Annotated in this window: 47 protein-coding genes and 2 pseudogenes (1 of these 49 running past the window's edge); 22 read left to right on the forward strand and 27 right to left on the reverse strand. The window is 71.4% G+C overall.

From position 1 onward, the window contains the following. Positions 1-606: 606 nt before the first annotated feature. A complete protein-coding gene (gene trpS / locus ACF088_RS26785) occupies positions 607-1,635 on the forward strand; it encodes a tryptophan--tRNA ligase (RefSeq protein WP_392378375.1) in 1,029 nt (342 codons plus the stop codon). A gap of 104 nt (positions 1,636-1,739) precedes the next feature. Here the strand turns inward: trpS and proC are convergent, their stop codons facing one another. The 3 genes from proC to ACF088_RS26800 form a co-directional block, all read right to left on the reverse strand. Further along, entirely contained in the window at positions 1,740-2,549 is an 810-nt protein-coding gene (proC, locus tag ACF088_RS26790; RefSeq protein WP_392378377.1) for a pyrroline-5-carboxylate reductase, read from the reverse strand. 101 nt (positions 2,550-2,650) lie between these two features. Continuing rightward, positions 2,651-3,511: an ABC transporter permease gene (locus tag ACF088_RS26795; protein WP_392378378.1), complete on the reverse strand. Its 861-nt coding sequence runs from the start codon at positions 3,509-3,511 to the stop codon at positions 2,651-2,653. Continuing rightward, positions 3,508-4,356 carry an ABC transporter ATP-binding protein gene (locus ACF088_RS26800; protein WP_392378379.1) on the reverse strand — a complete coding sequence of 283 codons (849 nt, stop codon included), beginning with the start codon at positions 4,354-4,356 and terminating at the stop codon, positions 3,508-3,510. Before ACF088_RS26800 ends, ACF088_RS26795 begins: the two co-directional genes overlap by 4 nt. A 321-nt stretch (positions 4,357-4,677) precedes the next feature. On the opposite strand from ACF088_RS26800, the gene ACF088_RS26805 reads away from it, so the two are divergent. From ACF088_RS26805 to ACF088_RS26820, 4 genes are all read left to right on the forward strand, one after another. Continuing rightward, positions 4,678-5,091, forward strand: coding sequence for a hypothetical protein (locus ACF088_RS26805; protein WP_392378380.1), 414 nt, complete (start codon positions 4,678-4,680; stop codon positions 5,089-5,091). 333 nt (positions 5,092-5,424) lie between these two features. After that, a complete protein-coding gene (locus ACF088_RS26810; protein ID WP_392378381.1) occupies positions 5,425-7,152 on the forward strand; it encodes a SulP family inorganic anion transporter in 1,728 nt (575 codons plus the stop codon). A gap of 84 nt (positions 7,153-7,236) precedes the next feature. Continuing rightward, a complete protein-coding gene (locus tag ACF088_RS26815; protein WP_392378382.1) occupies positions 7,237-8,673 on the forward strand; it encodes a M1 family metallopeptidase in 1,437 nt (478 codons plus the stop codon). A gap of 710 nt (positions 8,674-9,383) precedes the next feature. Next, positions 9,384-10,325, forward strand: a complete 942-nt coding sequence (locus ACF088_RS26820; RefSeq protein ID WP_392378383.1) for a hypothetical protein — start codon at positions 9,384-9,386, stop codon at positions 10,323-10,325. 71 nt (positions 10,326-10,396) lie between these two features. Here ACF088_RS26820 and ACF088_RS26825 read toward each other — a convergent pair whose 3' ends face one another. Both ACF088_RS26825 and ACF088_RS26830 read right to left on the reverse strand, forming a co-directional pair. Next, a complete protein-coding gene (locus ACF088_RS26825) occupies positions 10,397-10,951 on the reverse strand; it encodes a hypothetical protein (protein ID WP_392378384.1) in 555 nt (184 codons plus the stop codon). Between the two features lie 197 nt (positions 10,952-11,148). After that, positions 11,149-11,469 (reverse strand): peptidase, encoded by a 321-nt coding sequence (locus ACF088_RS26830; RefSeq protein WP_392378385.1) that lies wholly within the window; start codon positions 11,467-11,469, stop codon positions 11,149-11,151. A gap of 181 nt (positions 11,470-11,650) precedes the next feature. Here ACF088_RS26830 and ACF088_RS26835 point away from each other — a divergent pair, with 181 nt between their 5' ends. The 5 genes from ACF088_RS26835 (at position 11,651) to ACF088_RS26855 (ending at position 17,177) form a co-directional block, all read left to right on the forward strand. Then, positions 11,651-14,281 carry a PQQ-binding-like beta-propeller repeat protein gene (locus tag ACF088_RS26835; RefSeq protein WP_392378564.1) on the forward strand — a complete coding sequence of 877 codons (2,631 nt, stop codon included), beginning with the start codon at positions 11,651-11,653 and terminating at the stop codon, positions 14,279-14,281. A 543-nt stretch (positions 14,282-14,824) separates the two neighbouring features. Then, the gene (locus tag ACF088_RS26840) at positions 14,825-15,667 is read left to right on the forward strand and encodes a helix-turn-helix transcriptional regulator (protein WP_392378386.1); all 843 of its coding nucleotides are present in this window, start codon (positions 14,825-14,827) and stop codon (positions 15,665-15,667) included. Continuing rightward, a complete protein-coding gene (locus ACF088_RS26845; RefSeq protein WP_392378387.1) occupies positions 15,649-15,861 on the forward strand; it encodes a DUF397 domain-containing protein in 213 nt (70 codons plus the stop codon). The genes ACF088_RS26840 and ACF088_RS26845 overlap by 19 nt, the downstream gene beginning before the upstream one ends. Positions 15,862-16,086: 225 nt before the next feature. Then, positions 16,087-16,377 (forward strand): DUF397 domain-containing protein, encoded by a 291-nt coding sequence (locus ACF088_RS26850; RefSeq protein ID WP_392378388.1) that lies wholly within the window; start codon positions 16,087-16,089, stop codon positions 16,375-16,377. Positions 16,378-16,595: 218 nt separating this feature from the next. Beyond that, positions 16,596-17,177 (forward strand): DJ-1/PfpI family protein, encoded by a 582-nt coding sequence (locus ACF088_RS26855; RefSeq protein ID WP_392378389.1) that lies wholly within the window; start codon positions 16,596-16,598, stop codon positions 17,175-17,177. A 113-nt stretch (positions 17,178-17,290) separates the two neighbouring features. Here ACF088_RS26855 and ilvD read toward each other — a convergent pair whose 3' ends face one another. The 4 genes from ilvD to ACF088_RS26875 all read right to left on the reverse strand — a co-directional run bounded on the left by ilvD (position 17,291) and on the right by ACF088_RS26875 (position 22,265). Then, positions 17,291-19,141, reverse strand: coding sequence for a dihydroxy-acid dehydratase (gene ilvD, locus ACF088_RS26860; protein WP_392378391.1), 1,851 nt, complete (start codon positions 19,139-19,141; stop codon positions 17,291-17,293). Positions 19,142-19,450: 309 nt separating this feature from the next. Beyond that, positions 19,451-20,218: a TetR family transcriptional regulator gene (locus ACF088_RS26865; protein WP_392378393.1), complete on the reverse strand. Its 768-nt coding sequence runs from the start codon at positions 20,216-20,218 to the stop codon at positions 19,451-19,453. Beyond that, complete coding sequence (locus tag ACF088_RS26870; RefSeq protein ID WP_392378394.1) at positions 20,215-21,039, reverse strand: sugar phosphate isomerase/epimerase family protein; 825 nt, start codon at positions 21,037-21,039, stop codon at positions 20,215-20,217. The genes ACF088_RS26865 and ACF088_RS26870 overlap by 4 nt, the downstream gene beginning before the upstream one ends. Before the next feature lie 299 nt (positions 21,040-21,338). Continuing rightward, complete coding sequence (locus tag ACF088_RS26875) at positions 21,339-22,265, reverse strand: Ppx/GppA family phosphatase (RefSeq protein ID WP_392378395.1); 927 nt, start codon at positions 22,263-22,265, stop codon at positions 21,339-21,341. A gap of 75 nt (positions 22,266-22,340) precedes the next feature. On the opposite strand from ACF088_RS26875, the gene ACF088_RS26880 reads away from it, so the two are divergent. Next, positions 22,341-23,258, forward strand: coding sequence for a hypothetical protein (locus tag ACF088_RS26880; protein WP_392378396.1), 918 nt, complete (start codon positions 22,341-22,343; stop codon positions 23,256-23,258). A 42-nt stretch (positions 23,259-23,300) separates the two neighbouring features. On the opposite strand, the gene ACF088_RS26885 is transcribed toward ACF088_RS26880, so the two are convergent. Then, positions 23,301-25,136, reverse strand: a complete 1,836-nt coding sequence (locus tag ACF088_RS26885) for a sigma-70 family RNA polymerase sigma factor (RefSeq protein WP_392378397.1) — start codon at positions 25,134-25,136, stop codon at positions 23,301-23,303. 384 nt (positions 25,137-25,520) lie between these two features. Here ACF088_RS26885 and radA point away from each other — a divergent pair, with 384 nt between their 5' ends. Both radA and disA read left to right on the forward strand, forming a co-directional pair. Next, on the forward strand, positions 25,521-26,933 hold the full coding sequence (gene radA, locus ACF088_RS26890) for a DNA repair protein RadA (protein ID WP_392378399.1): 1,413 nt from the start codon (positions 25,521-25,523) through the stop codon (positions 26,931-26,933). 124 nt (positions 26,934-27,057) lie between these two features. Further along, positions 27,058-28,182, forward strand: a complete 1,125-nt coding sequence (disA, locus tag ACF088_RS26895) for a DNA integrity scanning diadenylate cyclase DisA (protein WP_392378401.1) — start codon at positions 27,058-27,060, stop codon at positions 28,180-28,182. A gap of 46 nt (positions 28,183-28,228) precedes the next feature. On the opposite strand, the gene ACF088_RS26900 is transcribed toward disA, so the two are convergent. The 3 genes from ACF088_RS26900 to ACF088_RS26910 form a co-directional block, all read right to left on the reverse strand. Continuing rightward, positions 28,229-29,221 carry an NAD-dependent epimerase/dehydratase family protein gene (locus tag ACF088_RS26900; protein WP_392378403.1) on the reverse strand — a complete coding sequence of 331 codons (993 nt, stop codon included), beginning with the start codon at positions 29,219-29,221 and terminating at the stop codon, positions 28,229-28,231. Positions 29,222-29,455: 234 nt separating this feature from the next. Beyond that, positions 29,456-30,283, reverse strand: a complete 828-nt coding sequence (locus ACF088_RS26905; RefSeq protein ID WP_392378405.1) for a hypothetical protein — start codon at positions 30,281-30,283, stop codon at positions 29,456-29,458. A gap of 358 nt (positions 30,284-30,641) precedes the next feature. After that, positions 30,642-31,160 carry a pyridoxamine 5'-phosphate oxidase gene (locus tag ACF088_RS26910; RefSeq protein WP_392378406.1) on the reverse strand — a complete coding sequence of 173 codons (519 nt, stop codon included), beginning with the start codon at positions 31,158-31,160 and terminating at the stop codon, positions 30,642-30,644. 190 nt (positions 31,161-31,350) lie between these two features. Here ACF088_RS26910 and ACF088_RS26915 point away from each other — a divergent pair, with 190 nt between their 5' ends. The 5 genes from ACF088_RS26915 (at position 31,351) to cseC (ending at position 36,190) form a co-directional block, all read left to right on the forward strand. Then, on the forward strand, positions 31,351-32,310 hold the full coding sequence (locus ACF088_RS26915; protein ID WP_392378407.1) for an A/G-specific adenine glycosylase: 960 nt from the start codon (positions 31,351-31,353) through the stop codon (positions 32,308-32,310). Between the two features lie 371 nt (positions 32,311-32,681). Beyond that, positions 32,682-33,287, forward strand: a complete 606-nt coding sequence (locus tag ACF088_RS26920; protein ID WP_392378565.1) for a SigE family RNA polymerase sigma factor — start codon at positions 32,682-32,684, stop codon at positions 33,285-33,287. A 228-nt stretch (positions 33,288-33,515) separates the two neighbouring features. Continuing rightward, the gene (locus ACF088_RS26925) at positions 33,516-34,157 is read left to right on the forward strand and encodes a hypothetical protein (RefSeq protein ID WP_392378408.1); all 642 of its coding nucleotides are present in this window, start codon (positions 33,516-33,518) and stop codon (positions 34,155-34,157) included. A 9-nt stretch (positions 34,158-34,166) separates the two neighbouring features. Continuing rightward, the gene (cseB, locus tag ACF088_RS26930) at positions 34,167-34,877 is read left to right on the forward strand and encodes a two-component system response regulator CseB (RefSeq protein WP_392378409.1); all 711 of its coding nucleotides are present in this window, start codon (positions 34,167-34,169) and stop codon (positions 34,875-34,877) included. Between the two features lie 8 nt (positions 34,878-34,885). Next, positions 34,886-36,190, forward strand: a complete 1,305-nt coding sequence (gene cseC / locus ACF088_RS26935; protein WP_392378410.1) for a two-component system sensor histidine kinase CseC — start codon at positions 34,886-34,888, stop codon at positions 36,188-36,190. 271 nt (positions 36,191-36,461) lie between these two features. Here the strand turns inward: cseC and ACF088_RS26940 are convergent, their stop codons facing one another. Next, on the reverse strand, positions 36,462-37,127 hold the full coding sequence (locus tag ACF088_RS26940; RefSeq protein WP_392378411.1) for a hypothetical protein: 666 nt from the start codon (positions 37,125-37,127) through the stop codon (positions 36,462-36,464). A gap of 403 nt (positions 37,128-37,530) precedes the next feature. Continuing rightward, positions 37,531-39,165, reverse strand: coding sequence for an MDR family MFS transporter (locus tag ACF088_RS26945; protein ID WP_392378412.1), 1,635 nt, complete (start codon positions 39,163-39,165; stop codon positions 37,531-37,533). 141 nt (positions 39,166-39,306) lie between these two features. On the opposite strand from ACF088_RS26945, the gene ACF088_RS26950 reads away from it, so the two are divergent. After that, positions 39,307-39,918, forward strand: a complete 612-nt coding sequence (locus ACF088_RS26950) for a TetR/AcrR family transcriptional regulator (protein ID WP_392378413.1) — start codon at positions 39,307-39,309, stop codon at positions 39,916-39,918. Here ACF088_RS26950 and ACF088_RS26955 read toward each other — a convergent pair. Beyond that, positions 39,900-40,571 (reverse strand): M23 family metallopeptidase, encoded by a 672-nt coding sequence (locus ACF088_RS26955; RefSeq protein ID WP_392378414.1) that lies wholly within the window; start codon positions 40,569-40,571, stop codon positions 39,900-39,902. The two genes, ACF088_RS26950 and ACF088_RS26955, sit on opposite strands and share 19 nt — an antisense overlap. A gap of 717 nt (positions 40,572-41,288) precedes the next feature. On the opposite strand from ACF088_RS26955, the pseudogene ACF088_RS26960 reads away from it, so the two are divergent. Next, positions 41,289-41,513: pseudogene (locus ACF088_RS26960) on the forward strand (ATP-binding protein); the annotation flags it as partial. 770 nt (positions 41,514-42,283) lie between these two features. Beyond that, entirely contained in the window at positions 42,284-45,007 is a 2,724-nt protein-coding gene (locus ACF088_RS26965; protein ID WP_392378415.1) for an NACHT domain-containing protein, read from the forward strand. A gap of 148 nt (positions 45,008-45,155) precedes the next feature. Here the strand turns inward: ACF088_RS26965 and ACF088_RS26970 are convergent, their stop codons facing one another. Further along, a complete protein-coding gene (locus tag ACF088_RS26970; protein ID WP_362610560.1) occupies positions 45,156-47,681 on the reverse strand; it encodes an ATP-dependent Clp protease ATP-binding subunit in 2,526 nt (841 codons plus the stop codon). Positions 47,682-48,180: 499 nt separating this feature from the next. Between ACF088_RS26970 and ACF088_RS26975 the strand changes: the two genes are divergently transcribed. Next, the gene (locus ACF088_RS26975) at positions 48,181-48,870 is read left to right on the forward strand and encodes an SCO3374 family protein (protein ID WP_392378417.1); all 690 of its coding nucleotides are present in this window, start codon (positions 48,181-48,183) and stop codon (positions 48,868-48,870) included. Here the strand turns inward: ACF088_RS26975 and ACF088_RS26980 are convergent. From ACF088_RS26980 to ACF088_RS27025, 10 genes and pseudogenes are all read right to left on the reverse strand, one after another. Then, complete coding sequence (locus tag ACF088_RS26980; RefSeq protein WP_392378566.1) at positions 48,801-49,139, reverse strand: Lsr2 family protein; 339 nt, start codon at positions 49,137-49,139, stop codon at positions 48,801-48,803. The genes ACF088_RS26975 and ACF088_RS26980 overlap by 70 nt on opposite strands. A gap of 156 nt (positions 49,140-49,295) precedes the next feature. Next, positions 49,296-49,814, reverse strand: coding sequence for an amino-acid N-acetyltransferase (locus ACF088_RS26985; RefSeq protein WP_392378418.1), 519 nt, complete (start codon positions 49,812-49,814; stop codon positions 49,296-49,298). 9 nt (positions 49,815-49,823) lie between these two features. Beyond that, positions 49,824-50,300, reverse strand: a complete 477-nt coding sequence (locus ACF088_RS26990; RefSeq protein WP_392378567.1) for a BlaI/MecI/CopY family transcriptional regulator — start codon at positions 50,298-50,300, stop codon at positions 49,824-49,826. Between the two features lie 171 nt (positions 50,301-50,471). Then, positions 50,472-50,651, reverse strand: a complete 180-nt coding sequence (locus ACF088_RS26995) for a hypothetical protein (RefSeq protein ID WP_392378420.1) — start codon at positions 50,649-50,651, stop codon at positions 50,472-50,474. Positions 50,652-50,696: 45 nt separating this feature from the next. Then, positions 50,697-51,308 (reverse strand): hypothetical protein, encoded by a 612-nt coding sequence (locus tag ACF088_RS27000; protein WP_392378568.1) that lies wholly within the window; start codon positions 51,306-51,308, stop codon positions 50,697-50,699. A gap of 228 nt (positions 51,309-51,536) precedes the next feature. Beyond that, positions 51,537-52,334: a type III pantothenate kinase gene (locus tag ACF088_RS27005; RefSeq protein WP_030081646.1), complete on the reverse strand. Its 798-nt coding sequence runs from the start codon at positions 52,332-52,334 to the stop codon at positions 51,537-51,539. A gap of 112 nt (positions 52,335-52,446) precedes the next feature. Further along, positions 52,447-53,541: a carboxylating nicotinate-nucleotide diphosphorylase gene (nadC, locus tag ACF088_RS27010; RefSeq protein WP_392378421.1), complete on the reverse strand. Its 1,095-nt coding sequence runs from the start codon at positions 53,539-53,541 to the stop codon at positions 52,447-52,449. 84 nt (positions 53,542-53,625) lie between these two features. Continuing rightward, positions 53,626-55,482 (reverse strand): L-aspartate oxidase, encoded by a 1,857-nt coding sequence (locus ACF088_RS27015; protein ID WP_392378422.1) that lies wholly within the window; start codon positions 55,480-55,482, stop codon positions 53,626-53,628. Positions 55,483-55,730: 248 nt separating this feature from the next. Further along, a pseudogene (panC, locus tag ACF088_RS27020) lies at positions 55,731-56,819 on the reverse strand (pantoate--beta-alanine ligase); the annotation flags it as partial. 35 nt (positions 56,820-56,854) lie between these two features. Then, positions 56,855-57,671 carry the 3' portion of a Rossmann-like and DUF2520 domain-containing protein gene (locus ACF088_RS27025; protein ID WP_392378423.1) on the reverse strand. The gene runs 266 nt beyond the window's last position, so the window shows 817 of its 1,083 coding nt (coding positions 267-1,083); the start codon falls outside the window, past its right edge; it ends in the stop codon at positions 56,855-56,857.

The raw sequence follows: 57,671 nt of genomic DNA on the forward strand, positions 1-57,671 counted from the left end.
TTCCAACCTTACCAGATCCGTTTCCGTCTCTGGCCCCCTGTTGGAGCGGGTCGGCCGTTCGGCTTTCGCTTTCCGGCCTTTCCGACTCTAGCAGACCCGATTTCGTTCCGTTGCCGGTCCGAATTCGTTTCCGATTACCCGTCGGAGGGGGTTCGCTTGGGGTGCGGCTTCTTTGCGTTGCCGCGCCTTTCGGCGTGATCACTACTTTAGCGGAATTCCTCGTTGACGCATAATCACGTCACGGTCGAATTTCGGCATGCCGAAATTGGTCCCGGTGAGGGGCCGTGCAGTAGTGGTGTGCCGCGAAGCGGCGGGATGGCTGCCGTGGGGCCTGTCGGCTCCGTGGCAACTCGGAGGACACTACACGAGGGGTTGGGGTTGTTCAAACCCGTGCCAGGGAAGGGTTTGCCGGGTACTTTGGGCCCATGACTACGCATGCGCTCGTACAGCTGTGGTGGCTCGCCTGACGGCGGCCGACCAGCAGCGCATGCATGACCACGGCCGCCGCTTCGGCGGCCGTTTGCGTATCTCCCTCCCGTAGCCGGCCGGCGAGGTCGGCGGTCTCGACACGCACTCGGCGTGAGTGCAGGAGTTCGGGAGAGACGGATGAACGAGATGGCGATGGCGGCCGGTGCGCGTAGGCGGATCTTCAGTGGGGTGAAGCCGACGGGGCATCTGACGCTGGGGAACTACCTCGGGGCAATGCGGCGGTGGGCCGAGGAGGACCAGCATCGTGCGGATGCACTGTTCTGCGTGGTGGATCTGCATGCGCTGACCGTGGAGCACGATCCGGCGCGGGTGCGGCGGCTCAGTCGGCAGGCCGCGACGTTGCTGTTGGCCGCGGGGCTGGATCCGGAGCTCTGCACGGTGTTTGTGCAGAGCCAGGTCGATGAGCATCTGCGGCTGTCGTATCTGATGGAGTGCACGGCCTCCGACGGTGAGATGCGGCGCATGATCCAGTACAAGGAGAAGGCCGCGCGCGAGCAGGCACGGGGCGGGAGCGTGCGGCTGTCGCTGCTGACGTATCCGGCGCTGATGGCGGCGGACATCCTGGCGTACGGGACGCATGAGGTGCCGGTGGGGGACGACCAGACACAGCATGTGGAGCTGACGCGGGATCTGGCGGTGCGGTTCAACCAGCGGTACGGAGCGACGTTCGTGGTGCCGAAGGCCACGCAGCCGGCGGTGGCGGCTCGGGTGATGGATCTGCAGGAGCCGACGTCGAAGATGGGGAAGTCGCACGCCCGGACCGCGGGGATCGTCTACGTACTGGATGAGCCCGAGGTGGTGCGGAAGAAGGTGATGCGGGCGGTGACGGATTCGGGGCGGGATGTCACGTATGAGCCGGAGCAGCGGCCCGGGGTGGCGAATGTGCTGGAGGTGCTGGCCGCGTGTGCGGGCGGTGATCCGCGGCGGCTGGCCGAGGAGTACGACTCGTGCGGCGCGTTGAAGAAGGACGTGGCGGAGGCCGTGGTGGAGCTGCTCCGGCCGGTGCAGGCGCGCCATGCGGAGCTGGCGGCGGACCCCGGGTATGTCGATGCCGTCCTGAGGGCCGGGGCCGAGCGGGCCCGGGGGCTGGCCAAGCCGCGGGTGGATGCGGCGTTCGAGGCGGTGGGGCTGCGGCCCATGGGGTGAGGGCCCGGGCTCAGGTGTCGTGGGGGTGGGCGGCCCGTCGGGGCGGCCCACTCCCCCGGGCTCCTGAGGGGTGGCGGCCCGGGTCGGCGGCCCGGGCGGCGGGGTCAGCCGTTGCCGGAGGCGAGTTCGCGGCTGCGGTCGCGGGCGGCCTCCAGGGCGGCGATCAGGGCGGCGCGTACGCCGTGGTTTTCGAGTTCGCGGATGGCATTGATGGTGGTGCCGGCCGGGGACGTGACGTTCTCACGGAGCTTGACGGGGTGTTCGCCGCTGTCGCGGAGCATCACCGCGGCGCCGATGGCGGCCTGGACGATGAGGTCGTGGGCCTTGTCGCGGGGCAGGCCGAGGAGGATGCCGGCGTCGGTCATGGCCTCGACGAGGAAGAAGAAGTACGCCGGGCCCGAGCCGGAGAGCGCGGTGCAGGCGTCCTGCTGGGACTCCGGGACGCGGAGGGTCTTGCCGACGCCGGAGAAGATCTCCTCGGCGCGGGTGAGGTGGGCGCCGGTGGCGTGGGTGCCGGCGGAGATGACGGACATCGCCTCGTCGACGAGGGCGGGGGTGTTCGTCATGACCCGTACGACCGGGGTGCCGGCGGCCAGGCGCTCCTCGAAGTAGGAGGTGGGGATGCCGGCGGCGCCGCTGATGACCAGGCGGTCGGCGGGGACGTGCGGGGCCAGCTCCGCCAGGAGGGTGCCCATGTCCTGGGGCTTGACGGTGAGGATGAGGGTGTCGGCGGACTTGGCGGCCTCGGCGTTGCTGACCGCTTCGACGCCGTACCGCTCATGGAGCTGTGCGGCGCGTTCCGGGCGGCGGGCGGTGACCAGGAGGTCGGAGGGTGCCCAGCCGCCTCGGATCATTCCGCCGAGCAGGGCTTCGCCGATTTTTCCGGTGCCGAGTACGGCGACCTTCTGGGTCATGCTGCGGTTCACCTCGCCGTGGTGCGTGCCTGATCGTTGCTCCGGTCATCCTCGCACCTGGGGGCATGCGGTGCCCGGCCGTATCGAGGGCCGGGACGGTGTCACCTCGTCCGGCGGCGGAGGGTGGCGGCGCCGAGGGCGAGGACGAGGAGGGCGCAGCCGCTGACGATGATCGCGTCGCGGACGAAGCCGCCGGTGATGTCGGGGTGGGTGAGGACCTCGTTCATGCCGTCGACGGCGTAGGACATCGGGAGGACGTCGGAGAGCGTCTCCAGGGCCGGCTGCATGGTGTCGCGCGGGGTGAACAGGCCGCAGAGCAGCAGCTGCGGCATCAGGACGGCGGGCATGAACTGGACGGCCTGGAATTCGGAGGCGGCGAAAGCCGAGACGAAGAGGCCGAGGGCGGTGCCGAGGAGGGCGTCCAGGACGGCGACGAGCAGGAGCAGCCAGGCGGAGCCGGTGATGTCGAGGCCGAGGACCCGGACGGACAGGGCCGTGGCGAGGGCCGACTGGACGATCGCCAGCAGGCCGAAGGCCAGGGCGTAACCGCTGATCAGGTCGGCCTTGCTGAGGGGCAGGGCGAGCAGGCGTTCCAGGGTTCCCGAGGTGCGTTCGCGGAGGGTGGCGATGGAGGTCACCAGGAACATCGTGATCATCGGGAAGATGCCGAGGAGCGAGGCGCCGATGCTGTTGAACGTCTCGGGGCGGGCGTCGAAGACGTAGCGGAGCAGGGCGATCATCACGCACGGGACGACGAGCATCAGCGCGATGGTGCGTGGGTCGTGGCGGAGCTGGCGCAGGACCCGGGCGGCGGTGGCCAGGGTGCGGGACGGGGAGAAGGGCGCGGTGGCGGAGTGCGGCGCGCGGGCGGAGTGCGGCGCGCCCGCGGGGAGGGATGCGGCGTCGGGAAGCGGTTCGGGGAGCCGTTCGGGAAGCGGTTCGGGGAGCGGTTCGGTGGTCATCGTGCTGATTCCTTGGGGGTGGCGGTGCCCGGCGCCGTCGAGCGGCCCGCGGCCCTGGCCTCGTCGACCAGATGGAGGAAGGCGGCCTCGACGGTCGGGGAGGCGGTGCGGTCACGGAGCGCGTCGGGTGCACCGTCGGCGAGGATGCGGCCCTCGCGCATCAGGAGCAGCCGGTGGCAACGCTCGGCCTCGTCCATGACGTGCGAGGAGACGAGGAGGGTGGCGCCGCGGTCGGTGGCGAGGGTGTGGAAGAGGTGCCACAGGTCGCGGCGGAGGACGGGGTCCAGGCCGACGGTGGGTTCGTCGAGGACGAGGAGTTCCGGGGCGCCGAGCAGGGCCACCGCGAGGGAGACCCGGCTGCGCTGACCGCCGGAGAGGTTGCCGGCGAGGGCGTCGGCTCGGGGGGCGAGGTCGACGTCGTCGATGACGCGGGCGACCGTCTCACGGCGCCGGGCGCGGGCGGCCCGACCGGGGTGCAGGACGGCGGCGAAGTAGTCGAGGTTCTGGCGGACGGTGAGGTCGTCGTAGATGGACGGGTCCTGGGTGACATAGCCGATGCGGGGGCGCAGCCGGGGGTCGCCGGCGGGGTGACCGAGGACGTCGAGGGTGCCGGTGACTTTGGCCTGGGTGCCGACGATGGCGCGCAGCAGGGTGGATTTGCCGCATCCGGAGGGGCCCAGGAGGCCGGTGATCCGACCGTGGGGCACGTCGAAGGTGAGGGCGTCGAGGACGGTGCGGCCGCCTCGGGCGACGGTGAGGTCGTGGGCGTGGACGGCGGGGATGACATGGACGGCGGTGCCGTGGGGGGCGTCGGGGGCGTCGGGGCCACGGCCATAATTCATCATGCGGTGAATAATGCGACCGGCCGAGTGGGGCGTCAAGGGCTCGGACGGGGCGGGTGGTCGGGTAGGGCGGGGCGAGGGGCGCGCTCAGGAGGGAGGGCGAGGGGCGGCTGAGGCATGGGGGTGGTGATGCGGGCGGGTGTGGTGCAGGGGCGGCGCATGGCGGTGCACCGTGCGCACCGGCGGACGCCGTAGTGAAGAGAACTGGCCGTTCGTGGTCGATAACTCCGCGTTTACAGGGTGGTTACAAACCGACTTGCGATCCTGCATGTTGGCTTGGACACAATGGGGGTGACCTGTCCAGCCGCGCCGGAAGGGGCGACGATGGCGAAGATCCGGGTCCGCGGCCTCGGCCGGCTCCTGTTGATCGTCGTGACCGTCGTGCTGGCCCTGTCCCTCGGCGCGGACGCCGTGTACGGAGAACACGCAGCGGCGGCACCGGTCACGAGCGGCGCCGGACGTACCGCGCCCTCGGGCACCGACCCCCGGGCGTCCGACACCTCGGAGAATCCGGAATCCGGCAGTGACCGCTGCCCGCCGCGCCGCGACGGGCGTTCCACGGCCTCGGTGTCCGCGCCGATGCCACCGGTCACCACCGTCTCGACCGCCGGACGGGGACGGGGACGGGGACGGACCGAGGGCGGGCTGAGCCTGACCGCTCCGCTGACCGGGCGGCAGGCCGTACCCCTGACGAGATCCGGCGAACTGCCGCTCCAACACGCCGTCTTCCGCTGCTGAGAGCCTGAGAGCTACCCCCAAGGGCCTCCCCCGGCCCGCGCATCCGAAGGGCCTCCTCGGCCCGCGTATCCGACGGATCCAGCCGTCACCTTCCCTCATGGCGCGCGCACCGCGCGGCAGTGCCCGGCAGCAGTCGTATCGCGGGCAACAGCCCGTCGAGCGTCGGCCGTTGGGCGCATCGCCCCGCGTCCGCTCGTGCGCATCCGTGCGCATCCGTGCGCATCCGTGCACGTTCGTCGGCGTCCGTTCGCGTTCGTCGGCGTCCGTTCGCGTCCCTGCGTATCCGTGTGTATCCGTGCGCCACCGCATCTCGCACTCGTTGGAGGCATCCCCATGCGTAGGTTCCGTGTTGCCCGTCAACGCCCGTTCCGGCCGTCCATACCGTCACGGCAGGCGCTGTCGGTCTGGCGCGCCGATGTCACCGCCTCGCTCGTCGTCTTTCTCGTCGCCGTCCCGTTGTGTGTCGGGGTGGCCGTCGCATCCGGAGTGCCGGCCGAACTGGGGCTGGTCACCGGGATCGTCGGCGGACTGCTCACCGGGTTACTGCCCGGCAGCAGTCTGCAGGTCAGCGGCCCGGCCGCGGGGCTGACCGTGCTGGTCTACGAGGCCGTGCAGGAGTACGGGCTCGGCACCCTGGGTGCGCTGGTGCTGATCGCCGGGGTGCTGCAGCTGGCCATGGGGGCACTGCGGCTCGGGCGCTGGTTCCGGGCCATCTCGGTGGCGGTCGTCCAGGGGATGCTCGCGGGCATCGGGCTGGTGCTGATCGCCGGGCAGCTGTACGCCCTGGTGGACGCCAAGGCGCCGGGCGGCGGGCCGGCGAATCTGAGCGGGCTGCCGAAACTGGCGGCGGACACCGCCGGGTCCGGCGCCTCGCTCGCGGCACTGGCGGTGGGCGCGGGGACCATTGTGCTGCTGGTGCTGTGGCCCAAGTGGCGGCGCGCGGCGCGGGTGGTGCCGGCGCCGCTGGTGGCCGTGGCGCTGGCGACGGTCGTGGTGTGGGTGCTGGAGCTGCCGGTGGCCCGGGTCGAGGTGGCGGGCCTGCTGGAAGTCGTCCAGCCGCCGGGCGGCGCGGACTTCCTGCGGCTGACGGAGGCGGGGGCGGTGGCCGGTGCGCTGGGCACCGTGCTGGCGTTCACCCTGATCGCATCGGCGGAGTCGCTGTTCTCCGCGGCCGCGGTGGACCGGCTGCACGACGGGCCGCGGACCGATTACGACAAGGAGCTGATGGCCCAGGGCGCGGGCAACACGGTGTGCGGCCTGCTGGGGGCGCTGCCGATGACCGCGGTGATCGTCCGCAGCGCCGCGAATGTGCACGCCGGGGCCCGGACAAAGGCCTCGCGGGTGCTGCACGGGGCGTGGCTGCTGCTCTTCGCGGTGGCCATCCCGGCGGCGCTGGGCGTGGTTCCGCTCGCGGCGCTGGCCGGCGTACTGGTGCATGCGGGCGGCAAGTTGCTGCCGGTGAAGCAGTGGCGTCCGCTGTGGCGCGAGCACCGGGGTGAGGCCGTGGTGCTCGCCTCGACGGCGGTGGCGATCGTGGCCACCAACATGTTCGAGGGGGTGCTGCTGGGGCTGCTGATGGCGGTGGCCAAGTCGGCGTGGGAGACCTCGCACGTCCACCTGGAGATCGTGGGGCTGGACGAGCCGGAGTCCCCGGACTCCGGGGACTCCGTGGCCGGCGGCGCCACGGCCGACCGCGGGACGGGCGGACGCACCACCGACGGACACGGGGTGGACGGAGGCAGGCCGGACGGACCCGGGACACGGGCGACCGGCGGAGACGGAACCCGCGGGACGGGTGGAGATGGAACCCGCGGGACGGGTGGCTCGGGCCCCCGGCGCCCCCTTCTCGTACGGGCCCTGGGCCATGCCACCTTCCTGCGGCTGCCGAAGCTGCTCGACCAGTTGGAGGCGCTGCCCAAGGACCGGGAGATCCAGCTCGATCTGTCCGGGCTGCGGCATCTCGACCATGCGTGTGCGGCGGCGCTCGGCAGCTGGGAGGAGCAGCAGCGGCGCGGACCGGACGGGCCCACCCGGCAGAAAACACCGTCCATCGCCCCGTAAGGCACCCCCGGGGGAAAGGACCGGCGTTGCGGCGGAAATGACCGTAGGGTCGGCATGCTCGTGACCGCCGACCCTTGGAGCGCTGTGAATCGCCGGCCTTTCCGCTGCTGCGGTGCGACCGCCGCCCTGTCCGTCGCCCTGCTGCTCTCCTCGTGCACACACGGCGCCGTGGGCGTCCGGGGGGCGGCGGGCAGCGGCGGGGTGGGCGATCCGCTCTTCCCGGCGCTCGGCAACGGCGGCTATCAGGTGCGCCATTACGGGCTCGATCTCGACTACGACGTGAAGAAGAAACGGCTGGACGCGACCGCCGAGATCACCTCCGAGGCCACCGAGGACCTGCGGTCCTTCCAGCTCGATCTGCAGGGACTGCGGGTGTCGGACGTACGGGTCGACGGCAAGGACGCCGCGTTCTCCCGTAAGGGGCACAAGCTGATCGTCCGGCCGGCCGAGAGCCTCAGGAAAGGCGCACAGTTCCGTACGACCGTCGACTACTCCGGCACACCGCAGGAGTTGAAGGATCCGGACGGCACGACGGAGGGCTGGGTCAAGACCGCCGACGGGGCGTTCGTCTCGGGCGAGCCCGCCGGGTCCATGACCTGGTTCCCCGGCAACAACCACCCCGAGGACAAGGCGGCCTACGACTTCACGATCACCGTCCCGAAGGGCTATACCGCCGTCGCCAACGGGGATCTGCGGTCGGAGAAAACGGCCGGGGGCCGGACCACTTTCCGGTGGCACAACGGGCAGCCCATGGCCAGTTACCTCGCCACCGCCACCATCGGCCGATTCGATGTCCACCGGTCCCGTACGCCCGACGGGCTGCCGCTGTACGTCGCGGTGGACCCGGCGGAGGCCAAGGCGAGCAAGGGGCCGCTGGAGCAGTTGCCGGAGATCCTGAAGTGGGAGAGCGGGCTGTTCGGCCGCTATCCCTTCTCCTCCGCGGGCGCGATCGTCGATCACACCCCGGCCCGGATCACGTGGATGGCGCTGGAGTCCCAGACCAAGCCGGTCTACGCCGGGGCGCCGGACACCGTGACCGTGGTGCACGAGATGGCCCACCAGTGGTTCGGCGACTCGGTGACCCCTAAGACCTGGAAGGACACCTGGCTCAACGAGGCCTTTGCGACCTACGCCGAATGGCTGTGGGAGGAGCACAAGGGCGGCAAGACCCCGCAGCAGCAGTTCGATGCGCTCTACAAGGACAAGACGGACCCGCAGCGCTGGGCCTTCCCGCCCGGCAATCCGGGCAAGGCGAAGAATGTGACCGGGGTTCCCGTCTACGAGCGGGGCGCGATGCTGCTCCAGGAACTGCGGAACGCGGTCGGCGACAAGACTTTCTTCCAGATCCTGAAGGAGTGGCCCGCCAAGTACCGCTACTCCACCGCCGACTCGAAGGAATTCATCGCCTTCTGCCAGGAACGCACGGACGTGGATCTGACCGGGCTGTTCGACAAATGGCTGTACGGCAAGGGGAAGCCGGAACGGGAGCGGGAGCGGGAGCGGGAACGGGCACGGGAGTAGCGGCCGGGGCGGGAAGGCGAGCGGGCCGGGTGCGCCACCGGCCGGCTTCACCCCCTGCCGATAACCGGTCGAGGCCGCGGTGGAGGGGGATGTCGAGGGGGATGTCGAGGGGGATGTCGAGGTGGCCGAGCTTGTCGGGGCTGATGACGGCGTCCACCTCCGTGATTCGCCCGGCGTGGACGATGAAGGCGAACACCCCGGACTGCGTGCCCGCCGGGTCGACGAAGACCAGCCCGGTGGCCCCGTTGACCTCCGCCAACGCGGCCCGCATCCCGGCCCGTTGGATGCCACGGGTGACCAGGCCCCGCATATAGCGGGCGACCTTCTCGCGACCCAGCACCGGCCGGCGGGCGGCACGCACCTTGCCGCCGCCGTCCGAACGCCAGACGACCTCCGGGGTACGGCCGACCGCGGAGCCGGCACCTCCTGAACGGAGCCGCACGCATGGCACATTGGGTGAACCGGAGCCGGGGGTGCTTTTACCGGACCGCACACACAGGTTCCCGCGGGTTCGAGGAGCAGAATCCAGAAACCTGCGCGTTTTCGCCCTCGACCTGCCGGCCCACAGACCTGACCATCTTCTGAGGCCGGGCCACCGCCCGGCGGCCCGGCCGGGCGAAAGACCGCAGGGACCGCACGGACCGCACGGACCACACAGACCGCACGGACCACACAGACCGCACGGACCAGAGAGGGCAGTGAGAGGCGATATGCGCGCACGGGGCATCAACTACGACACCGGCTTCCTCCCCGGCGAGGAGCTCTCCCGCAAGACCTTCACCGTCGAGGCGGTGCGCCAGGACCTCGCCGTGATCGCCGGTGAGCTGCACTGCGACGCGGTGCGGATATCGGGCGGCGATCCGGAGCGGCTGAGCCTCGCCGCACGGTGCGCCGCGGACGCCGGTCTGGAGGTGTGGTTCGCGCCGTTCCCGGTGGATCTCACGACCGCGGAGCTGCTGCCGTTCTTCGCCGACTGCGCGGAGCGGGCCGAGGCCGTACGGGCGGGCGGGGCGGAGGTGGTGTTCGTCGCCGGGTGCGAGCTGAGCGCGTTCTGTGCGGGCTTCATCCCCGGCGACACCTACAGCGAGCGGCTGCAGGCGATGGTCACCGCCGACCTGGACTGGTGGATGGCGCTGGGCCCCGTGCAGGAGCGGCTCAACGGCTTCCTCGCCGAGACCGCCGCGCAGGTCCGCTCCCGCTTCGGCGGCCGGATCAGCTACGCCTCGGGACCGTGGGAGTCCGTCGACTGGCAGCCGTTCGACATCATCGGCGTGGACGCGTACCGGGCCGCGTACAACGCCACGACGTTCCGGGACGAACTGCGGGCGCACGTCGGCCAGGGCAAGCCGGTCGCGGTGACCGAGTTCGGCACCTGCGCCTACCGGGGCGCGGGCGAGCGGGGCGGGATGGCCTGGCAGCCGCCGGAGGGCGCGGAGCCCGACGAAGGTGAGCAGGTGCGCTACCTCACCGAGTTGCTGGACATCTTCGAGGAGGAGGGCGTGGACACCGCGCTCTGGTTCACCTTCGCCGCCTTCCAGACCCGCAAGGGCGTGGACCTCTCCTCGTACGGTGTGGTCCGGATGCTCGACGAGACGCGCTGGGAGCCGCGGGAGGTGTTCCGCACGATGGCGGCACGGTACGCGAAGCGCTGAGACTCCGGCCCGGTGCGTTGAAGCGCTGAGACTGCGGCCCCGTGCGTTGAAGCGCTGAGACTCCGGCCCGTTCAGCGGCGCTTCTTGGGCCGGGACTTCTTGGCGGCCGGATTGCCGGTACGGGCGCCGCGGCGGCGTTCGTGCCGCTCTCGGGCCGCGGCGTACTCGGCGCGGTGCAGCTTCTCCCCCGGGGCCTCGACGAGGCTGCGGCAGAAATAGGCGAGCAGCGAGCCGATGAAGCCGATCAGCATCAGGCCCTGGGAGGACGTGTCGGCCGCGCTCCGGGCGGCCGGATCGGGGCGGCGGACGAAGCCGTCCCAGGTACGGCGGAAGGCCAGGGCGCTGCAGATGGCGAAGCCGGCAACGACGAGGATGCCGACGAACCGGCCGACGGCGGCGATCTCCAGCCCCTGGAACGCAAAGCGCAGCACGACCGCCCCGGCCGCGGCGAGCGCGAGCGAGCCCACCGCGACACCGGCCCGGCGCAGGCCGTAGCCGCCGTCGTGGTGGACCCAGGTGGTGCCGAAGAACCGGATCTCCGCCGGCTCGGGGCCGCCACGCTCGGGCGCCCCGGGCCCGGAACCGCCGGGCTCCGGGTTTCCGGCGGGCGTCTGCTCATCGCTCATGGCAGCGATTATCCCCGGCGGGTCCGGTGTCCGGCGGTGTGGTGGTGCCGTCGTGGTGGTGACGTCGTGGTGGTGTGGTGGTGCCGTCGTGTGGTGGTGACGCGGTGGTGTGGTGGTGCCGCGGCGTGCGCGGCCGCGGGCCTGCCTGCCCCTCGGCCGCGCGGCGTTCCGGTCCCGCGGCGCTCCCGTCCCGCGCCTCAGTTCGTGCAGCGCGGCGCGACCATGCCACTGCTGCCCGTCCGGACGTACGCATCGGCGACGTACTGGCCGGCCCCGATGCTGTCCCAGATGTCCGAGGTGCCGTACGGGCCGCTGACCGACTGGCCGTGGCGCTGGCAGCGGATCTGGATCCGGGCCCCTTCCTCCAGCTGGCGGACGACCGGGTAGTTGGTGCCGGGGCCCTGCCGGACCTTGACGCGGTAGCCGGGTGCGACGGGATAGGCGGGGCCGCCGGACGCGGCGGCGAGCAACTGCTCCCCGGCCGGTTCCACGGAGCCGAGATCGTCCTGAGTCGTCATGGTGTTCTCCCCCGTTGACGAAGCGCGTGAAGGCGCTCGTGATACTGCCCGCGACCAAGCTGCGGTGCGGTTCTGCCACGGCACGCTAGCAAGCCTCACTCATTTCGTACGTGCCATCGACTAAGCTCCGCGCGTCGCATCTGCGACCGCATGGCAAGGGAACAACACGGGGGTGGGAACCATGCCATCGCTGCGCAGTTCCGGGGTCGGCCCGGAAGCGGAGCATCCGGAATACGCCGGCCAATACCGCCTGGAGGCACGGCTCGGCTCCGGCGGTATGGGCGTGGTCCATCTGGCGCGCTCGTCGTCCGGACTGCTGCTCGCGGTCAAGGTCGTCCATGCCGAATTCGCCCAGGACCCGGAGTTCCGCGGGCGGTTCCGGCAGGAAGTGGCCGCCGCGCGGCGGGTCAGCGGGGCCTTCACCGCGCCCGTCGTGGACGCCGATCCGGACGCCGACCGCCCCTGGATGGCGACCCTCCACATTCCCGGCCCGACCCTTTCCGATCATGTGAAGCGGAAGGGCCCGCTGGCCGTCGGCGAGGTGCGGCGGCTGGCCGCGGGGCTCGCCGAGGCGCTGCGCGACATCCATCGCGCGGGAGTGGTGCACCGCGACCTCAAGCCGGGAAATGTTCTGCTGGCCGCCGATGGGCCGAAAGTCATCGACTTCGGCATCTCCCGGCCGTCCGACAGCGAAATGCGCACCGAGACCGGCAAGTTGATCGGTACGCCGCCCTTCATGGCGCCCGAACAGTTCCAGCGGCCACGCGAGGTGGGACCGGCGGCGGATGTCTTCGCACTGGGTTCGGTCCTGGTGCATGCCGCCACCGGAAGCGGCCCGTTCGACTCGGAGAGCCCCTACATCGTCGCGTACCAGGTGGTGCACGACGACGCCGATCTGGCGGGCGTACCGGCGGAGTTGGTACCGCTGATCGAGAGCTGCCTGGCGAAGGACCCGGCGGACCGGCCGACGCCGGGCACGCTGATGGAGCTGCTGCGGACGGATGCGCCGCATGGTGCGCCGCTGGGTGTGCCGCAGGGCGCGCCGCAGGGCGCCGCGCTGACGGTGAGCGTGCTGCCGGATGGCTTGTTGCCGGACGGTATGCCGCGGGACGGTTCGTCGACGGACGACGGTTCGTCGCCGGACCCGACGGTGGGCGGTGCGGCGGCGGGCGGTGCGGCGGCGGGCGGTGCGGCGGCGGGCGGTGCGGCGGCGGAGGAGGTACGGATACCGGAACAGCGGCAGCGCGAGCAGCGGCAACAGCGGGAGCAGCGGGAGCAGCGGCAGCCGGAAGAGCCCCCGCCCGGGCAGCTCACGCCCGGGCAGCTCACGCCGGTACGGGACGGGGCCACCCCGCCGCGTGCCGGGGCGACGCATGTCCGCGTCCCCGTGCCCGTCGAGAGCCCCGCCGAAGGCAGCGCCGGGAGCTCCGCCGACGCCGGGCCCCCGGCCGCCCCCACCAGCCCTGCCAGCCCCACCGACCCCATCGATCCCATCGATCCCATCGATCCCACCGACACAGCCAGCCCCACCGGGCCCCGCCGCCCCGCCCGTTCCCGTTCCCATTCCCGTTCCCGTTCCCGCCGTTGGCCCCTCTGGGCCGCGCTCGCCCTGGTCGTGACCGGCGCCGGGGCGTACGCAGGCGTCCGCACGCTGGCCCTGGGCGAGAACGGGCCGGACCCTGCCCTGCAGACCCGTCCGTCGCACCTCGACCGCACCGCCTTCCACCCGTGGCGGACCACGCTCGTCGAACGCCCCGAGGGCCACGACGCCGAAATGCCGTTCTGCACCACCGGATCCGGCGCCGTCTTCTGCGGCCAGTCCGGCGTCCCGGCCGCCCGGCTCCACCCGGACACCGGCCACCCGGCATGGCAGCGCACGGACCGCCGCTCCCAGGGCAAGAACGCCGCCGAGTTCGCCGCGTCGCCGACCCCGCCGGTGCTCTCCGGCGGTCTGCTGTACGTCTTCTCCGGCGACGGCAAGCAGCTCAGCGCCCTCGACCCCTCGGCCGACGGCAAGGGCGCCACCCGCTGGACGAAGGACGTCTCCGGATACGAGGGCCAGACCAGGATCGTCGGGAACCGCATCCTGCTGACGGCCGCCGACGGCACGGTCACCGCGCTGGACAGCGCGACCCACCGCCGGCGCTGGCACAAACGCTTCCCCGGCCACCAGCTGCCGCTCTTCTCCTCCTTCGGCGACGCGCACACCGCCTATGCCGCCGAGGGCACCCCCGACGGAACCGGCACCCAGGTCACCGCCATCGACCCGGGCGACGGCACCGTCCGCTGGTCCCGGCGGCTGCCCGGCACCCTCGCCCTGGCCGGAACCGGTACGTCCGGGGCCCTCTATCTGACCGTCACCGACCCGAAGTTCACGTTCCGCACCCTCGCCGTCGTGCGCTACGACCCGGCCACCGGGCACACCAGGCGCCTCCCGCTGGCCGCGCCGCTCGACCAAGTGGCCGCCGTGGTGCACGGCGAGTCCGTGTATCTGCTGGCCGAGGGCGGGGCGCTGCAGGCCGTCGGGGAGCGGAAGTGGGACACCGAGACCTCGGTCAGCCAGGGCTCGGCGCCGGTGGTGAGCGGCGACCGGCTGTATTTCACCGCGGCGGACGGCCGGCTGCTGGCGGTCGACACCCGCTCCGGCGGCCTGCTCGGCCAGACCCCGCCACGGCTGGACGGCCGCCGTCACAACGGCTATCTGCAGATGCTGCCCGCCCCGCAGGTGGATGCGGCCCGCGGCCGGATCTACGCGGCCGCGCCGGACGGCACCGTCTTCGCCGCGGCCACCGGGGACCCGGCCGCCTGGTGACCGCCGGGGCGCGCACCGCCCGGGGCATGGCAGCGGCAGGCACAGGCTTCCCGCCGGACCCCGGGCACGGCGGCGGCCTCGGTCCCCGGGCTGCCCTTGGTGCACCTCGTGTGCGTGCCGACATGGCACGCCGGGGAGACGTACGGGACGCGCGCGGTCACCGGGCCGCCCCGTTGAGCACGGCGATGAGCCGGTGCGTCGTCTCCAGGTTGCAGCGCCCCAACTCGATGAGCGGACGCGGCTGCGCATAGCCGTACGACACGGGGTCCACACCGAGTGACGGCAGCACGATGCCGGCGCGTTTCAGCGCCGCGGCCAGCTCGGCGCAGGCCGCCTCGGCCTCTTCCCTCTTGCCGTCCGCCGCCCGTCGTCATCAGCACCGCTCCTGTCTGCCGTTTTCCTGCTTGGAGGACCGGAGCGCAACTACTGTGTGTGTTCCGGCCCTTACGAGAATGGGCCAGGAAAAGGGCGCGAATGCCGCTTGCGGGCCGTATTTCGCGACCACGCACCGTTAGTTCCACACCTTCCACGGAGGAGGTCGCGATGCCGCCGAGGCGAGCGGTCACCGGTCGGAGCCAGGAGCCACGCCAACGATTTATCGAAGAGCTGCGATTACTGCGCGCGCAGAAGGGCGACAGCCTGCGGCAGCTCGGCGACGCACTGGGCTGGGACTGGTCGCTGTTCGGCAAGATGGAGAGCGGCCAGACGATCGGCGGCCCGGAGGTCGCCCAGGCGCTGGACCAGTACTACGGGACGAAGGATCTGCTGCTGACGCTGTGGGAGTTGGCACTTGCCGATCCCAGCCAGTTCCGTGAGCAGTACCGGCGCTACATGGTGCTGGAATCCGAAGCGGTGAGCCTCTGGCACTACGCCGTGGGTGTCCTGCCGGGCCTGCTCCAAACGCAGGGGTACGCGCGCGAAGTGCTCGCGGCGGGCGGCAGCAAGGGTGCGGAGCTGGACCGGCAAGTCGAAGCCCGCATAGGACGAAGCAAGTTGCTGGCGAGTGACGATCCTCCGCAGTTCCGCACCATCCTGTCCGAGACGGTGCTTCGCAGGCCAATGCTCTGTCCACAGGCGTGGCGAGACCAACTTGAACGCCTGTCCCAGGCCGCCGGGCAACCGAGCATGACACTGCAGGTACTGCCCCACAGCCCCGGGCTGCACGCCCTGGCAAGTACGGACGTGATGTTTCTGCGGCTGTCGGATGGGCGCACCGTCGCCTACACCGAGAGCGCCCTCCATGGCGAACTGGTAGAGGAAACAGGATCGGTTGAGCGTCTGCAGCGCGCGTACGATGCTGTTCGCGACTTCGCGTTGTCCCCGGCCGAGTCGCGGAAGTTCATCGGGCAGATGTTGGAGGAAGTGCCTTGCGAGCCATCGATCTGAGCAACGCCACCTGGCGCAAGTCCAGCTACAGCAACTCCGACGGCGGCCAGTGCATCGAGGTCTCCGACGACTTCCCCGCCCTCGTCCCCGTCCGTGACAGCAAGCGCCCCCACGGCCCCGCGCTCCTCTTCAACGCCTCCACCTGGTCGTTCTTCGTCACCGCCGTGAAGAGCGGGCGACTCCCAAGCGCCTGACGCGCCCCGGCTCCAAGAGCGGGCCCACATACCGGCCCCCGTCGCTCGCCCGCGACGGGGGCCGTTGCCGTACCGCTGGGCATCGACCCACTGGGCCGGAACGGCCGATCGCAGCCTGTCTCGCGGGCAGCCTTCATGCTGAAGCAACTGGTCGGGCGTCCGCCACGCGCTTCACAGAGCCCAGCCGAATCGAGGAAGCCGTCATACGAAGCAGGGAGAAGTGCCGTGCGATCAATCGACCTGAGCACCGTCACCTGGCGCAAGAGCACGTACAGCAACCCAGACGGCGGCCAGTGCATCGAGGTCTCCGACGACCTCCTGTCCACCGCCACCTGGCGCAAGTCCAGCCACAGCAACCAGGACGGCGGCGCCTGCCTCGAAGTCTCCGACGACTTCCCCGCCCTCGTCCCCGTCCGCGACAGCAAGCACCCCCACGGCCCCGCCCTCCTCTTCGAGGCGCCCGCCTGGTCGTCCTTCGTCACCGCAGTGAAGCGCGGGCAGCTCCCCGGCGTCTGACACACCCCGACCCCACGAACGGGCCCCACATACCGGCCCCCGTCGCTCGCCCGCGACGGGGGCCGTCGCCGTACCAAGGGGCGGTCGGTCGGCGCACCGGGCCGGACGGGAACTCATCGACCGGGAACTCTTCGACCGGCGCAGCAGACTTCTGGATCGGGAACCCCGCAGTGTCCGCGGCATCCGCGGACACTGCACCGACCAAGGAGACACAGCAGATGCCTTTACGCGTTCAGATCCTCCTGTACGACGGGGTGGAGGAGCAGGACTTCATCGGGCCGCGTGACGTATTCGGTCACGCCGAGCGGGCGGGCGGCCAGGTGCACACGACGCTGGTGCGGCCCTCGGCTCCTGGCAAGGTGACCTGCTTCTTCGGCACCGAAGTCACGGTGCCGGCCGCATGGGAGCCCACCGACACCGATCTTCTGATCGTGCCGGGCGGCGGCGACCAGCTGATCAACGATCCGGAGGTCCTGCGGGACCTCGTACGGGCGCAGGAGGCCGGAGTCACCGTCGCCGGTGTCTGCACGGGAGTCATGGTGCTGTCCGCGGCAGGCCTGACCCACGGCCGTCCGTGCACGACACACCACCTCGCCAAGGCCGAACTGGCCGCCCAGGGCGGCAAGGTGGTCGACGCGCGCGTCGTCGACGACGGGAACCTGGTGACCGCGGGCGGTGTGACCAGCGGCATCGATCTGGCGCTCTGGATGATCACCCGTGAATGCGGAGCAGCCCTCGCCACCAGCGTCGAGTCCGTCATGGAGTACGAGCAGCGCGGTGTCGTCCGGCGCAGCTCCTGATCGTCCTCGCAGGGGAGCATCCTCGCTGAACGCGGCGCGGTGCGGCGCGGTGGACGCCCTCGACGTCCGCCGCACCGCTCTCCGTACCGGCCCGCTTGCCGAACCGGCCCCGCTCAGCCCAGCTTGCTCACATCGCGCACCGCGCCCTTGTCCGCGCTGGTCGCCATCGCCGCGTAGGCGCGCAGGGCCTGGGAGACCTTGCGTTCGCGGTTCTTCGGGGCGTAGACGCCTTCCAGGGCCAGTCGGCGGGACTCCAGCTCGACGTCGCCGACGAGGAGTTCGATGGTGCGGTTCGGGATGTCGATCTTGATGCGGTCGCCGTCCTCGACGAGGGCGATGGTGCCGCCGGACGCCGCCTCGGGCGAGGCGTGGCCGATGGACAGGCCGGAGGTGCCGCCGGAGAAGCGGCCGTCGGTGACCAGCGCGCAGGCCTTGCCCAGGCCGCGGCCCTTGAGGAAGGACGTCGGGTAGAGCATTTCCTGCATGCCGGGGCCGCCCTTGGGGCCCTCGTAGCGGATGACGACGACGTCGCCCTCCTTGATCTGCTTCTTGAGGATCTTGTCGACGGCCTCTTCCTGCGACTCGCAGACCACGGCCGGGCCCTCGAAGTTCCAGATCGACTCGTCGACGCCGGCGGTCTTCACGACGCAGCCGTCCTCGGCGAGGTTGCCCTTGAGGACCGCCAGGCCGCCGTCGACGGAGTAGGCGTGTGCCAGGTCGCGGATGCAGCCGCCCTCGGCGTCGACGTCGAGACTGTCCCAGCGCTCGGACTGGGAGAAGGCGGTCGCCGAGCGCTTGCAGCCGGGGGCCGCGTGCCACAGCTCGACGGCCACGTCGGAGGGCGAACCGCCGCGCACGTCCCAGGTCTTGAGCCATTCCTCGATCGAGGCGCTGTGCACGGTGTGCACGTCCTCGTTGAGGAGTCCGGCGCGCCACAGCTCGCCGAGGAGGGCGGGGATGCCGCCGGCCCGGTGCACGTCCTCCATGTAGTACGTGCCGCCCGGTGCGACGTTCGGGGCGACCTTGGCCAGGCAGGGCACCCGGCGGGAGACCGCGTTGATGTCCTCCAGGTCGAAGTCGAGACCGGCTTCCTGGGCCGCGGCGAGCAGGTGCAGGATCGTGTTCGTCGAGCCGCCCATGGCGATGTCCAGGGCCATGGCGTTCTCGAAGGAGGCGCGGGTGCCGATGTTGCGCGGCAGGACGGTGTGGTCGTCCTCGTCGTAGTGCCGCTTGGTGATCTCGACGACCGTGCGGCCGGCGTTCTCGTACAGCGCCTTGCGGGCGGTGTGGGTGGCCAGCACGGAGCCGTTGCCGGGCAGCGAGAGGCCGATCGCCTCGGTCAGGCAGTTCATGGAGTTGGCGGTGAACATGCCGGAACAGGAGCCGCAGGTCGGACAGGCGTTCTCCTCGATGCGGAGGATGTCCTCGTCCGAGATCTTGTCGTTGACGGCGTCCGAGATCGCGTCGACCAGGTCGAGCGTGCGGACCGTGCCGTCGACGAGGGTCGTCTTGCCGGCCTCCATCGGGCCGCCGGAGACGAAGACCGTCGGGATGTTGAGCCGCATCGCGGCCATCAGCATGCCCGGGGTGATCTTGTCGCAGTTGGAGATGCAGATCAGCGCGTCGGCGCAGTGCGCCTCGACCATGTACTCGACGGAGTCGGCGATCAGGTCGCGGGAGGGCAGGCTGTAGAGCATGCCGCCGTGGCCCATGGCGATACCGTCGTCGACCGCGATGGTGTTGAACTCGCGGGCGATGCCGCCGGCCTCGTGGATCGCCTCGGAGACGATCCGGCCGACCGGCTGGAGGTGGGTGTGGCCGGGCACGAACTCGGTGAAGCTGTTGGCGACGGCGATGATCGGCTTGCCGAAGTCCTCCCGCGCTACGCCGGAGGCCTGCATAAGGGCTCGGGCGCCGGCCATGTTGCGGCCATGGGTAACGGTGCGGGACCTCAGCTCGGGCACGATGGTCACTCCCTCGGGATTACGTCCGTACGACCGCCGGCTCCGGTACCTGGGCTCTGCCGCGTGGCTCTGCCGCGTACCGGGTGGCGTCATATATCAGCTCCCGTCGAGATTACGCCTCTGATCCAAGATCTGGACAGTCGCTCCGGCATGTGAGACCGCTGACCGCAGTGCGGACAGTGGGGTGCGCGCCGTTCGTGCAGTTCAAGGTGGTGACCGGGCCTTCGGAGCGGCATCGGAGCCGGTTGTCAGGCGCGCGTCAGAGTCGGCGATCGCGGGCCGCGCCGTCTCCGGTTCCGGAGCCGGCTGTCAGGGCTGCGTCAGATACCGCTGGAGGGTCGGGGCGACCATGGCGATGATCTCCTCCGGGTCCGCCGAGGCGACCGGGTCCATCTTGATCACATAGCGCAGCATGGCGATCCCGATGAGGTGCCCGGCGGCCAGCTGCACCCGGAACTGCGGGTCGGGGACCTGCAGTTCGCCCGCCACCCGCTGCAGCATCCGCCGCTCGATGAGCCCGCGCAGCAACGCCGCCGCGGTGTCGTTGGTCAGCGCCGAGCGCATGATCGCCAGCAGCGGCTGCCGGGTGACGGGGTTCTCCCAGACGCCGAACATGAAGCGGGCCATCCGCTCGCCCACCCCTTCACCGCCGCCCGCGATCGCCTCCGGCATGGTCAGCGCGGGCGCGAAGGTCAGCTCGATGGCGGCCTCGAAGACCTGCTCCTTGGTGCCGAAGTAGTGATGCACCAACGCCGCGTCCACCCCGGCCGCCTTGGCGATCCCCCGGACCGAGGTCTTGTCGTAGCCGCGCGCGGCGAACTCCGTACGGGCCGCGGCCAGAATCCGTTCACGGGCACCGGGACCGGCCTCGGCGGCGGCGCGGGCCGGGCGGCCCCGGCGGCGGGCCGGGGCGGGCGGCGTATCGGGCGCGGGAGACGAACCGGGTGCAGGAGACGAACCAGGTGCAGGAGACGAACCAGGCGCGGGAGACGAACCAGGTGCGGGAGACGAACCAGGCGCGGGAGACGAACCAGGTGCGGCAGGCGAACCGTCCGGGTCGTGCCCGCTGCCGCTCACGAGCCCGGGACCCGGGTCGGCGAGGCGAGGTGCAGCCGGGTGAAGGCCAGCGCCTCGGCCAGGTCGGCCTCGCGTTCGGCTGCGGACATCGCCCGCCGGGTGTTGACCTCGACGACCACATGGCCCTCGAAGCCGGTGGCCGCCAGCTGCTCCAGCATCGCGGCGCAGGGCTGGCTGCCGCGCCCCGGCACCAGATGCTCGTCCTTGGCGGAGCCGTTGCCGTCGGCGAGATGGACGTGCGCCAGCCGGTCGCCCATCCGCCCCACCATCTCCAGGGCGTCATTGCGGGCGGTGGCGGTGTGCGACAGATCGACCGTGAAGTGCCGGTAGTCGTCGTTGGTGGGGTCCCAGTCCGGGGCGTACGCGAGCATCTCGCGGTCCCGGTAGCGCCACGGGTACATGTTCTCGACGGCGAACTTCACGTCCGTCTCGTGCTCCATCCGCCACACCCCGCGGACGAACTCCCGCGCGTAGCTGCGCTGCCAGCGGAACGGCGGGTGCACGACCACCGTCGAGGCACCCAGCTTCTCCGCGGCGGTGCGGGCGCGCTGGAGCTTGACCCAGGGGTCGGTGGACCAGACCCGCTGGGTGATCAGCAGACACGGGGCGTGGACGGCCAGCACCGGCACGCCGTGGTAGTCCGAGAGTCGGCGCAGGGCCTCGATGTCCTGGCTGACCGGGTCGGTCCACACCATGACCTCGACGCCGTCGTAGCCGAGGCGCGCGGCGATCTCGAAGGCCGTCGCCGTCGACTCCGGATACACCGAGGCCGTGGACAGCGCGACCTTCGCATCCGGGATGCGCACCACTGGCTCTGTCACGAAGGACAGCGTACGGGCCAAGGCCGGGCGCGGGGCAGGAGGTCCGGCGACCGCGGCCCCCTGCCGGAGGAGGCGGGGGACGGTGCGACAGGGGGCGATGCGTGTGGCGGGGCCGGCCGGGGCGTGACGAGTCTCACGACGGCCGGCGTGCCCGGCGAGCGGCCTGGGCGTCTCCCCGGCCTCTGCCCGCGGACGCCGGGGAGAACCGGGGAGACGGGCCCCACGGCAGACCCACGCAGGCCCCACGGAGACCCACGACGGGCCCCACGGCAGACCCCACGGCAGACCCACGCCAGGCCCTACGGCAGGTGGTCCAGCCGCCGCAGAATGACGCCCTCGCGCAGCGCCCACGGGCAGATCTCCAGCGTCTCGACCCCGAACAGGTCCATCGCCGCCTCGGCGACCAGCGCCCCGGCGAGCAGCTGCCGCGAGCGCCCCTCGGAGACACCGGGCAGCTCGCCCCGCTCCTCCGCGGACATCCCGGCCAGCCGCGGCACCCACTCCTCCAGCTTCTTACGGGTCAGCTCCCGCGTGACGTAGAGCCCCTCCGCCGAGCGCGCGGCGCCCGCGATCCGGGCCAGCTGCCGGAAGGTCTTGGACGTACCGACGACCCGGTCGGGAGTGCCGTAGCGGCTGAATTCGCTCACCACCTTGGCGATCTCGGCGCGCACCCGGCGGCGCAGCGTCCGGACGTCTTCGGCCTCCGGCGGGTCGCCGGGCAGGTCGCCCGCGGTCAGCCGGCCGGCGCCCAGCGGCAGCGACACCGCCACGTCCGGGTCCTCGTCCAGGCCGTAGGCGATCTCCAGCGAGCCGCCGCCGATGTCCACCACCAGCAGCCGGCCGGCCGACCAGCCCAGCCACCGACGGGCGGCGAGAAAGGTGAGCCGCGCCTCGTCCTCACCGGAGAGCACCCGCAGCTCGACGCCGGTCTCCACCCCGACCCGGCGCAGCACGTCCTCACCGTTGGTGGCCTCGCGGACCGCCGAGGTGGCGAACGGCAGCACGCTCTCGACACCCTTGTCCTCGGACACCTGGAGCGCCTCGTGAACGGTGGCCACCAGGCGCTCCACGCCCGCGTCGCTTATCGCGCCCGCCTCGTCGAGGAGTTCGGCAAGGCGCAGCTCCGCCTTGTGCGAATAGGCGGGCAGCGGGCGCGCGCCCGGGTGTGCGTCCACCACCAGCAGATGGACCGTATTCGAACCCACATCGAGGACACCGAGTCTCATACGGGGAAACCTACTGCGCGCACCCCTCCCTCCTGTCGGCGCGGTCCGCACCTCGACGCGCCTTAGGCTGGAGTCGTGGCAAAGACGAAAAAGGCGAAGCACGATAAAGCGCTCACCAAGGAAGAAAAGCGGCGCTCTCAGGCGACTGAGGGGGCGCGGTCCCCGAAGCAGGCCCCGGCCGACGAGGTCGGCCTCGACTTCGCCCGCGCCTGGGTCACCTTCCCCGACCCGGCCGACGACGAACAACTCTTCCGCTGCGACCTGACCTGGCTGACCTCCCGCTGGACCTGCATCTTCGGCAGCGGGTGCCAGGGCATCGAGGCCGGCCGGGCGGACGACGGCTGCTGCACGCTCGGCGCGCACTTCTCGGACGAGGACGACGAGAAGCGGGTGGCCGAGCACGTGGCACGGCTCACGCCCGACGTGTGGCAGCACCACGACGTCGGCACCCAGACCGGCTGGGTCCAGGAGGACGAGGACGGCGACCGGCAGACCCGGCGCTGGGAGGGCTCCTGCATCTTCCAGAACCGCCCCGGCTTCCCGGCCGGCGCGGGCTGCTCCCTGCACATCCTCGCGCTGCGCGAGGGCCGCGAGCCCCTGGAGACCAAGCCGGACGTGTGCTGGCAGCTGCCGGTCCGGCGCACCTACGACTGGATCGACCGGCCGGACGACACCCGCGTCCTGCAGGTGACGATCGGCGAGTACGACCGGCGCGGCTGGGGCCCCGGCGGCCACGATCTGCACTGGTGGTGCACCTCCGCGACCTCGGCGCACGGCGCGGGCGACCCGGTGTACGTCTCGTACAAGCCGGAGCTGACCGAGCTGATGGGCAAGAAGGGCTACTCCAAGCTCGCCGAACTGTGCGAGGAGCGGCTGGCGGCGACGCTGCCGATGGCGCCGCACCCGGCGGACCCGAAGCCCCCGAAGCCCGCAAAGAAGCCGCAGAAGTCGGAGAAGTCAGAGAAGTCGGAGAGGTCGGAGAAGCAGAAGTAGGCGCGTGTCGGGGCCGCCCGGGCCGACGCGGCCCCGGTGCGCTCAGCGGGCACGGGCGGGACGGGTCGTGTTCGACGGTGTCGAGGACGGGTCGGGGCCGGTCGGCCCGGTGGTCGGCGACGGGGGCGTGGGGGTGGGCGCCGGGGACGTCGGGGTCGGTGTGGGTGTCGGCGCCGGGTGCGACGGGCGCGGCGTCGGCGTCGGCGTCGGCTTCGGCTTCGCCGGCGTCGGACGCTGCGGGCCGGGGGCGGGACCGGTCACGCCATGGCCCTTCATCGTGACGGCGGTGCCGCCCGGCTCGATGGCGATCCTGGCGCGCCAGTGGCCCGCGGGCTCCCGGTCGTGGTCGATATCGACCGTGATCGTGGTGGACTCGCCCGGCCGCAGCGAACCCGCCGTATGACTCAACTGCAGCCAGGCCGCGCCCGCCGAGGCGCTCCAGCGCACCGGAGCCCGGCCCACGGCAGTGAGCGTGAGCACCGTGGTCCGGCCGCTGGGCTGCGCGGCGACCGTCAGCCGGCCGGGGCCCGACTCCGCGCGGCTGCCCGGCTCGCCCGGCCGCTGCGGGGTGCCGTCCGCGCTGATCACCTCGACGGACACATCGGGCGTCCCGTCGCCGGCCCGGAAGCCGGGATCGGGCGTCGTCCGGGCGTTGCCGGCGTTCTCGTACGGGCGGCCGCCCAGCCGTCCCCCGCTCTCCGATTCGCTGGCCGTCACCGAGGGCGAGGCGTCCGCCGCCTCATCGGTGGCGGGGCCGCCGTGGTACGCCGCCCACAGGGCCAGCACCGGCGCGGCGACCACCGTGGCGACCACGGTGGTGGTCAGCGCGCGGCCGCGGAGCCTGCGCCGACGGGCCACCCGGTCCGTCGGGGGGCCGACGGGAAATCCGTTGCGGTCATAGCGAGGAGAACCGTTTGCCCCACCCGACCGGACGCCGCGGCCCGCACCGGCCACCCCCTCCGCGCGGCCCGACTTGGCGCGCCGGGCCGCCGCCAGCGCGCCGAGCACGGCCTCGCGAGGCGCGGCGACCAGCGGCAGTGCCCCCCGGGGCACCGGCGCGGTGCCCGGCCAGGTCCCCGGGGCGGTGGCCCGCTCGGCGGTCCGCCGGCACTCGGCGCAGTCGTCGACATGGCGCACCAGCTCCCGGCTCAGGGCCGCGCCCAGCAACATCTGGGTGTCCCCCGCCAGCTGCGCGACCTCGCGGCAGCGGCCGGACTCGACGACGGCGAGTGCCGCCCGGGTCCGCTCCACCTCGCAGGAGGCGGTGGCCAGCAGCGCGCGGGTGGCGATCGGGTCGGCGCCGAGCACCGCGGCGGCCTCGTCGGCGGACAGCTGATGGCGCACCGAGAGTTCCAGCGCCTCGCGCTGCTCGGGGGTGGTGCCGGCGGCCTCCGGCCAGGCCAGCGCGGCGAGTTCACGCTGCCGGCGCTCGGCTTCGGCGGCGGCCGGGCCCGTGGCTTCGGCCGTGGTGGTGGCGGTGGCAGTGGCAGTGGCTGCCGCCGTGGGGGCCGGGTCCGGTGCCTTGGCGGCCGGGCCGGTCCGCTCGGCGAGCCGGCGCAGACAGGCCCAACGGGCCAGCGCGTAGAGCCAGGAGCGGTACCGGCCCCGGTCGGCGGGCCGCCTGCCGTGGTGCCGCTCGGCGAGCGCGAGCATCTCGCCGAGCACCGCGGTCGCCGCGTCGTGTTCGCACAGCACCGACAGGCAGTAGGTGAACAGCCCGTCCAGATAAGGGTCGTAGCCGTCGGAGCGCTTGTCCGGGGGGCGTGCGGCGTCCGGGCCGGGCCGCTCGGACGGCTGCGGCCGGCTCCGGCGCCGGCCGTCGCCGCGCGACCGGTGTGCGCCGGTGGAGTGCGTGGGGTGCTCGGGCCTGCTGCTCATCACCCCGGCGACGGTAGGCGGATGATGCAGCCGGTCTTGCTCGCGTTGGACACTTTTAACCCTTACGGGTGACCATCTCCCTCAAAAGAGGACACGAATGGCCCTTTACACTGCGGGGGCGCTTCGTCTGCGCCACTCGGGCGGCGCAACCGCCGACGAGGGAGCCGCCCCACTGCCCCCGCCGCTCCGGCCTCTCCCGTCCGAGGGCCCCGCTCCTGCCTCTCCCGTCTGAGGCCCCCGCTCCGGCCCCTCCCCTACGGGGGTGTCCCCCTATTCCAGGAAAGCGCGGGCGTTCCCGGAAAGCGCGGGTGTTCCCGGAAGGCGCGGGCCTGCTCCACAAGGGCTCGGGCGGGGGTTGTCAGACCCCGCCGCTACGGTGACCCCATGGCAACGCGTAAATCCTCGGGCAAGGAGCGCCCCTCCTACCGCTGTACGGAATGCGGCTGGACCACCGCGAAGTGGCTCGGCCGCTGTCCCGAATGCCAGGCATGGGGCACGGTCGAGGAGTTCGGCGGCGCCCCCGCGGTGCGCACGACCGCACCCGGCCGGGTCACCACCGCGGCCCTGCCCATCGGCCAGGTCGACGGCCGGCAGGCCGCCGCCCGCTCGACGGGCGTGCCCGAGCTGGACCGCGTTCTGGGCGGCGGGCTGGTCCCCGGTGCGGTCGCGCTGCTGGCCGGCGAGCCCGGCGTCGGCAAGTCCACCCTGCTGCTGGACGTCGCCGCCAAGGCCGCCTCCGACGCCCACCGCACCCTGTATGTGACGGGCGAGGAGTCCGCCAGCCAGGTGCGGCTGCGCGCCGACCGCATCGGCGCCCTCGACGACCATCTGTATCTGGCGGCCGAAACCGACCTCTCCGCCGTCCTCGGCCACCTGGACACGGTCAAGCCCTCGCTCCTCGTCCTGGACTCGGTGCAGACCGTCGCCTCCCCCGAGATCGAAGGCGCCCCCGGCGGCATGGCCCAGGTCCGCGAGGTGGCCGGCGCACTGATCCGGGCGTCCAAGGACCGCGGCATGTCCACCCTCCTGGTCGGCCATGTCACCAAGGACGGCGCCATCGCCGGACCGCGCCTGCTGGAACACCTCGTCGATGTCGTCCTGCACTTCGAGGGCGACCGGCATGCCCGGCTGCGCCTGGTCCGCGGCGTCAAGAACCGCTACGGCACCACCGACGAGGTCGGCTGCTTCGAGCTGCACGACGAAGGCATCACCGGCCTCGCCGACCCCTCGGGCCTCTTTTTGACCCGCCGCGCCGAAGCCGTGCCCGGTACGTGCCTGACGGTGACCCTGGAGGGCCGCCGCCCGCTGGTCGCCGAGGTCCAGGCCCTGACCGTCGACTCCCAGATCCCCTCTCCCCGGCGCACCACCTCCGGGCTGGAGACCTCCCGGGTCTCGATGATGCTCGCCGTACTGGAACAGCGCGGCCGGATCAGCGCCCTGGGCAAGCGCGACATCTACAGCGCGACGGTCGGCGGGGTGAAGCTGACCGAGCCCGCCGCCGACCTCGCGGTGGCCCTCGCCCTCGCCAGCGCCGCCAGCGACACCCCCCTGCCCAAGAACCTCGTCGCCATCGGCGAGGTGGGGCTCGCGGGCGAGGTCAGGCGGGTCACCGGCGTCCAGCGGCGGCTGTCCGAAGCGGCCCGCCTCGGCTTCACCCACGCCCTGGTCCCCTCCGACCCCGGCAAGATCCCCGACGGAATGCGGGTGCTGGAGGTCGCCGACGTCGGAGCGGCCCTCAGCGTCCTGCCCAAGCGAGTGCGCCGGGAGGCCCCACAGGAAGAGGGCGCACGCCGGTAGACTTTGCCCTGGTCTCGCCCGTCACCGCAGAATTGCCTGTCGGCCACGTACGCTCCGCTGGTACGTCAACACAGCATGGGCCGGGCGGCCTGCGGACCGACAGACCTTGCGACGGAGGAGTGCAGTGGCAGCCAACGACCGGGCATCGACTTCCGGCAGGTCCGGTGGAAGCTCCGGCACCGAGAGCCTGATGCGCGCCACGCTGAGCGCCGTCGCGCCCGGTACCGCCCTGCGCGACGGCCTGGAGCGCATCCTCCGCGGCAATACGGGCGGGCTGATCGTGCTGGGCTTCGACAAGACCGTCGAATCCATGTGTACCGGCGGATTTGTCCTGGATGTCGAGTTCACCGCCACGCGGCTGCGCGAACTGTGCAAGCTCGACGGGGCGCTGGTCCTCGACAAGGACATCACCAAAATCCTGCGGGCCGGCGTCCAGCTGGTCCCGGACGCCTCCATCCCCACGGAGGAGACCGGCACCCGCCACCGCACCGCCCAGCGGGTCTCGATCCAGGCCGGTTTCCCGGTCGTCTCCGTCAGCCAGTCGATGCGCCTGATCGCCCTCTACGTGGACGGCGAACGCCGCGTCCTGGAGGAGTCCGCCGCGATCCTCTCCCGCGCCAATCAGGCACTGGCGACCCTGGAGCGCTACAAGCTCCGCCTGGACGAGGTCGCCGGCACGCTCTCCGCCCTGGAGATCGAGGACTTGGTGACGGTCCGCGATGTCACCGCGGTCGCCCAGCGCCTGGAGATGGTCCGCCGGATCGCCACGGAAATCGCCGAGTACGTCGTCGAGCTCGGCACGGACGGCCGGCTGCTCGCCCTCCAGCTGGAGGAGCTGATCGCCGGCGTGGAGCCGGAGCGGGAGCTGGTCGTCCGCGACTATGCCCCCCAGCCGACCGCCAAGCGCTCCCGTACCGTCGTCGAAGCGCTCGCCGAGCTGGACGCGCTCAGCCACACCGAGCTGCTCGAACTCCCCACCGTGGCGCGCGCGTTGGGTTACAGCGGCGCCCCCGAGACACTGGACTCCGCGGTCTCCCCGCGCGGCTTCCGCCTGCTGGCGAAGGTCCCCCGGCTGCCCGGCACGGTCATCGACCGCCTCGTCGACCACTTCGGCGGCCTGCAGAAGCTGCTCGCCGCCAGCGTCGACGACCTTCAGGCGGTCGACGGCGTCGGCGAGACCCGTGCCCGCTCGGTCCGCGAGGGACTGTCGCGGCTGGCGGAGTCGTCGATCCTGGAGCGGTACGTCTAGCTCCCGTCCCAGGGCCTGCCTCCGCCACCCTTCATCGGCAAGGGGGTCAGCCGGCCCGCCGCAGCGCCGCCGCCTCCTTCGCCGGGTCCAGGCCGAGTACGGGGCGGTCCGGGCGCTGCGGTGCCACCCCGCCGACGGCCTGCAGCCAGGCCCAGGTGTCGGCGACGGTTTCCGCGACGGGACGACAACGCAGCCCGGCAGCCAGGGCCTTGGACACCTCGACGCCGAAGAGCGCGTCCCTCAGCTCACCGGGCGCCAGCCAGACCGGCAGCTCGGTCCAGGGCTCGATACCGGCGGCGAGGACGTCCTCCGGAGCGGTCCAGCGCAGCTCGGCGTCCGAGCCGACGGCCTTCGCGCAACTCTCCAGCAGCTCGCCCATGGTGGCGTGCCCGACCTCGCTCACCAGGCTGTACGGCCCGCCGAGCCCGGCCTGCAGCGCGTCGGCCGTCCACTCGGCCAGGTCACGGACATCGATGTACTGCAGCGCCATCCCCCGCGGCCCCGGCGCGAGGACCGGGCCGCCGCGGGCGATCCGCCCCAGCCACCACGGCAGCCGCCCCACGTTCTCGTACGGCCCGAGAATCAGCCCCGCACGCACCAGCAGTGCCCGGTTCCCGAACGCCTCGACCGCGGCCAGCTCACCGCCCCGCTTGGCCTGTGCATAGTCCTCGGCATCGGTGGCGTCCGCGGAGCCCGTCACCAGCGGCGCCCGTTCATCGAGCCGGGCCGTGGGCGGGAAGGCGTACACCGAGCCGCTGGAGATGTAGGCGTACGTCCCCACCCGCCCGGCCAGCAGCCGCGCACTGTCCCGTACCACCGACGGCGCACCGCTCCAGGTATCGACGACGGCGTCCCACTCGCCGTTTTCCAGGGCCGCGAGCCCTGCCGCGTCCCCACGGTCACCGTGCAGCGCCGTCACCCCTCCCGGCGGCGCGTGATTCCCACGGTGGAACACCGTCACCTCCCAACCACGCGCCAGCGCCACCTCGGCGACCGCCCGCCCCACGAACTCCGTTCCGCCCAGCATCAGTAGCTTCATGGCGGCGACTATCCCGGACGGCGCCGTCCGCAGCACCGACTCTCGCTACCGGCGAAACCACTACGGGTGGGAAGGCGCGATTCCACTACGGGTGGAGTGCGCGAAGGCGCGTACGGGCGGAGCGGAGACGCGTACGGGCAGAGCCGCGGAGGTGCGCGGGCCGCACGCGCGGAGGTGCCGGTGCGGGAGGGGGACGTACCCCCTGGCCTCAGCCCCTGGCCTCAGCCCCTGGCCTCAGTCCTCGGCCAGAACGAACGTCGTGTGGACGACTTCCAGCCCGGGCACCTTGGCCTCGATCAGGTACTTACCGGCCGGCACCGTGGCCGAGCTCGGAGTGGCGCACTGCGGGCCGCTGGCCCGGCGGTCCCACACGATGGTGCGCTTCACCGAACCCTTGGCCGGAACCTGCAGCAGCGCGGGCCGGGTGCCCGACGGGCAGTCGTTCGAGGCCCACACCCGGTCGTCGCCCGCGGTGTCGGTGATGGTGAGCACCGCGGCCTTCTGCCCGAGATCCACCTTGCAGTCGGCTCCGGCCGCATTCTTGACCGTCAGCTCGAACTTCGGCCTGTCGCCCGGCGCATAGGACTTCTTGACGCTGTGCAGCACCAAATCCGCCGTGCCGGATACACAGTTGGGGAGCGACGAGCCCGGCTCGACGGCGTTCTTGCCGGAGCCCTGGCCGATCGGCCCGTCGGGAACGGAACCCGAACCGCCGGAGCCGGCACCGGAGTCACCGTTGGACGCGTCACCGTCGCCGCCCGCGGCGCCCGAGTCGCCGCCGGAACCCGAGCCCGAGCCCGAGCCACTGCCCGACTCATCGCGCCCGCCCGGCTTTTGGCCGTTCACCGGTCCGCTGGAGGAGGGTCCCGGCGTGATGGACGTCGCGGGCCCGTTTCCGTGGGGCCCCTTGCCCTCGTCGCCGCTTTTGCCGCCGATTCCGCCCAAGTTGAGGGCCCACACGACCAGAAGGGCGAGCAGTACGACGATGGCCAGCGCAACGGCCCTCCGCCGCCAGTAGATGGAGGAGGGAAGCGGCCCGATCGGATTGCGCAGTGATCCCACGCGGAAACTCTACGAGAGATCGGCAGCCGCACAGGCCAGTACCCGCCGCTTCCGGCTGCAACTTTTCCCATGATCGGCCCGGAGGTGGCTCCCGGTCCACCCGTAGACGGCTCAGGAGGCGACTCCCGTTCGGCCCGCAGACGGCTCCCGAACGGCCCGAAGTCGGCTCCCGAACGCTCCGGAGGCGACTCCCGAACGCTCCGGGACGGCTGCCGAACGGTCCGACGACGGCTGCCGATCGCTCCGGAGGCGTCTCCGGACCGGCCGCCGCGGCCGATCCGCCCCGCTGTCCGTCGTCGGTCGGCTGCGCCCTCGGGCGGCCGACGGAGCGGAGGCGGCACGGGCCGGTACCCCGCCCTCATCGGCCCGACCACTCCTCCTTGTGTCCGAAGCCCTGCCCGTTGTCGATCAGCCGCAGCCAGTCCGGGCGCAGCTCCCACAAGGTGGTCCGCTCCAGGGCGTCGCGCAGCCGCTCGCTCTCGGCGACGAAGGGGAAGCGGGCCAGGTAGACCCGCCAGCCCGCGGCCCGCTCGGCACCGGTCAGGGGGCGGCAGTCGCCCCGGCCCTGAAGCCCCGTCAGTCCGCTCCACTCCTGGCCGTCCCGCTGCGCCGTGAAGGCGGCCCGGGCACCGGGCGCCGCCAGCGCCCGGCCGTGCCGCGTCGTGGTCGCGGTGACGAAATACAGCGCGGGCCCGGCGCCGGCCGCCCCGCCGCCCTCCGGGTCCGTCGCATAGAGCACCGCGCAGGCTCCCGGCCCGTCCTCGTCCGCGTACGCCAGCGTCATCGTCGTGTGCGCGGCGAGCGCCCGCCGGATCGTCTCCGGGCAGGGCGGCCCGCCCGTACCGCTGCCGTCCTGTGCACCGCTCGTTTCCGCCATGACCGCATCCTCACCCGCCCCGGCCGGCCGGGGCGCGCCGGGCCCGGCTCCGGGCGCCGCCGGGCCATCTCGTACCGCCGGTAACCGCCACCTGTGCGCCCCTGGCCGTCCTGCGTGCGGGTGGGCGTGCGGCGGGGCGGGCCCGGTGCGTTTCCCGGGCGACCCTGGACGTGCCAGGATCGGCAGTGCCATGACTTCGACGCCTGTCACCACCACTGCCACGACCGCCGCCACCGAGAACGCTTCCGCCGCCGACGCGGCCGCGGGAGCCGCCGACGGGACCGCGCTGCACGGCCCGGTCACCGACTGGTTCGACGAGCACGCCCGCGATCTGCCCTGGCGCCGCCCCGAGGCGGGCGCCTGGGGTGTGATGGTGAGCGAGTTCATGCTGCAGCAGACCCCGGTCAGCAGAGTGCTGCCGGTCTACGAGCAGTGGCTGGCCCGCTGGCCGCGCCCCGCCGACCTGGCCGCCGAGGCGCCGGGCGAGGCGGTCCGGGCCTGGGGCCGGCTCGGTTATCCGCGCCGCGCCCTGCGGCTGCATGCCGCCGCCTCCGCCATACAGGAGCGGCACGGCGGCGACGTACCGCGCGAGCACAACCAGTTGCTGGCGCTGCCCGGCGTCGGCGAGTACACCGCCGCCGCGGTCGCCTCGTTCGCGTACGGGCAGCGGCACGCCGTGCTGGACACCAATGTGCGCCGGGTGTTCGCCCGCGCGGTGGCCGGCCGCCAGTTCCCGCCGAACGCCACCACCGCGGCGGAGCGCAAACTCGCCCGCCAGCTACTGCCCGAGGAGGAGAACCTGGCGGCGCGCTGGGCGGCGGCCACGATGGAGCTGGGTGCGCTGCTGTGCACGGCGCGTGCTCCGGAGTGCGGGCGCTGCCCGATCGCCGCGCAGTGCGCCTGGCGGCAGGCCGGGTCCCCGGCACACGACGGCCCGGCGCGTCGTACCCAGACGTACGCCGGTACCGACCGTCAGGTGCGCGGCAAACTGCTCGCCGTCCTGCGCGAGGCGGTCTCGCCAGTGCCGCAGCAGGCGCTGGACGCGGTGTGGGACGAGCCGGTGCAGCGGGCCCGGGCACTGGACGGCCTGGTCTCGGACGGTTTGGTGGAGCCGCTGGGCGGTGGCCGCTATCGGTTGCCGCTCACGTAGCGCAGCCGTCATCCGTACGGGAGAACCTGTAAGAGAAGAGGAGGGCGCGGTCACTTCGGCGGCCGCGCCCTTCCGCGTCCGATGGTGTCGCCTGACCCCGTGTCACCTTTCGCGCCGGATGACCGGAAAGTGCCCCTGATACGACCGGAACGAGACCCTTCGCCTTCTCGATTGCCGCCGCATCACGGCCGATGGGCCTTCCGGCGGGGGTACTTCTCCCCCCGGAGTATGACGCGCAGCGGGCCGCCGTCCGTCCGAGGTATGACCCCTGGCGGGCTGTTACACAACCGAGGGTTTTCCGTGCACTCCCTGTGGGGCCGACGCACATTACGCCGCAACACCGTCTCCGTAGCGTCTTCCTCGTGCTGGAGATGACCGCCAGCACGGTCAACGTGGGGAATCGTAAGCGGATCGGAGGCGTCGGAATGGCGACCAGCGGCGGCAAGGTACTGGACTTCGAAGAGTACGTTCGTACACGGCAGGAGGCCCTGCTGCGGAGTGCCCGGCGCCTGGTGCCCGACCCGGTCGACGCACAGGACCTGCTGCAGACCGCACTGGTCCGCACCTACGGTCGCTGGGACGGCATCGCGGACAAGTCGCTGGCCGACGCCTACCTCCGCCGCGTCATGATCAATACGCGGACCGAGTGGTGGCGGGCCCGCAAGCTGGAAGAGGTGCCCACCGAGCAGCTCCCGGACGCGAGCGTGGACGACGGCACCGAACAGCGCGCCGACCGCGCCCTGCTGATGGACATCCTCGGGGTGCTGGCTCCCAAGCAGCGCAGCGTCGTCGTGCTGCGGCACTGGGAGCAGATGAGCACGGAGGAAACCGCGGCGGCACTCGGCATGTCCACGGGAACGGTCAAGAGCACCCTGCACCGTGCGCTGGCCCGGCTGCGCCAGGAGCTGCAGATGCGTGACATCGACGCGCGGATGCTGGAGCGTGGCGAGCGGGGGCGGGAGCGGTGCGCGGCCTGAACGGCGGCGTACGGCACACCGCGGGACCCCGAGCAGTAGCCCCGGCATCACCCCACGCACAAGACGAAGTGCGACTTTACCGATGAAAACGGACACAGCGCCGGCCGCCTTACGGCCCACAGCTCGACGCGCGACAATCACCTCAGGAACAGCAGCGGCATCGGCAGCTGTGCGAGCAGCACGGTGAGCGGGAGCGGATTGACCAGGAACAGGTTGACCAGGGTCGGGTTGACCAAGGGCGGCGCGGCCACGGCGGGAGTGGCCGCCGTCGGCCTTTTGCTGGCCGGATGCAATCCGGGGGGCGAAGGCGTGCGCAGCGAGGGGTCGGCCGGCACCACCCCCGCGCCCAAGGGGGCCGTGCACACCGCTCCCAGCCCGTCCCAAACGGCCCGCTACAAGAAGGTCGACGCCGTCAAGCTGCTCAAGGACGCGCCGAAGGTCGGCCCGGATGTGAAGAAGTCGCTGGCCGAGCCGTGCGCCGGGGACGAGTACCCGGTCGAGGTGACCTATGCGACGCTCACCGGCAGCACGTCCCCCGATGTCATCGTCAACGTCATGACCTGTGCGGATTCCGTCGGCATCGGCGCGTATGTTTTCCGCAAGCACGACGGCGCGCCGGACGGGTATGACACCGTGTACGGCAATGAACAGCCGACGGTCTACGCCGGAGTGAACAAGGGCGACCTGGAGGTCTCCAAGCAGACCTACGCCGCGGGCGACAAGGTGTGCTGCCCTTCCGGTGAGGACGTGACGACCTACCACTGGAAGGACGGACGCTTCCGCGAACGCGGCCGTCCGTATCACACCGACTACAGCAAGACCACCGCCGACGGCGCCACGCCGGACGACGACACGGGAACGGAGGGTTGAGACAACCGCATGGCCGAGACCCATGTGCTCTTCGTCGAGGACGACGACGTGATCCGCGAAGCCACCCAGCTCGCCCTGGAACGGGACGGATTCGTGGTCACCGCGATGCCCGACGGGCTGGCGGGCCTGGAGGCGTTCCGCGCCGACCGCCCCGATATCGCCCTGCTCGATGTGATGGTGCCGGGACTCGACGGTGTCAGCCTGTGCCGGCGGATCCGCGACGAGTCGACGGTTCCCGTGATCATGCTGTCGGCGCGTGCCGACTCGATCGATGTGGTGCTCGGCCTGGAGGCCGGTGCGGACGACTACGTCACCAAGCCGTTCGACGGCGCGGTGCTGGTCGCCCGGATCCGCGCCGTACTGCGCCGCTTCGGCCACGCCAGCGGCCCGGACCGGGCAGGCGCCGCCTCGGCGGAGTCGGCCGACGCCGCCGAGGCGGTGCTGCGCTTCGGTGATCTGGAGGTCGACACCGAGGGCATGGAGGTGCGCAAAGGCGGCGAGAACGTCGCACTGACGCCGACCGAGATGCGGCTGCTGCTGGAGTTCTCCCACGCACCGGGTACGGTCCTCTCGCGCGACCGGCTGCTGGAGCGGGTCTGGGACTACGGCTGGGGTGGTGACACCCGGGTGGTGGACGTCCATGTCCAGCGGTTGCGCGGCAAAATCGGTCAGGACCGGATCGAGACGGTCCGCGGCTTCGGATACAAGCTGAGAGGCTGACACCTCCGGTGGTCAGGCTGGCCCTGCGGACGGGGCTGAGATGGAAGCTCAGCGCCGCGATCGCGCTCGTCGGAGCCCTGGTCGCGATCGCGCTGAGCCTTGTCGTGCACAACGCCGCCCGCCACTCCATGCTCGACAACAGCCGGGATGTGCAGATCGAGCGGCTCAACTTCACGCAGAAGATCTTCCTCTCCACCAACCGGCTGCAGTTCGGCGCGAAGATCGACGACCCGGAGCTGCCGGAGGCGCTGCGCGACGAGGTCGCCAAGAACAAGCGCGCCACCTACCTCCAGGACACCGGGCAGACCGCCCCCGATGTGTGGGCGGCCTCGCCGCTCAGCAACAACCGGGTGCTGTCCATGCACGACCGTTTCCCCGACCGCTTCGCCGTACTCGACGACCTCGACCGGGCCTTGGTCATCGGGTCGACCGCGGTGGTGGTCGGCGGCTGTGCGCTGGGGGTGCTGGTCGGCGGGCGGCTCTCCAGGCGGCTGCGCAAGGCGGCCGCGGCCGCCGGCAAGCTCGCCGACGGCGACACCGCGGTCCGGATCCGCGACGAGGTCGGCAGCGGACGGGTACGCGACGAGACCGACGATCTGGCCTTCGCCGTGGACGCCATGTCGGACGCCCTCCAGGAGCGCATCGAGGCCGAGCGACGGGTCACCGCCGATATCGCCCACGAGCTGCGCACCCCGGTCACCGGCCTGCTGACCGCCGCCGAACTGCTGCCGCCCGGCCGCCCCTCGGAACTCGTCCGCGACCGTGCGCAGGCGCTGCGCACCCTCGTCGAGGACGTCCTGGAAGTGGCCCGGCTCGACGGCCATGCGGAACGCGCCGAGCTGCAGGACGTCGTGCTCGGCGAGTTCGTCTCCCGGCGGGTGCGGGCCCTCGACCCGGGAATCACCATCGAGGTCCTCCGGGACGCCGAGGTCACCACCGACCCGCGCCGGCTGGAGCGGATCCTCGGCAATCTGATCGCCAACGCCGCCCGGCACGGCAAGCCACCGGTCGAGGTCACCGTCGAGGGGCGGGTCCTGCGGGTCCGCGATCACGGCACGGGCTTCCCCGAGGCGCTGCTGCGCGAGGGCCCCAGCCGCTTCCGCACCGGCAGCAGCGACCGGGCCGGGCGCGGCCACGGCCTGGGCCTGACCATCGCGGCCGGCCAGGCCCGCGTCCTGGGCGCCCGTCTCACCTTCCGCAACGCCGATGAGCTCACCGACGGCTCGGCGGGCGCCATCTCGGTGCTCTGGCTGCCGGAGAACGCTCCTACCAGTACGGGGAGCTTTCCGGTCCTCCACCTTCCCGATCGCTGACCGCTGCGCTTGACCCGGGGCCCAGGCAGGCGGCATTGCCTCTCCTGGCCGTTCGTCCACGGATTTCTTCGCGGGCCCCTGACATCGGGCCGGTGGATGCACGGGAGGGCCTCGCGGCACCCCCACCAGGGGTGCCACGAGAGGCAATGGTCACGACTCGCTCTCCGCCATCGCGGGTTCCTGCGGCGTCGGCGGCGCTCTAGGTGTGCAGAAAAGTCCACGGCTGCAGGTGAGCAGTGATCTTGTGCACTTCAGGCTTTATCGGTAGCTTTCAGAGCCTTTTTACGGCCAGCTTTTCTCCGCCTGTGCCGCGTACCACTACATTCCAGGCGGTGCCGTCGCCCTCGTCACCGTCCCACCACTTCACAAAGGACTGCGCCAGGTGGGCGGCTGCCGAACGGCCGTCCCCGGTGGACGGATAGTCGGTGGTCAGCTCGATGTCGTAGTCACTGCGGTGCAGCTCTACAAGGGTCAGCCTTGTGACATGCGCGGTCATCGGCCGCTTGTCGGTATCACTCAGCCAGGCATGGAAACGCTCAAGGAGATCCTGGTCGTTGCTGCGCTTGGTGACTTGGCTGCTCGGCAGGTGCTTAGCGTTTTCACTCACGCCGTCCAGGCACCCGGAGACCCAGGCTCCACGGTCGGCATCGGCCTCCTGGCCGGCGCTGAGCGCGCGTCGCGTGCAGCCACCCCAGACGACTTCACGGACCGACGAGCCTTTGCCCCCTGCGTCACGCACCGCCCGGCCCCGGTGGTAGCCGGCGGTGTAGGCGTCCTGCGCGGCCTTCTTCTTGCCTTTCGCAGGTGCATGGGTTGCCCGCTGCGATGACTTCCCCGCTGGGGGGCTGCCCGACTCGCTGCCGCATGCCGGTATGGCCAAGACGGCAAGCATGGTCGCAGCGAGCGCGAGGCGCGGGCGATGACGGGATAAGTGCATGGTGGCTCCTGCCGTGTGCGCACGGTGAGTGAGGATCTGGTGCCTACCAAGTGTTTCCTGCGGATCGCCGGCTCAGGGCCACTTCGAGCAGAATGTCCGGGACGGGCCCGACAGAACCCGAGCGGTCCGGTGCACCTCATGGATCACAGGGAAACGACTACGGCCCGCCCCCACCCACGTTCACTCACTCCACACACGGGACGGGACGGGCCGGAGGGGCCCGGTGTGTGGACTGCTTCGCTTTACGCTCCGCCTTTGCTCTTTCTTGGAGCCTTCGGAAGCAAAGCCCACACACCAGGCCCCGGAGGCCCGTCACCGCACCCACAGCCCCGCGCAGCGGACCCCGCCCGCCGCAGGCGCACCGGCGAGAAGACCCACGGCGGGACAGTCGAGAACGTGGGAATCAGACCGCCTCGGCGACCGGCACCCGGCTCTCCGAGGCCTCAGAGGCCTCGGACGACTTCGTCGGGCCGCCGCGCAACGGCACCTCCTTGAGGAACCACGCCGCCGCGAAGCCGACGATGCTGATCGCCGCGCCCCACAGGAAAACGTGATGCGTGCCGGAGGCCACCGCGTGCGCGTAGGCATCCTTGATCAGCGGCGGGAGCTTGGCCAGACCCTTCGGGTCCATCTGGGCGCCGCCGCTGGTCATCTTCTCGCCGGCCTTGCCGATCCGCTCGACCATCGTCGTCTGCACCTGGTGGGTGAAGATCGCGCCGAAGATCGCGACGCCGAAGGAGCCGCCGATCGTACGGAAGAGCGTGGCCGAGGAGGAGCCGACACCCATGTCCTTCATCTCGACGCTGTTCTGCGCGATCAGCATCGTGGTCTGCATCAGGAAGCCCATACCGGCGCCGAGCACGGCCATGAAGAGGCTGGAGGTGAAGCGGGTCGTTCCGACACCCATCAGGGAAAGCAGCACCAGACCCACGGTGAGCAGCGCGCTGCCGCCGACCACGAAGATCTTGTACTTGCCGGTCTGCGTGGTGACCCGGCCCGCGATCAGCGAGACGACCAGCAGCCCGCCCATCAGCGGCAGCAGCAGCAGACCGGAGTTGGTGGCCGACGCGCCCTGCACGGTCTGCTGGAACAGCGGCAGGAAGGTCATCGACCCGAACATCACAAAGCCGACCAGGAAGCCGATGAGCGTGATCAGCGAGAAGTTGCCATTGCGGAAGATGTGCAGCGGCAGCACCGGCTCGTTGACCCTGCGCTCCACCACCAAGAAGAGGGCGAGCGCGACCACGCCGAGGACCCCGAGGCCGATGATCTGGCCGGACAGCCAGTCGTACTCGGTGCCGCCCCAGGTGGTGATCAGCACCAGCGAGGTGATGCCGAGGGTGAGCAGCGCGGCACCGACGTAGTCGATCCGGGTCTGCGACCGCTTCTTCGGCAGCTGCAGCACCGCGGTCACCATGGCCAGCGCGATCACGCCGAGCGGCAGGTTGATGTAGAAGCTCCAGCGCCAGCCGAGGTGGTCGGTGATACTGCCACCGACCAGCGGCCCGCCGACCATGGCGACGGCCATGACACCGGCCATCATGCCCTGGTACTTGCCGCGCTCCCGCGGCGGAATCAGATCGCCGATGATCGCCATGACGCCGACCATCAGACCGCCCGCGCCCAGGCCCTGCACGGCACGGAAGCCGATCAGCTGCCCCATGTCCTGCGCCATGCCGGACAGCGCGGAGCCGATCAGGAAGAGCACGATGGACGACAGGAAGACGCCCTTGCGTCCGTACATGTCGCCGAGCTTGCCCCAGATCGGCGTCGAGGCCGCGGTGGCGAGCGTGTAGGCGGTGACGACCCAGGACAGATGCTCCATCCCGCCCAGTTCACCGACGATGGTCGGCATCGCGGTGCCGACGATCATGTTGTCCAGCATCGCGAGCAGCATCGCGATCATCAGTGCGAAGAGCACCATTCGTACGCCGGCGGGCTGCTTGCCCGAGCCGGTCTCCTGCACCGCGTCCGGTCTCCCCGACCGGTCCGCTATCCGTCCGTCCCCCGTCGGGGTCGCATGCTGCGACTTCCCCATTACTCACTCCTACTTACTTGCCGCCCGGCTAGTTCAGTACAGTGAGGAAGGTAGGCGGCCAGCTAGCCGGGCGTCAAGTAAGTTTCTCCGGAGCCCGGCTGGGCAGCCCTCTGACCAGTACCGACGACGCAGGAGAGCACCGTGAGCACACAGGCGCGCAGGGGAAACACCCGCCAGCGCATTCAGGACGTCGCTCTGGAGCTGTTCTCCGAACAGGGCTACGACAAGACCTCACTGCGCGAGATCGCCGAAAAGCTGGAAGTCACGAAGGCGGCGCTGTACTACCACTTCAAGACCAAGGAAGACATCGTCATCAGCCTGTTCCAGGACCTGGGCAGGCCCATCGACGAGCTGATCGCCTGGGCCGAGGAGCAGCCGCGCACCCTGGAGACCAAGCAGGAGCTGATCCGCCGCTACAGCGAATCGCTGCGCTTGGCCGAGCCCCTCTTCCGTTTTATGCAGGAGAACCAGGCGGCGGTGCGCGATCTGAGCATCGGCGAGACGTTCAAATCGCGCATGCTGACCCTCTTCGGCCTCCTCAAGGAGCCCGAATCGGAGCTGACGGATCAGGTGCGCTGCATCACGGCGCTGTTCTCCATGCATGCGGGCATGTTCGCGATGCAGCACGTGGAAGGCGACCCCGAGGAGAAGCGCAAGGCCATCCTCGAGGTCGCCACAGAACTGGTCACGGCGGCAAACCCGCCGAACCGCCGGCCAGCCCGGCCGGACTCAGCTCAGACGGCATCGCCGTGAGCCCGCAGGAATCCGGTCGGCTCGACGCCCGTCCCGTAGTCGGGACCGGTGCGGACCTCGAAGTGCAGGTGGGGACCGGTGGAGTTACCGGTGCTGCCCGACAGGCCGACCTGCTGGCCGGTGCCGACCTGCTGGCCGACCCGGACCTGGATCTGTGACAGGTGCGCGTACTGGGTGTACGTGCCGTTCTCGTGCTGGATCACAATGGCGTTGCCGTACGCCGGGCCGTCACCGCCACCCCAGGGGCCGGCCTTGACGACGGTGCCCTTGTGGACGGCCTTGACCGCGGTGCCGGTCGGCACGACGAAGTCCTGACCACTGTGCTTGTGCGACCAGTGGCTGCCGGCGATACCGAAGGGCTCGCCCAGGGTGTACTTGTCGACCGGCTTGACCCAGGCGTCGGCCTTCTTGGCCGCGTCCTGCTTGGCCTTGACGGCGGCGGCCTTCGCGGCGGCGGCGGACTTCGCCTGCGCGTCGGCCTGCGCGGTCACGGTCGAACCGACACCCGAGGTGAGGTTCTGCAGACCTGCGTCGGCGGCGGTCGCAATACCGGCACCCAGTGCGGCGGTAACACCGACACCGGCGGCGACAACGGCGACGCGATTGCGCAGAGCGGACTTCTTCGAATTGCGGAGAGCAGCGAACTTGGACATGCGGGTTTTCCTCCAGTGAATTGATTGGTTACCCGGCTGCGGACCGGGATCGCCATTCCTTGGTAACCCGCCTTCGCCGCCCCGCCAAGGGGCCTTTCTACTAACCCGGCCCGTACCAGGAGCCGAGTGAGCGAGGCCCTTGCGTGCCCCTCCGAGCTCTGCGCGAAACCCCCAAATCCGGACATCTCGCAGTGCTTCGTGGGCCCGACACCCACCCCTTGAACAGGTATTTTCGCCATATGTCGCACGGGCGACGCGCACCCCGCCCCACCCGCCCCCCACGCCCCGCACTTCTCGGCACCTTCACCCCCGCACCTCCGCCGCGCACTTCCCCTAATTCTTTTAGTAGGCCCCGAATCGGCTGTGCGCCATGTCACCGATAACCAAGATCCAACCCTCTTTCGCACCCCTATCGGGCCCCGATTCGCCCCCTGGAACCTTTGCGGAACGCGCCGCCCGGTCCTTTGTGACGCCGGTTACCCGGACTTTGTGACCCGGATTACCCGGCCTTTGTGACCTGAGTTACCCGGTATGGGTGACCTGGGTTACCCGTGCCCGCCGAATGTCCGAATTGGAGGGGAATGCGGCGCCGATTTCCGTGACCGCCGCCACACCGCTCCCCCTTGGTGCGAACCTGGCCGATCCCCGCCCGCCGCCCCTCCGTCCGCTCTAGCCTGGCCCGACGGCAGCACCGGCCAGGGGGAGGGCGGACCCGCGATGGACCCGTCAGCAGTGGGCGTCCGACTCGCCTCCGGCGTGGTCGCCCCGCTCGTCAAGAAGCTCTTCGTCAAGGACGGGCCCGGCGCCGGCCTGGTGGACGGGCCGGTACGGATATCCGGGCTGGTCACCTTCAAGGGCGAGAAGCGGACCCTCACCGACAAGGACCTGCACAAGCTCGCGAGGGAGCTGGTGAACCGGGCCGTACGGTCCGCCGGCCCCAGTCTGGACTTCCTCACGGAGTTTCCCGCGCTGCGCTCCCTGACGCTGGTGGACTGCCCCGGGATCGGCAGCCTCGCCCCACTCGCCGGAATGGCGTTGACCGCGCTGTCGGTCACGGCACGGGACCGCGTCGGGGTGCGCTGCCCGGACGGACTGCACCTGCTGGCGCACCTCCGCCACCTGGGCCTCCTCGCCCCCCTGCCGCCGGCGGGGCTGCGGGCGCTGCCGGCGGATGCCCCGCTGGACTCGCTGTTGCTCGGCCACCCGGTCGAGACCGGGTTCTCCGCGCTCCGCCACTGGCAGCAGCTCAGCACCCTGCAACTGCGGAGTCTCACCGGAGCGTTCACCGACGAGGGCTGGGAAACCCTGGCGCAGCTGCCCGTCCTGGAGGAGTTCGTGTTCGGCCGGGCGGCCGGGGAGACCGCCCTGCGGATCCCGGCGGGCCTCCGGCTGCCGCAGGTGACGACGCTGAGCGCCATCAACACCGCGCACGGCCCGCTCGCCGACCTGAGCCGTTCCCTACGCGCGGCCCTCCCGGCGTTCCCCGCCCTCCGCACACTCCGGCTCTACGGCCTCACCGGCGGCACCGTCGCACTGCCGCCCCTGACCGGCCTGCCCGAGCTGCGGAAAGTGTTCCTCTCCTACCTGCGCCCGGAGCCTGCCCCCGAACTCCCGCCCCACGTCGAACTCACCCGCTTCCCCCGCCCCCGCGCATAGGCTGGCGGATGCGAGGTCAACGCCCCCGCCCGGAACCGCTGTTACGGGAAGCATCCATGGATCCCACGACTTGTGCCGCACGCCTCACCCCGCAGACCGTCGACCCACTGATCCGCAGGCTCTTCCACACCGCCGGGCCGGCCGCCGCCCCGGCCGACCGTCCGGTGCCGCTGGCCCGCCTGGTGTCGTTCACCGGTGAGAAGCCCGCCCTGAGCGAGGCGGAGCTGTCCGGCATCGCCACCGCCCTCGTCGAACGGGCCACCGGTAGGGCGAGGGGCGGTGCGCAGCAGGCGCTGGTCACAGCCGTCGCCCGTACGCTCCGCGCGCTCGCCGACACCGGCCTGGACGACGTGGACGCGGTCCGGCTGCTGCCCGCCGCGTTCGCCCGCCGTCTGAGCGCGGCGGCGTCCGGTGCCACCGAGCACCTGGACCACGACGACGTCCGGCTCCACGGCCTGCTGATGGACGTCGTGGCGCGGCACGTTCTGTACCTCCTCAGCCGGCGGTCGGGGTACGTCGCCCGCACCCTGGTCGAGCAGACCCGTACCCTCGCCAAGCTGGTCCACGGGCCACAGGCCGGTGCTCCACAGGCCGGTGCTCCACAGGCCGGTGCTCCACAGGCCGGTGCCCCGCAGGCCGGGCCGGGCACTGCCGCCCCCTTACGGTCACCCCGCACCGCCGAGACCCCCACCATCCCGGGACCCACCGCACACGGCCTCGCCACCACCCCCGACCCCGCCCCCGTCGACACCACGGACCAGGACACCGCCTTCGAAGCCCGCTACGCGCAGGCCACCGCCGCCCTCCACAACCACCTCACGATCTTCGGCATCGATCTTGCGCACTCCCCCGACAGCTGGCCGCTGGACGCCGCCTATCTGGGGCTGGAGTGCGAGCCCGGTCCGCAGGATGCCGATGCCGCGGGGCAGGACGACCCTCCGCTGCCCGCCGAGCAGGCGCTGTCGGGCCGCGGCCAAGTGCTGGTGCGCGGGGTGGCCGGGTCGGGCAAGACGACGCTGTTGCAGTGGCTGGCGGTCGCCGCCGCCCGCGACGATCTGCCGGAGGCGCTGGCGGGGCTGCGCGGCCGGGTGCCGTTCCTGCTGCCCGTACGGCGCTTCGCCCGGGAGGGGGTGCCCTCCCCCGCCACCTTCCTGCGCGCCGCCGGCTACCAGGAGGCCGGGGCGGCGCCGGACGGCTGGACGGAGCGGGTGCTCGGCGCGGGCCGCGCGCTGCTGCTGATCGACGGGATCGACGAGGCGCCCGAGAGCGATCGCGAGCAGGTGCGCCGCAAGCTCCGGGAGTGGACCCTGCGCTATCCCGGCAACGTCTGGATCGTCACCTCCCGGCCGTCCGCCGTCCCCGGGAACTGGCTGGCCGAGGAGGGGTTCAGCGAGCTGTCGCTGGCCCCGATGAACCGCGAGGACGTCGCCGCGTTCATCCAGCGCTGGCACCGGGCCGCGGCCCAGCAGAGCCCGGCCGATCTCGACCGGCTCGGCCATTACGAGCGGACCCTCCTCAATGCCGTACGGATCACCCGCGATCTGGGGCGGCTGGCGACCAATCCGCTGATGTGCGGCCTGCTGTGCGCGCTGCACCGCGACCGCCGGGGCTATCTGCCCAACGGCCGCAAGGAGCTCTATGACGCGGCACTGTCGATGCTGCTGGAGCGCCGGGACCGGGAGCGGGCCATGGCGGCCACCGACGGGGTCGAGCTGACCCGGCAGCCAAAGATCCAGCTGCTGCAGAAGCTGGCCCACTGGATGCTGGTCAACGGCCGCTCGGAAATGGACCGGGCGACCGCGGTCGGCACCCTCGCCCGGCATCTGCCGGCGATCCCGGACGCGGCCCGCCAGGGCGGACCGCAGGAGGTCTTCCGGCATCTGCTCAACCGCACGGGGCTGCTGCGCGAGCCCACCCCCGGCACCGTCGACTTCGTGCACCGCACCTTCCAGGACTATCTCGCCGCCCGGGCGACGGTGCAGCGGCACGATTTCCGGCTGCTGCTCGACCATGCCCACCACGACGACTGGGAGGACGTCATCCGGATGGCCGTGGCCCTGGCCCGTCCCGATGAGTGCGCGGCCCTCCTGGACGGGCTGCTCGCCCCGCACCCCGGCGTACGGGCCGCCGAGGCCCGGCACCGCAAGCTGCTCGCGGCAGCCTGTCTGGAACACGCCACCGAGCTGGACCCGGCGGTCCGGGCGCGGGTGCAGCGCTTCACCCGCGACATGGTGCGGCCCAGTACCCCGTCCGCGGCCCGAGCCCTGGGCTGGATAGGGCCGATCGTGCTGGAGCTGCTCCCCGACCCCGCCCAGGTCTGTGATCGCGAGGCCTATCTCCTCGCGATCACCGCCACCTCGATCGCCGACGATATGGCGATCGACTATCTGACGGGCCTGCGCGACCGGGCGCATCACGAGGTGCGGGCGCAGCTCGCCGGAGCGTGGCGGCACCATGACACCGCCCGCTACGCCCGCGAGATCATCGCCCACCTCGAACCGGCCGAGCTGTACTTTCCGGTCTGTGACCTGGCGGAGCTCCATGCGCTGCGCCGGCTGGGCGGGCGCCCGCAGCTGCGGATCGCCGGGCCTTTCACCCCCGACCAACTCATCGAGGGCATCGCCCCGGCCGAGGGCCTGACCCGGTTGTGGCTCGCTTATGACCTCGGCGTATCGATGGAGTGGCTGTCCGTCTTTCCGAAACTGGACACCCTGCGCATCGGCCGTCGTATTCCGCCGGTGCGAGGTGTTCCCGAGGGAATACGCATCGTGCAGATGTAAGGGGCGGGCGTCGGGGACGTTGTCCAGAAACGGCCGAAAATGACCTAGCAATTACGGGGCTGAATTTCTCCGCCGCATACGGCACTGCCCCGGAACCGTAAGAAACGATTCCGGGGCAGTGCCGTATGCGGGATATACGCGGTGCCGCTCAGGCGTCCTTGCTCAGGTTCGGACCCGAACCGCCGGTCGCGGACTCGATCGGCGGGGCGTCGGGCAGAGCCGACTTCTCCTCGCCGCGGAAGGTGAACTTGGCGGTGTCACCCTCGCCCTCGACATCGACGACCACGATGTGGCCCGGACGCAGCTCGCTGAAGAGGATCTTCTCCGAGAGGGCGTCCTCGATTTCGCGCTGGATCGTGCGGCGCAGCGGACGGGCGCCGAGCACCGGGTCGTACCCGCGCTTGGCCAGCAGCGACTTGGCCTCGCTGCTGAGCTCGATGCCCATGTCGCGGTCCTTGAGCCGCTCGTCCACCTTGGCGATCATGAGGTCGACGATCTGGATGATGTCTTCCTCGGTCAGCTGGTGGAAGACGACGGTGTCGTCGACACGGTTGAGGAACTCGGGGCGGAAGTGCTGCTTGAGCTCTTCGTTGACCTTGTTCTTCATCCGCTCGTAGCTGGACTTGGTGTCGCCCTGGGCCGCGAAGCCGAGGTTGAAGCCCTTGGAGATGTCCCGGGTGCCGAGGTTGGTCGTCATGATGATGACCGTGTTCTTGAAGTCCACGACCCGGCCCTGGGAGTCGGTCAGGCGACCGTCCTCCAGGATCTGCAGCAGCGAGTTGAAGATGTCCGGGTGGGCCTTCTCGACCTCGTCGAAGAGCACCACGGAGAACGGCTTGCGGCGCACCTTCTCGGTGAGCTGACCGCCCTCTTCGTAGCCGACGTAGCCGGGAGGCGAACCGAACAGCCGCGAGACCGTGTGCTTCTCGCTGAACTCCGACATGTCGAGGGAGATCAGCGCGTCCTCGTCGCCGAACAGGAACTCCGCCAGCGTCTTGGACAGCTCCGTCTTACCCACACCGGACGGACCGGCGAAGATGAACGAGCCGCCGGGACGCTTGGGGTCCTTCAGGCCGGCACGGGTACGGCGGATGGCCTGGGAGAGCGCCTTGATGGCGTCCTTCTGGCCGATGACGCGCTTGTGCAGCTCGTCTTCCATCCGCAGCAGCCGGGAGGACTCCTCCTCGGTGAGCTTGAAGACCGGGATGCCGGTGGCCGTCGCCAGAACCTCGGCGATCAGCTCCTCGTCCACCTCGGCGACGACGTCCATGTCGCCGGCCTTCCACTCCTTCTCCCGCTTCGCCTTCGCGGCCAGGAGCTGCTTCTCCTTGTCGCGCAGGCCCGCGGCCATCTCGAAGTCCTGCGAGTCGATCGCGGACTCCTTCTCCCGGCGCACATCGGCGATCTTCTCGTCGAATTCGCGCAGGTCCGGCGGCGCGGTCATCCGGCGGATCCGCATCCGGGAGCCGGCCTCGTCGATCAGGTCGATCGCCTTGTCCGGCAGGAAGCGGTCGGAGATGTAACGGTCGGCGAGGGTGGCCGCCGCGACCAGCGCGGAGTCCGTGATGGACACGCGGTGGTGCGCTTCGTAGCGGTCCCGCAGACCCTTGAGGATCTCGATGGTGTGCGGCAGCGACGGCTCCGCGACCTGGATCGGCTGGAAGCGGCGCTCCAGGGCCGCGTCCTTCTCCAGGTGCTTGCGGTACTCGTCGAGCGTGGTGGCACCGATGGTCTGCAGCTCGCCTCGCGCCAGCATGGGCTTGAGGATGCTCGCGGCGTCGATCGCGCCCTCGGCGGCGCCCGCACCCACCAGGGTGTGGAGCTCGTCGATGAACAGGATGATGTCGCCGCGGGTGCGGATCTCCTTGAGCACCTTCTTCAGGCGCTCTTCGAAGTCGCCCCTGTAGCGGGAGCCGGCGACCAGGGCACCGAGGTCGAGGGTGTAGAGGTGCTTGTCCTTGAGGGTCTCGGGCACCTCGCCCTTGACGATGGCCTGCGCCAGGCCCTCGACGACCGCCGTCTTGCCGACGCCGGGCTCGCCGATGAGGACCGGGTTGTTCTTGGTACGGCGGGACAGGACCTGCATGACCCGCTCGATTTCCTTCTCGCGCCCGATGACCGGGTCGAGCTTGGTCTCGCGAGCGGCCTGCGTCAGGTTGCGGCCGAACTGGTCCAGGACGAGGGACGTCGAGGGAGTGCCCTCGGCGGGGCCGCCGGCCGTGGCGGCTTCCTTGCCCTGGTAGCCGGACAGCAGCTGGATGACCTGCTGCCGCACCCGGTTGAGATCGGCGCCCAGCTTCACCAGGACCTGGGCGGCGACGCCCTCGCCCTCGCGGATCAGGCCGAGCAGGATGTGCTCCGTACCGATGTAGTTGTGGCCGAGCTGGAGGGCCTCGCGGAGCGAGAGCTCCAGGACCTTCTTGGCACGGGGGGTGAAGGGGATGTGCCCGGACGGGGCCTGCTGGCCCTGCCCGATGATCTCCTCCACCTGCTGGCGGACCGCCTCGAGCGAAATCCCGAGGCTCTCCAGGGCCTTAGCGGCGACACCCTCACCCTCATGGATCAGGCCCAGGAGGATGTGCTCGGTGCCGATGTAGTTGTGGTTGAGCATCCGGGCTTCTTCCTGAGCCAGGACGACAACCCGCCGCGCACGGTCGGTGAACCTCTCGAACATCGTTAATCGCTCCTCAGAGCGGTCAGGCAGTTAGGGGTCGGTCCCCTCCCTGTCCTTCCGCATGCTAGTCCCGCGGGGCGGGACAGCTCATTCCAACTGCCGACACCCGTCCGGATCACCCCCGCTCCGGCGGGGAAATTTACTGCCGAACAGCTGACATCTGCTCCAACTCGATGGTGCGAGACGATGTTCCCGCAGGCCAGGCATATACGCCCTCTGCCACTACGCCCGTGGCGAACGCGCCCTGTACCGACACGCCGCCCGCCGCCGGCCGTCAGCCGGGGAGAAGCGCCTCGGGCGCCGGTCACACCGTCTCTTCCCACTGAGACTGTCTTACCCGCAGGCACTGACACTCCATGCGGCGCGGGGCCCTTCCATCCGCTACGGGCGAACATCCGCACGCCACCGGATACCCCCTCGCGCCCCCCCGTCCGGGCACGGTACGCATCCGAGCCTCCACTCAGCGTAACTTCCCGGGTTTCCGGGAGTTGCACCGGGCATGGCTCGCGTGCTTCCGCGCCCCCGCAGTCCCCTCGCCCCCCGCACCTCGGTTCGCCGCCGGTACGAGGAGGAGCTGGGCTGGCCGACCACCGGCACGGAGCCGGTGGAGCTGCTGACGGGGCTGCGCTTCGATGTCCTGGAGATGCCGGCCGATGCGGGAAGTGCCGTATTGCGGCGGCTGCCGCGCACCGGCCCCGTGGCGCTCCTTCGGGCCCGATGCGACGGGAAACACCCGGGTGATCGGCCGAAATTGCTCATGCTCATCGCGGCCGGTGGCGCGGAAGAACTTCCGGGAATCCTGGAATGGCTGGAGTGGGGCGCACTCGCAGCGGATCTCACGACGCGGGGGACCGGCGACCGGATGCCGGCACCGGCGTTCCCCGGCGGCGCAGCACCGTCATACGGATTTGGCTCTCGGGAGGCCGCGAGTTGGGTGCGGCCTCCCCGGCCCGGGTACGAGGCGGAGAATTCCCTGCCCACCACGGGGTTCGGGGCAGGAATCGGGGACGTTGGCGGCGCCCCCGACCTCGTACGGCTCGTGAGCGCGGCAGCGACCGAGTGCCACCGTGCCCGGTTGTGGCGTGCTCGTAATGCCCAATCGGACCGCGAGTGCGGCGATCAGCCGTTGGCCTTCTCGAATGCCTCACGAATGTCGGCGGGGACGCGGCCACGGTCATTGACGTTGTAGCCGTTCTCCTTCGCCCAGGCGCGGATCTTCGCAGTGTCCTGGCTGCCGCCGGAAGCCACGGCACGCGACTTGCCACGGCCCGAAGAAGCGCGGCCACCGGTACGACGGCCCGCCTTCACGAAGTCGGCAAGCGAGTCGCGCAGCTTCTGGGCGTTGCTGCCGGAGAGGTCGATCTCGTAGGACTTGCCGTCGAGAGCGAACGTCACCGTCTCGTCCGCCTCGCCACCGTTGAGGTCATCGACAAGAAGAACCTGAACCTTCTGTGCCACCGGTTTCCCTTTCATCGAATGCGGATTACGACGGAAAGCAAACCGCTTTTCCGGGAAAAACACAAACCCTTGGGTAGGGTTCACTTGGCCGCAGACCGGGGAACGCATGCTTCCGTAGCCATGAGATAGGGGAGCGATTCGGACATAGAACACTCATCACAGGTGCAGAAGCATCCGACTGTTACCCAGGGTGTTGGGCTTCACTCGTTCGAGCCCCAGGAACTCCGCAACACCCTCGTCATAGGAACGCAGCAGCTCGCTGTAGACATCACCGTCTACCGGAGCTTCGCCGATCTCCACGAAGCCGTGCTTGGTGAAGAAGTCGACTTCGAAGGTGAGACAGAAAATGCGCCGCACTCCGAGCCAGCTCGCCGTGCGCAGCAGCTTGTCCAGGACTTGGTGGCCGACGCCCGATCCCTTCAGCCGCGGATCCACGGCCAGGGTACGGACCTCCGCGAGGTCTTCCCACATGATGTGGAGCGCTCCGCAGCCGACTACCTCGGCGTCTTCGTCGCGCTCCGCCACCCAGAACTCCTGGATGTCCTCGTAAAGCGTGACGGTGGCTTTGTCGAGCAGGATCCCGTCACGTGAGTAGGCATCGATGAGGCGGCGTACGGCCGGCACATCGGCGGTCCTGGCACGGCGGACGGTGAGGCCTTTTGAATCCGGAGGCATGCCGGGACGCTATCGCCCGTTGCCGGTGGCACTCGCCCCGGGTTCATCCCCTTCGGCCGATCCGGCTTCGCCGGCGCCTTCCGATGCCGCTGCTGCGCCTTCTTCCGCGGGCGCGGTCTCTTCGGGCCGCTGTGCCTGTTGTTCCGCGTCTTCCGCCGGTGCGTCGACTTGCACCATCCGTACGGCGTCACGCAGGGCATGCCGCTGTTCCGGGGACATCATGCCGAAGAAGGCCACAAGAGCGGCCGCGGGGTTGTCACTGGCGGACCACGCCTCGTTCATCAGTGCGGCCGCGTAGGCGGCGCGAGTGGAGACCGCCTCATATCGATAGGCGCGGCCTTCGGCTTCGCGGCGCACCCAGCCCTTCTGGTGGAGGTTGTCCAATACGGTCATGACCGTGGTGTAGGCGATCGACCGTTCCTTCTGCAGGTCTTCCAGGACTTCTCGAACGGTGACCGGGCGGTTCCACTCCCAGACCCGCGTCATGACCGCGTCTTCCAGATCACCCAAGCGTCTCGGCACACAAGAACAATAGTGGGAGATGTCGCGAATGCCCGTTGATCTTGTTGCGTTTGGGCCGGAAAAGGAGGCACGGCCCGGGAGGATCCCTCCCGGGCCGTGCGGTGCGTGCGGGCCGCCGAAAGGGCGGCGGGCGGCTCAGGCGCCGTGCGCCGTGGGCTCCTGGCCGGCGGATTCGGTGCGGGACAGCACGGCGTCCACGGCGGCGTCCTCCTTGGCCTTGTTCGCCCCGCCCTGGCTCTTGACGATCGTCACGATCAGGGCGGTGAAGGCCACGGCCATCACCACGGGCGGGAGCAGCGCTGCGACGTAATCCATGGCGTTCGGCCTCCTTTGGGGCGGGGAGTCCAGAGTACGCAGCCCTCAGGCGGTGCGGCTCTCGGGGGGCCGGGCGGGCCTGCGGCGCGGCGGGAACACCTCACCCGGGGTGGGGATCGGCCGGTCCCGCCGTGGAGCCTTCGGCTGCGGCGACGGCGCGGGCTCCGGTTTGCGCTCCGGCTCGGGCTCCCGCTCGGGCTCCCGCCCGCTGCGGGCGCCCGATCGGCCGCCCGGCAGTGCGCGGAGCCGGGTCCGCACGGAGTGTTCGGCCAACTGCTCGCAGTGCCGCAGGAGGGTGCCGCGGCGTGCGCGCTCGGCCGGGCCGACGGGCCGTGCGGCCAGCGAGCGCAGGGCGGCGAGGTCGTCGGGGCCGGGGACATGGCCGGCTGCCAGCGCCTCGGTCAGCTGCGCGAGGTAGCCGGCGGCCGAGCCGGGCAGGGCTTCGCGGTACCGGGCGAGGTCGGCGAGCAGGAAGGCGCGCAGCCGGCCGCCTTCGCGGACCGCCTCGTCGACCGCCTCGGCCAGCCGGAGATATTCCTGGATGTCCTGTGACCACTCGGAGCCGAGGGCGCCGAGCGGAGCGGGGTGGGACGTCGTCTGCAGGGCATGGGCGAGGGCGCGACGGAGCACACGCAACTCATCGGCGCTGAACGCCATGCCGCCGCGGGTTCCGTTTGGCATTGGCATGTGGCGACTTTACGACCGTTTTCGACAAAAGCCGCTTAATTCGTGAACGGTGGCGCGGCCGCGAGCCGCACCACCGCGCACCCGGCGCCGGAGAGGGCTCCGCGGGCCGGGCGACGTTCTGCACGGACCGGCCGCTCATGCCCCGGCGCCGCCGGGCCACAGCCGGGCGAGGCGCGTCTACGACCGGGCACCGAGCGTTTACGACCGGGCGATGTTCCGCTCGTAGACCAGCCGCAGCCCGATGAGGGTGAGCCACGGCTCGTGCGCGTCGATCACCGACGACTCACCGAGCACCATCGGCGCCAGCCCGCCGGTGGCGATCACGGTCACCTCGTCCGGGTCCTCGGCCAGCTCGCGCGCCATCCGCTGCACCACACCGTCGACCTGGCCCGTGAAGCCGTAGAGGATGCCGGACTGCATGGCCTCCACGGTGTTCTTGCCGATGACGCTGCGCGGCCGGGCCAGTTCGATCTTGCGGAGCTGAGCGCCCTTGACGCCCAGCGCGTCCACGGAGATCTCGATGCCCGGAGCGATCACGCCACCGACGTACTCGCCGCGCGCACTGACCGCGTCGAAGGTGGTGGCCGTGCCGAAGTCGACGACCACCGCGGGGCCGCCGTAGAGCTCGACGGCCGCCAGGGCGTTGATGATCCGGTCGGCGCCGACCTCCTTCGGGTTGTCCATGAGGATCGGCACGCCCGTCTTGACGCCCGGCTCCACCAGGACGGCCGGCACATCGCCGTAGTAGCGGCGGGTCACCTCGCGCAGCTCGTGCAGAACCGAGGGGACCGTGGAGCAGATGGAGATGCCCTCGATGCCGTCGCCCAGGTCGTCGCCGAGCAGTGGGTGCATGCCCATCAGGCCCTGGAGGAGGACGGCGAGCTCGTCGGCGGTGCGCCGGGCGTCGGTGGAGATCCGCCAGTGCTCGACGATCTCCTCGCCGTCGAAGAGGCCGAGCACGGTGTGGGTGTTTCCTACGTCGATGGTCAGCAGCATGCTCCGCACCGCCTCCGGGTCACGTCATGCACGAAGGGCTCGCCGCCCGGGGTGGCGGGTGGGGCGACGGGTGGGCGTGGGTTTCCTGCGTCGATGGTCAGCAGCATGGCCGTCAGCTGCCCTCGCGCACGTCGTCGTCCGCGCCCCGGGCACCCTGCCCGTCGTCCTCGCGCAGGTCGAGGCCGATGTCGAGGATCGGGGAGGAGTGCGTGAGCGCACCCACCGCGAGGTAGTCGACGCCGGTCTCGGCGTAGGTGCGGGCGTTGTCCAGGGTCAGCCGGCCCGACGACTCCAGCATGGCGCGCCCGGCCACCAGCTCCACGGCCTCCCGGGTCTGCTCCGGGGTGAAGTTGTCCAGCAGGATCAGATCGGCGCCCTCGGCGAGGATCGGCGGGATCTGGTCGATCCGGTCGACCTCCACCTCGATCGGCACACCGGGGAACTCGGCCCGTACGGCCGTGAACGCCGCGGCGACGCCGCCCGCCGCGACCACGTGGTTGTCCTTGATCAGGGCCGCGTCCGACAGCGACATCCGGTGGTTGACGCCGCCACCGCAGCGCACCGCGAACTTCTCCAGGGCACGCAGCCCCGGCGTCGTCTTACGGGTGTCGCGGACCTTCGTCCTGGTCCCTTCGAGCACATCGGCCCAGGCCCGGGTCGTGGTCGCGATGCCCGACAGGCGGCACAGGATGTTCAGCGCGCTGCGCTCGGCGGTGAGCAGATCGCGGGTACGGGTGGTGACGCTCAGCAGCGGGGTGCCGGCCGCGACCCGGTCGCCGTCCTCGACGTGCCGCTCGACCGCGAACTCGTCGGTGCACACGATGGACAGCACCGCCTCGGCGATCCGCAGTCCGGCGGCCGTACCGGCCTCACGGGCCGTGAAGTCGCCGGTGGCGACCGCGTCCTCGGGGACGGTGGCCACGGTGGTGATGTCCACGCCCTGGTCGAGGTCCTCCTCGACGGCGAGATGCGCGATGTCCTCGACCTGTACGGGGTCGAGCCCGGCGGCCACCAGGAGGGCGGCCAGGTCGGGGTCGAGGCCGCAGGTCAGGGGGTCGAGCTCGTACGCGCCCTCGTCGCCGCCGCTGCAGCCGCAGGCGTCGCCGCAGCCTCCCCCGGACGCTGTCCGGGGGGACCCCGAGGCGGGGGCGCCGCCGGTGGGCCCGCCGATCTGGAGGAGGGGGAGGTCGTCGCGGGTGCTGCTCACGGGCTGGGCTCCGTATTCGGGGAGGGGGGCGGGGGGTTGCTGAGGGGTGCGGGGATCTGTCTCGGCGAGCGGTGGGATCGGTGGTCAGGAGGCCGTGGTCGGCGGGAAATCGGCGGTTGCCGTCGTATGGAGGGTCAGTGCGCGGTCCGCATCCAGGGTGATGCGGAAGTGCCGGCGCCAGGCGGCATCGTCCCGGTCCGGGTGGTCTTCGCGCCAATGGCAGCCGCGGGTCTCCATACGGCGCTGCGCCGCGGCGACCAGCACCCGGGCGACGCACAGGAGGTTGGTGGCCTCCCAGGCTTCGACACCGGGCTCGGGGGACTTGTGGGTGGTGTCGGCACTCGCCTCCGTCGCCTCGCGGTGGAGGCGGTCCAGTTCGGCGGCGGCGCGGGCGAGGCTTCCGGCGCTGCGCAGCACGCCGGCTCCGGCGGTCATGATCCGCTGCACGGCGATACGGGTCTCGGGGGCGAGGAGGGGGAGAAGGGGGAGAAGGGGGAGGGTGGTGCACGGCTCGGACGCGGGGGCGGCGTCCGTGGCGAGCGCCGGGGTGGGCGCCGGGGTGGGCGCCGGGGTGGGCTGCGTGGCAGGCGCCGGCGCGGGACCTTCGGCGATGTCGGCAGCGATCCGCTCCGCGAAGACCAGGCCCTCCAGGAGGGAGTTGGAGGCGAGCCGGTTGGCGCCGTGGACGCCGGTGCAGGCGACCTCGCCGCAGGCGTAGAGGCCCGGGACCGTGGTGCGCCCGCGCAGGTCGGTGCGTACGCCGCCGGAGGCGTAGTGCGCGGCCGGGGCGACCGGTATCGGCTCGGTGACCGGGTCGATGCCATGGCTGCGGCAGGCGGCGAGGATGGTCGGGAAACGGGTCTCCCACATCTGCGCGCCGAAGTGCCGGCCGTCCAAATACATGTGCTCGACGCCCTGTTCGTGCGCCCGGCGCATGATCGCCTTGGCGACGATGTCGCGCGGCGCCAGCTCGGCGAGTTCATGCTGCCCGACCATGAAGCGGGTGCCGTCCGCGTCGACGAGGTGTGCGCCCTCGCCCCGTACGGCCTCGGAGATCAGCGGCTGCTGACCTTCCGCGTCCGGGCCCAAATACAGGGGGGTGGGATGGAATTGGACGAATTCCAGGTCGGAGACCTCCGCGCCGGCGCGGAGCGCCAGGGCCACCCCGTCGCCGGTGGAGACCGCCGGGTTGGTGGTCGCGGAGAAGACCTGTCCCATGCCCCCGGTGGCGAGCACCACCGCCGGGGCGCGTACGGCGCCGACGCCGTCGTGCTGGCCCTCCCCCATGACGTGCAGGGTGACGCCGGACGTGTGGCCGTCGGCGTCCGTGAGCAGGTCGAGGACGAGTGCGTTCTCGATGGTCCGCAGCCCGGCGGCGCGGACCGCCTCGACGAGCGCGCGGGAGATCTCGGCCCCGGTGGCGTCACCGCCGGCGTGCGCGATACGGCGGCGGTGGTGGCCGCCTTCGCGGGTGAGCGCTATCTCGTCGCTGTCCGGTGCGGTGTCGAAGCGGGCGCCGGTGCGGATCAGCCGGTGCACGGCGTCCGGGCCCTCGGTGACCAGGGTCCGGACGGCCGCCTCGTCGCACAGTCCGGCGCCTGCCACGAGGGTGTCGGCCAGATGCTGCTCCGGGGTGTCGCCGTCGCCCAGAGCCGCCGCGATACCGCCCTGCGCCCAGCGGGTGGAGCCGTCGTCCAGGCGGGCCTTGGTGACGACGACGGTGCGGCGGCCGGCCGCGGCGCAGCGCAGCGCGGCGGTCAGCCCCGCCACCCCGGAGCCCACGACCACGACATCCGCTTCGATGGACCAGCCGGGGGCGGGGGCCTTCAGGCGTATGCCGGTGCCTGCTACGGGGCCGGGTCCGGGGGCGGTGCCTGTTCCGCTGTCGGTTCCGGTGCCTGTTCCGGTGCCTGTTCCGGTGCCTGTTCCGGTGGCGGTCATCGGGTCGCTCCGAGGGGGCCTTGGGGGGTGGTGGGGGATGTGGGGGATGTGGGGGATGTGGGGGATGTGGGGGATGTGGGGGATGTGGGGGATGTGGCGGGTGCGGCGGGTGCGGCGGAAGTGGCCGGGTCCGTGGTGGTGTCGTCCTGCATAGTGACGCCGCCGTGCGTAGTGGCGCCGCCGTGCGTAGTGGAGCCGTCCCGCCTCGTGGCGCCGCCGCGGTGGGCGGCGGTTGCCTCCGGTCGTCCGGCTCCGAAGACGAGGCGGATGTTGTCGATGAGTCGTGTGCTGCCGACCTTGGCGGCGACCGCGAGGATGGCCTCGCCCTCGTACGCATCCGGGATCTCGGTGAAATCGGACGGGTCGACCAGAGCCAGGTAGTCCAGTGTGAGCGGCGGGTCGAGCCGGGCGGCATCCTCCAGTACCGCGCGGGCCGCGGCGCGCGCCACGGAGGGGCCGTGCAGGGGCCCCGCGGCGGCGTAGGCGACGGCGTGCGCGTCGGCGGCCGCCCGGTCCTCGCCGAGGGCGGCCAGGGCGGCGGAACGGTGCTGGGCCGCGTGGCCCACGGAGGCGGCGCGGGCGCGCAGCGCCTCCTCGGCGGCGAGCCGGTCCAGGGCCGCGAACAGCGCCGCCGACAGCGCGAGCGCGGTGCTCCGCTCCGGGGCCGAGAGGTAACGGTTGCGGCTGGAGAGGGCGAGGCCGTCGTCCTCGCGCACCGTGGGGACACCGACGATCTCGACGGGGAAGTTGAGGTCGGCGGCCATCCGTGTGATGACCGCGAGCTGCTGGGCGTCCTTCTGACCGTAGAAGGCGAGGTCCGGTGCGGTCAGGTGCAGCAGCTTGGCGACCACGGTCAGTACACCGTCGAAGTGGCCGGGGCGGCTGGCGCCTTCCAGGAGGGTGCCCATGGGGCCCGCGGCGATCCGGATCTGCGGTTCTCCGCCGGGGTAGACCTCGTCGACGGACGGGGCGAAGACCACGTCCGCGCCCGCCGCTGCGGCCAGCTCGACATCCGCGTCGAGGGTGCGCGGGTAGCGGTCCAGGTCTTCCCCGGCGCCGAACTGCAGCGGGTTGACGAAGACCGTGACGACGACCTGGCCCCGCGGACCGACCCGGCGACGGGCGGCGCGGATCAAGGTGGCGTGGCCCTCGTGCAGTGCGCCCATGGTCATGACGACGGCACGGGCGCCGGCGCGGCGGGGCACCTCGCGCAGGGCGGCGGCGGTGTGGACGAGGTGGGCGGGGTGGCGCGCGTCCACGGGCGGGGCGGGGTGGCGCGCGTCGGCGGACGGGGTGGGGTGGCGCGTGTCGGCGGAGCGGGCCCGGCTTGCGTCCATGGGCTGGTCCGGGTCCGGAATCTGCGGCGAGGAGGTCATCGGTCGCCTCCTTCGGGGCCGTGGTCGGGGGCATCGGGACCGTCAGGGTCCGGGCCGGGTGCGTCGGGGTCCGGTCCGCGTCCCTCGCCGTCCGGGCCGGGCGTGCCGGGCGTGCCGGGCGTGCCGGAAGTGCCGCTACCTGGCCCGGAGGTGCCTGGTGCCGGCCCGGGGCCGTCGCCGGAGTCGGCGAGTACATCGAGGAGGTCCTCGGCCAGTTCCGGCTTCAGCAGACCGTGATCCAGGGCCCGGTCCGCGGTCGTACGGGCCATGGCGACGTACCCGGCAACGCTCTGCGGCGCATGCCGGCGCAGCTCCGCGATATGGGCGGCGACCGTGCCGGCATCCCCCCGGGCGACCGGGCCGGTCAGCGCCGCGTCACCGGAACGCAGCGCATTGTCCAGGGCGGCGCCGAGCAAGGGCCCCAGCATCCGGTCCGGGGCTTGCACACCCGCGTCATGCAGCAGCTCCATCGACTGGGCCACGAGCGTGACCAGGTGATTCGCGCCGATGGCGAGCGCCGCGTGATAGAGCGGACGCGCTGATTCCGTGATCCACTCGGGCTCCCCGCCCATCTCGATGACCAGCGCTTCGGCGGCCATCCGCAGCTCGTCGGGCGAAGTCACCCCGAACGAGCAGCCGGCCAGCCGCTGGACGTCCACGGAGGTGCCGGTGAACGTCATGGCCGGGTGCAGGGCGAGGGGCAGGGCGCCGGCCCGGGTGGCCGGGTCCAGTACCGCGGTTCCGTACCGGCCCGAGGTGTGCACCAGCAGCTGGCCGGGGCGTACGGCGCCGGTCTCGGCGAGGCCGCTGACC

The organism is Streptomyces sp. NPDC015125 (assembly GCF_043080045.1).
GTDB lineage: Bacteria > Actinomycetota > Actinomycetes > Streptomycetales > Streptomycetaceae > Streptomyces.

What these genes read in the sequence shown, in the direction of transcription:
- ACF088_RS26970 (WP_362610560.1), bottom strand. Translation starts at nt 47,681, where the DNA reads ATGTTCGAGAGGTTCACCGACCGTGCGCGGCGGGTTGTCGTCCTGGCT.
- ACF088_RS26910 (WP_392378406.1), bottom strand. Translation starts at nt 31,160, where the DNA reads ATGGCGGAAACGAGCGGTGCACAGGACGGCAGCGGTACGGGCGGGCCG.
- ACF088_RS26820 (WP_392378383.1), top strand. Translation starts at nt 9,384, where the DNA reads ATGCGCGCACGGGGCATCAACTACGACACCGGCTTCCTCCCCGGCGAG.
- ACF088_RS26800 (WP_392378379.1), bottom strand. Translation starts at nt 4,356, where the DNA reads ATGATGAATTATGGCCGTGGCCCCGACGCCCCCGACGCCCCCCACGGC.
- ACF088_RS26915 (WP_392378407.1), top strand. Translation starts at nt 31,351, where the DNA reads ATGACTTCGACGCCTGTCACCACCACTGCCACGACCGCCGCCACCGAG.
- ACF088_RS26795 (WP_392378378.1), bottom strand. Translation starts at nt 3,511, where the DNA reads ATGACCACCGAACCGCTCCCCGAACCGCTTCCCGAACGGCTCCCCGAA.
- ACF088_RS26875 (WP_392378395.1), bottom strand. Translation starts at nt 22,265, where the DNA reads ATGAGACTCGGTGTCCTCGATGTGGGTTCGAATACGGTCCATCTGCTG.
- ACF088_RS26985 (WP_392378418.1), bottom strand. Translation starts at nt 49,814, where the DNA reads ATGCCTCCGGATTCAAAAGGCCTCACCGTCCGCCGTGCCAGGACCGCC.
- ACF088_RS26955 (WP_392378414.1), bottom strand. Translation starts at nt 40,571, where the DNA reads ATGTCCAAGTTCGCTGCTCTCCGCAATTCGAAGAAGTCCGCTCTGCGC.
- trpS (WP_392378375.1), top strand. Translation starts at nt 607, where the DNA reads ATGAACGAGATGGCGATGGCGGCCGGTGCGCGTAGGCGGATCTTCAGT.
- ACF088_RS26965 (WP_392378415.1), top strand. Translation starts at nt 42,284, where the DNA reads ATGGATCCCACGACTTGTGCCGCACGCCTCACCCCGCAGACCGTCGAC.
- ACF088_RS26830 (WP_392378385.1), bottom strand. Translation starts at nt 11,469, where the DNA reads ATGACGACTCAGGACGATCTCGGCTCCGTGGAACCGGCCGGGGAGCAG.
- ACF088_RS26835 (WP_392378564.1), top strand. Translation starts at nt 11,651, where the DNA reads ATGCCATCGCTGCGCAGTTCCGGGGTCGGCCCGGAAGCGGAGCATCCG.
- ACF088_RS26990 (WP_392378567.1), bottom strand. Translation starts at nt 50,300, where the DNA reads ATGACGCGGGTCTGGGAGTGGAACCGCCCGGTCACCGTTCGAGAAGTC.
- ACF088_RS26840 (WP_392378386.1), top strand. Translation starts at nt 14,825, where the DNA reads ATGCCGCCGAGGCGAGCGGTCACCGGTCGGAGCCAGGAGCCACGCCAA.
- ACF088_RS26810 (WP_392378381.1), top strand. Translation starts at nt 5,425, where the DNA reads ATGCGTAGGTTCCGTGTTGCCCGTCAACGCCCGTTCCGGCCGTCCATA.
- ACF088_RS27005 (WP_030081646.1), bottom strand. Translation starts at nt 52,334, where the DNA reads ATGCTGCTGACCATCGACGTAGGAAACACCCACACCGTGCTCGGCCTC.
- ACF088_RS26995 (WP_392378420.1), bottom strand. Translation starts at nt 50,651, where the DNA reads ATGGATTACGTCGCAGCGCTGCTCCCGCCCGTGGTGATGGCCGTGGCC.
- proC (WP_392378377.1), bottom strand. Translation starts at nt 2,549, where the DNA reads ATGACCCAGAAGGTCGCCGTACTCGGCACCGGAAAAATCGGCGAAGCC.
- ACF088_RS27015 (WP_392378422.1), bottom strand. Translation starts at nt 55,482, where the DNA reads ATGACCGCCACCGGAACAGGCACCGGAACAGGCACCGGAACAGGCACC.
- ACF088_RS26900 (WP_392378403.1), bottom strand. Translation starts at nt 29,221, where the DNA reads ATGAAGCTACTGATGCTGGGCGGAACGGAGTTCGTGGGGCGGGCGGTC.
- ACF088_RS26855 (WP_392378389.1), top strand. Translation starts at nt 16,596, where the DNA reads ATGCCTTTACGCGTTCAGATCCTCCTGTACGACGGGGTGGAGGAGCAG.
- ACF088_RS26805 (WP_392378380.1), top strand. Translation starts at nt 4,678, where the DNA reads ATGGCGAAGATCCGGGTCCGCGGCCTCGGCCGGCTCCTGTTGATCGTC.
- ACF088_RS26945 (WP_392378412.1), bottom strand. Translation starts at nt 39,165, where the DNA reads ATGGGGAAGTCGCAGCATGCGACCCCGACGGGGGACGGACGGATAGCG.
- ACF088_RS27000 (WP_392378568.1), bottom strand. Translation starts at nt 51,308, where the DNA reads ATGGCGTTCAGCGCCGATGAGTTGCGTGTGCTCCGTCGCGCCCTCGCC.
- ACF088_RS26825 (WP_392378384.1), bottom strand. Translation starts at nt 10,951, where the DNA reads ATGAGCGATGAGCAGACGCCCGCCGGAAACCCGGAGCCCGGCGGTTCC.
- cseB (WP_392378409.1), top strand. Translation starts at nt 34,167, where the DNA reads ATGGCCGAGACCCATGTGCTCTTCGTCGAGGACGACGACGTGATCCGC.
- radA (WP_392378399.1), top strand. Translation starts at nt 25,521, where the DNA reads ATGGCAACGCGTAAATCCTCGGGCAAGGAGCGCCCCTCCTACCGCTGT.
- ACF088_RS26885 (WP_392378397.1), bottom strand. Translation starts at nt 25,136, where the DNA reads ATGAGCAGCAGGCCCGAGCACCCCACGCACTCCACCGGCGCACACCGG.
- ACF088_RS26940 (WP_392378411.1), bottom strand. Translation starts at nt 37,127, where the DNA reads ATGCACTTATCCCGTCATCGCCCGCGCCTCGCGCTCGCTGCGACCATG.
- ACF088_RS26920 (WP_392378565.1), top strand. Translation starts at nt 32,682, where the DNA reads ATGACCGCCAGCACGGTCAACGTGGGGAATCGTAAGCGGATCGGAGGC.
- ACF088_RS26975 (WP_392378417.1), top strand. Translation starts at nt 48,181, where the DNA reads ATGGCTCGCGTGCTTCCGCGCCCCCGCAGTCCCCTCGCCCCCCGCACC.